This is a genomic window from Caulobacter sp. 10L414, assembly GCF_056395525.1.
The window spans coordinates 1-55345 of record NZ_JBFTJR010000010.1; the positions used below are offsets into that span (position 1 = coordinate 1).

Annotated in this window: 55 protein-coding genes and 1 pseudogene (1 of these 56 cut by a window edge); 24 read left to right on the forward strand and 32 right to left on the reverse strand. The window is 69.7% G+C overall.

Going from position 1 to position 55345, the window contains the following annotated elements:
• A partial coding sequence (locus tag AC1DCG_RS05335) for an acetyl-CoA carboxylase biotin carboxylase subunit (RefSeq protein WP_477041404.1) occupies positions 1–1968 on the forward strand: 1968 nt, incomplete at its 5' end.
• A 101-nt stretch (positions 1969–2069) separates the two neighbouring features.
• On the forward strand, positions 2070–2438 hold the full coding sequence (locus tag AC1DCG_RS05340; protein ID WP_477029787.1) for a MerR family transcriptional regulator: 369 nt from the start codon (positions 2070–2072) through the stop codon (positions 2436–2438).
• Positions 2439–2546: 108 nt separating this feature from the next.
• Here the strand turns inward: AC1DCG_RS05340 and AC1DCG_RS05345 are convergent, their stop codons facing one another.
• A complete protein-coding gene (locus AC1DCG_RS05345; protein ID WP_477036542.1) occupies positions 2547–3725 on the reverse strand; it encodes a vWA domain-containing protein in 1179 nt (392 codons plus the stop codon).
• Positions 3726–4063: 338 nt separating this feature from the next.
• Here AC1DCG_RS05345 and AC1DCG_RS05350 point away from each other — a divergent pair, with 338 nt between their 5' ends.
• Positions 4064–5413: an MFS transporter gene (locus tag AC1DCG_RS05350; protein WP_477041405.1), complete on the forward strand. Its 1350-nt coding sequence runs from the start codon at positions 4064–4066 to the stop codon at positions 5411–5413.
• 164 nt (positions 5414–5577) lie between these two features.
• Here the strand turns inward: AC1DCG_RS05350 and AC1DCG_RS05355 are convergent, their stop codons facing one another.
• The 6 genes from AC1DCG_RS05355 to AC1DCG_RS05380 form a co-directional block, all read right to left on the reverse strand.
• Positions 5578–6639, reverse strand: a complete 1062-nt coding sequence (locus AC1DCG_RS05355) for a Leu/Phe/Val dehydrogenase (RefSeq protein WP_477029790.1) — start codon at positions 6637–6639, stop codon at positions 5578–5580.
• A 143-nt stretch (positions 6640–6782) separates the two neighbouring features.
• Positions 6783–7817: an alpha/beta hydrolase gene (locus AC1DCG_RS05360; protein ID WP_165258976.1), complete on the reverse strand. Its 1035-nt coding sequence runs from the start codon at positions 7815–7817 to the stop codon at positions 6783–6785.
• Entirely contained in the window at positions 7814–8398 is a 585-nt protein-coding gene (locus AC1DCG_RS05365; RefSeq protein WP_477029792.1) for a uracil-DNA glycosylase family protein, read from the reverse strand. Before AC1DCG_RS05365 ends, AC1DCG_RS05360 begins: the two co-directional genes overlap by 4 nt.
• Positions 8399–8445: 47 nt before the next feature.
• Positions 8446–9555: a hypothetical protein gene (locus AC1DCG_RS05370; RefSeq protein ID WP_477029793.1), complete on the reverse strand. Its 1110-nt coding sequence runs from the start codon at positions 9553–9555 to the stop codon at positions 8446–8448.
• A gap of 60 nt (positions 9556–9615) precedes the next feature.
• Positions 9616–10272: a glutathione S-transferase family protein gene (locus AC1DCG_RS05375; protein WP_477029794.1), complete on the reverse strand. Its 657-nt coding sequence runs from the start codon at positions 10270–10272 to the stop codon at positions 9616–9618.
• Between the two features lie 90 nt (positions 10273–10362).
• Positions 10363–10665 (reverse strand): DUF3253 domain-containing protein, encoded by a 303-nt coding sequence (locus AC1DCG_RS05380; protein WP_165258981.1) that lies wholly within the window; start codon positions 10663–10665, stop codon positions 10363–10365.
• Positions 10666–10777: 112 nt separating this feature from the next.
• On the opposite strand from AC1DCG_RS05380, the gene AC1DCG_RS05385 reads away from it, so the two are divergent.
• Positions 10778–11239: a PaaI family thioesterase gene (locus tag AC1DCG_RS05385; protein ID WP_477029795.1), complete on the forward strand. Its 462-nt coding sequence runs from the start codon at positions 10778–10780 to the stop codon at positions 11237–11239.
• Positions 11240–11251: 12 nt separating this feature from the next.
• Here the strand turns inward: AC1DCG_RS05385 and phaH are convergent, their stop codons facing one another.
• From phaH to rlmJ, 3 genes are all read right to left on the reverse strand, one after another.
• Positions 11252–11941: a phasin PhaH gene (phaH, locus tag AC1DCG_RS05390; RefSeq protein ID WP_477029796.1), complete on the reverse strand. Its 690-nt coding sequence runs from the start codon at positions 11939–11941 to the stop codon at positions 11252–11254.
• Positions 11942–12025: 84 nt separating this feature from the next.
• Positions 12026–13306, reverse strand: a complete 1281-nt coding sequence (chrA, locus tag AC1DCG_RS05395) for a chromate efflux transporter (protein ID WP_477041406.1) — start codon at positions 13304–13306, stop codon at positions 12026–12028.
• A gap of 4 nt (positions 13307–13310) precedes the next feature.
• The gene (gene rlmJ / locus AC1DCG_RS05400) at positions 13311–14135 is read right to left on the reverse strand and encodes a 23S rRNA (adenine(2030)-N(6))-methyltransferase RlmJ (protein WP_477029798.1); all 825 of its coding nucleotides are present in this window, start codon (positions 14133–14135) and stop codon (positions 13311–13313) included.
• A 96-nt stretch (positions 14136–14231) separates the two neighbouring features.
• Between rlmJ and AC1DCG_RS05405 the strand changes: the two genes are divergently transcribed.
• Positions 14232–15251 (forward strand): DNA topoisomerase IB, encoded by a 1020-nt coding sequence (locus tag AC1DCG_RS05405; protein WP_477036543.1) that lies wholly within the window; start codon positions 14232–14234, stop codon positions 15249–15251.
• A 3-nt stretch (positions 15252–15254) separates the two neighbouring features.
• Here AC1DCG_RS05405 and AC1DCG_RS05410 read toward each other — a convergent pair whose 3' ends face one another.
• The gene (locus AC1DCG_RS05410; RefSeq protein WP_477029800.1) at positions 15255–16235 is read right to left on the reverse strand and encodes a helix-turn-helix transcriptional regulator; all 981 of its coding nucleotides are present in this window, start codon (positions 16233–16235) and stop codon (positions 15255–15257) included.
• Positions 16236–16309: 74 nt separating this feature from the next.
• Between AC1DCG_RS05410 and AC1DCG_RS05415 the strand changes: the two genes are divergently transcribed.
• Positions 16310–16654 carry a hypothetical protein gene (locus AC1DCG_RS05415; protein ID WP_477041407.1) on the forward strand — a complete coding sequence of 115 codons (345 nt, stop codon included), beginning with the start codon at positions 16310–16312 and terminating at the stop codon, positions 16652–16654.
• A 320-nt stretch (positions 16655–16974) separates the two neighbouring features.
• Positions 16975–17796: a flagellin gene (locus AC1DCG_RS05420; RefSeq protein ID WP_165258990.1), complete on the forward strand. Its 822-nt coding sequence runs from the start codon at positions 16975–16977 to the stop codon at positions 17794–17796.
• Positions 17797–17874: 78 nt separating this feature from the next.
• Here the strand turns inward: AC1DCG_RS05420 and AC1DCG_RS05425 are convergent, their stop codons facing one another.
• On the reverse strand, positions 17875–18426 hold the full coding sequence (locus tag AC1DCG_RS05425) for a GNAT family N-acetyltransferase (RefSeq protein ID WP_477029801.1): 552 nt from the start codon (positions 18424–18426) through the stop codon (positions 17875–17877).
• A 132-nt stretch (positions 18427–18558) separates the two neighbouring features.
• Between AC1DCG_RS05425 and AC1DCG_RS05430 the strand changes: the two genes are divergently transcribed.
• Positions 18559–18924: a c-type cytochrome gene (locus AC1DCG_RS05430; RefSeq protein WP_477029802.1), complete on the forward strand. Its 366-nt coding sequence runs from the start codon at positions 18559–18561 to the stop codon at positions 18922–18924.
• Positions 18925–19096: 172 nt separating this feature from the next.
• Here AC1DCG_RS05430 and AC1DCG_RS05435 read toward each other — a convergent pair whose 3' ends face one another.
• The 13 genes and pseudogenes from AC1DCG_RS05435 to AC1DCG_RS05495 all read right to left on the reverse strand — a co-directional run bounded on the left by AC1DCG_RS05435 (position 19097) and on the right by AC1DCG_RS05495 (position 33435).
• The gene (locus AC1DCG_RS05435) at positions 19097–20086 is read right to left on the reverse strand and encodes a hypothetical protein (protein WP_477029803.1); all 990 of its coding nucleotides are present in this window, start codon (positions 20084–20086) and stop codon (positions 19097–19099) included.
• Between the two features lie 74 nt (positions 20087–20160).
• Complete coding sequence (locus AC1DCG_RS05440; RefSeq protein ID WP_165258995.1) at positions 20161–20535, reverse strand: Rieske (2Fe-2S) protein; 375 nt, start codon at positions 20533–20535, stop codon at positions 20161–20163.
• The gene (locus tag AC1DCG_RS05445; protein ID WP_477029804.1) at positions 20532–21536 is read right to left on the reverse strand and encodes a fumarylacetoacetate hydrolase family protein; all 1005 of its coding nucleotides are present in this window, start codon (positions 21534–21536) and stop codon (positions 20532–20534) included. The genes AC1DCG_RS05440 and AC1DCG_RS05445 overlap by 4 nt, the downstream gene beginning before the upstream one ends.
• Positions 21537–21561: 25 nt before the next feature.
• Positions 21562–22839: a homogentisate 1,2-dioxygenase gene (hmgA, locus tag AC1DCG_RS05450; protein WP_477029805.1), complete on the reverse strand. Its 1278-nt coding sequence runs from the start codon at positions 22837–22839 to the stop codon at positions 21562–21564.
• A gap of 60 nt (positions 22840–22899) precedes the next feature.
• Positions 22900–22966, reverse strand: a pseudogene (locus tag AC1DCG_RS05455) (hypothetical protein); the annotation flags it as partial.
• 26 nt (positions 22967–22992) lie between these two features.
• Positions 22993–24054: a 4-hydroxyphenylpyruvate dioxygenase gene (gene hppD, locus AC1DCG_RS05460; protein ID WP_477029806.1), complete on the reverse strand. Its 1062-nt coding sequence runs from the start codon at positions 24052–24054 to the stop codon at positions 22993–22995.
• Positions 24055–24085: 31 nt separating this feature from the next.
• The gene (gene hisC / locus AC1DCG_RS05465) at positions 24086–25201 is read right to left on the reverse strand and encodes a histidinol-phosphate transaminase (RefSeq protein WP_477029807.1); all 1116 of its coding nucleotides are present in this window, start codon (positions 25199–25201) and stop codon (positions 24086–24088) included.
• A 193-nt stretch (positions 25202–25394) separates the two neighbouring features.
• Complete coding sequence (locus tag AC1DCG_RS05470; protein ID WP_165259002.1) at positions 25395–25865, reverse strand: Lrp/AsnC family transcriptional regulator; 471 nt, start codon at positions 25863–25865, stop codon at positions 25395–25397.
• Between the two features lie 165 nt (positions 25866–26030).
• Positions 26031–27584, reverse strand: coding sequence for a cell division protein FtsZ (gene ftsZ / locus AC1DCG_RS05475; protein ID WP_165259004.1), 1554 nt, complete (start codon positions 27582–27584; stop codon positions 26031–26033).
• Between the two features lie 430 nt (positions 27585–28014).
• Positions 28015–29340 (reverse strand): cell division protein FtsA, encoded by a 1326-nt coding sequence (gene ftsA, locus AC1DCG_RS05480; protein ID WP_165259379.1) that lies wholly within the window; start codon positions 29338–29340, stop codon positions 28015–28017.
• Positions 29341–29373: 33 nt separating this feature from the next.
• Entirely contained in the window at positions 29374–30279 is a 906-nt protein-coding gene (ftsQ, locus tag AC1DCG_RS05485; protein ID WP_477029809.1) for a cell division protein FtsQ, read from the reverse strand.
• A gap of 560 nt (positions 30280–30839) precedes the next feature.
• The gene (locus AC1DCG_RS05490; protein WP_477036545.1) at positions 30840–32240 is read right to left on the reverse strand and encodes a M20/M25/M40 family metallo-hydrolase; all 1401 of its coding nucleotides are present in this window, start codon (positions 32238–32240) and stop codon (positions 30840–30842) included.
• Between the two features lie 112 nt (positions 32241–32352).
• Entirely contained in the window at positions 32353–33435 is a 1083-nt protein-coding gene (locus AC1DCG_RS05495) for a serine hydrolase domain-containing protein (RefSeq protein WP_477029811.1), read from the reverse strand.
• Between the two features lie 148 nt (positions 33436–33583).
• Between AC1DCG_RS05495 and AC1DCG_RS05500 the strand changes: the two genes are divergently transcribed.
• The 10 genes from AC1DCG_RS05500 (at position 33584) to spt (ending at position 44378) form a co-directional block, all read left to right on the forward strand.
• Complete coding sequence (locus AC1DCG_RS05500) at positions 33584–34246, forward strand: TetR/AcrR family transcriptional regulator (protein WP_477029812.1); 663 nt, start codon at positions 33584–33586, stop codon at positions 34244–34246.
• Positions 34247–34465: 219 nt separating this feature from the next.
• Complete coding sequence (locus tag AC1DCG_RS05505; protein WP_477036546.1) at positions 34466–35740, forward strand: D-arabinono-1,4-lactone oxidase; 1275 nt, start codon at positions 34466–34468, stop codon at positions 35738–35740.
• Between the two features lie 3 nt (positions 35741–35743).
• On the forward strand, positions 35744–36892 hold the full coding sequence (locus AC1DCG_RS05510; RefSeq protein ID WP_477029814.1) for a DSD1 family PLP-dependent enzyme: 1149 nt from the start codon (positions 35744–35746) through the stop codon (positions 36890–36892).
• Between the two features lie 87 nt (positions 36893–36979).
• Positions 36980–37594: an LPS export ABC transporter periplasmic protein LptC gene (gene lptC, locus AC1DCG_RS05515; RefSeq protein ID WP_477029815.1), complete on the forward strand. Its 615-nt coding sequence runs from the start codon at positions 36980–36982 to the stop codon at positions 37592–37594.
• A 10-nt stretch (positions 37595–37604) separates the two neighbouring features.
• Complete coding sequence (locus AC1DCG_RS05520) at positions 37605–38765, forward strand: glycerophosphotransferase (protein WP_477029816.1); 1161 nt, start codon at positions 37605–37607, stop codon at positions 38763–38765.
• Positions 38762–40162, forward strand: a complete 1401-nt coding sequence (locus AC1DCG_RS05525) for a lipopolysaccharide biosynthesis protein (protein WP_477029817.1) — start codon at positions 38762–38764, stop codon at positions 40160–40162. Before AC1DCG_RS05520 ends, AC1DCG_RS05525 begins: the two co-directional genes overlap by 4 nt.
• On the forward strand, positions 40159–41871 hold the full coding sequence (locus AC1DCG_RS05530; RefSeq protein WP_477041408.1) for a fatty acyl-AMP ligase: 1713 nt from the start codon (positions 40159–40161) through the stop codon (positions 41869–41871). The genes AC1DCG_RS05525 and AC1DCG_RS05530 overlap by 4 nt, the downstream gene beginning before the upstream one ends.
• 1 nt (position 41872) lies before the next feature.
• Positions 41873–42829, forward strand: coding sequence for an NAD-dependent epimerase/dehydratase family protein (locus tag AC1DCG_RS05535; protein WP_477036548.1), 957 nt, complete (start codon positions 41873–41875; stop codon positions 42827–42829).
• Between the two features lie 79 nt (positions 42830–42908).
• Positions 42909–43160, forward strand: coding sequence for an acyl carrier protein (locus tag AC1DCG_RS05540; protein ID WP_101711242.1), 252 nt, complete (start codon positions 42909–42911; stop codon positions 43158–43160).
• A 3-nt stretch (positions 43161–43163) separates the two neighbouring features.
• Positions 43164–44378, forward strand: coding sequence for a serine palmitoyltransferase (gene spt, locus AC1DCG_RS05545; protein ID WP_165259019.1), 1215 nt, complete (start codon positions 43164–43166; stop codon positions 44376–44378).
• A gap of 517 nt (positions 44379–44895) precedes the next feature.
• Here the strand turns inward: spt and AC1DCG_RS05550 are convergent.
• Genes AC1DCG_RS05550 through AC1DCG_RS05560 form a run of 3 tightly spaced genes read right to left on the reverse strand, consistent with a single transcriptional unit; the run spans position 44896 to position 47773 of the window.
• Positions 44896–45813 carry a hypothetical protein gene (locus tag AC1DCG_RS05550; protein ID WP_477029820.1) on the reverse strand — a complete coding sequence of 306 codons (918 nt, stop codon included), beginning with the start codon at positions 45811–45813 and terminating at the stop codon, positions 44896–44898.
• Positions 45810–46721 carry a diacylglycerol/lipid kinase family protein gene (locus AC1DCG_RS05555; protein WP_477036549.1) on the reverse strand — a complete coding sequence of 304 codons (912 nt, stop codon included), beginning with the start codon at positions 46719–46721 and terminating at the stop codon, positions 45810–45812. Before AC1DCG_RS05555 ends, AC1DCG_RS05550 begins: the two co-directional genes overlap by 4 nt.
• A complete protein-coding gene (locus AC1DCG_RS05560) occupies positions 46721–47773 on the reverse strand; it encodes a CDP-alcohol phosphatidyltransferase family protein (RefSeq protein ID WP_477036555.1) in 1053 nt (350 codons plus the stop codon). The genes AC1DCG_RS05555 and AC1DCG_RS05560 overlap by 1 nt, the downstream gene beginning before the upstream one ends.
• Before the next feature lie 150 nt (positions 47774–47923).
• Between AC1DCG_RS05560 and AC1DCG_RS05565 the strand changes: the two genes are divergently transcribed.
• Positions 47924–48811, forward strand: coding sequence for a metallophosphoesterase family protein (locus AC1DCG_RS05565; RefSeq protein ID WP_477029822.1), 888 nt, complete (start codon positions 47924–47926; stop codon positions 48809–48811).
• Between the two features lie 31 nt (positions 48812–48842).
• Here AC1DCG_RS05565 and AC1DCG_RS05570 read toward each other — a convergent pair whose 3' ends face one another.
• Entirely contained in the window at positions 48843–49214 is a 372-nt protein-coding gene (locus AC1DCG_RS05570) for a DUF2141 domain-containing protein (RefSeq protein WP_346764912.1), read from the reverse strand.
• 188 nt (positions 49215–49402) lie between these two features.
• Here AC1DCG_RS05570 and AC1DCG_RS05575 point away from each other — a divergent pair, with 188 nt between their 5' ends.
• Genes AC1DCG_RS05575 through AC1DCG_RS05595 form a run of 5 tightly spaced genes read left to right on the forward strand, consistent with a single transcriptional unit; the run spans position 49403 to position 54040 of the window.
• Positions 49403–49840, forward strand: coding sequence for an HIT family protein (locus AC1DCG_RS05575; RefSeq protein WP_477029824.1), 438 nt, complete (start codon positions 49403–49405; stop codon positions 49838–49840).
• A 41-nt stretch (positions 49841–49881) separates the two neighbouring features.
• Entirely contained in the window at positions 49882–51066 is a 1185-nt protein-coding gene (locus tag AC1DCG_RS05580) for an LptF/LptG family permease (protein ID WP_477029869.1), read from the forward strand.
• Complete coding sequence (locus tag AC1DCG_RS05585; RefSeq protein WP_477029825.1) at positions 51063–52124, forward strand: LptF/LptG family permease; 1062 nt, start codon at positions 51063–51065, stop codon at positions 52122–52124. The genes AC1DCG_RS05580 and AC1DCG_RS05585 overlap by 4 nt, the downstream gene beginning before the upstream one ends.
• Positions 52124–53278, forward strand: a complete 1155-nt coding sequence (bcerS, locus tag AC1DCG_RS05590; RefSeq protein WP_477036550.1) for a ceramide synthase — start codon at positions 52124–52126, stop codon at positions 53276–53278. The genes AC1DCG_RS05585 and bcerS overlap by 1 nt, the downstream gene beginning before the upstream one ends.
• Entirely contained in the window at positions 53279–54040 is a 762-nt protein-coding gene (locus tag AC1DCG_RS05595; protein WP_477029827.1) for an NTP transferase domain-containing protein, read from the forward strand.
• A 151-nt stretch (positions 54041–54191) separates the two neighbouring features.
• On the opposite strand, the gene AC1DCG_RS05600 is transcribed toward AC1DCG_RS05595, so the two are convergent.
• The 3 genes from AC1DCG_RS05600 to hmpA form a co-directional block, all read right to left on the reverse strand.
• A complete protein-coding gene (locus AC1DCG_RS05600) occupies positions 54192–54416 on the reverse strand; it encodes a hexameric tyrosine-coordinated heme protein (RefSeq protein WP_477029828.1) in 225 nt (74 codons plus the stop codon).
• A 104-nt stretch (positions 54417–54520) separates the two neighbouring features.
• Positions 54521–55003, reverse strand: a complete 483-nt coding sequence (locus tag AC1DCG_RS05605) for a hypothetical protein (protein WP_477029829.1) — start codon at positions 55001–55003, stop codon at positions 54521–54523.
• Between the two features lie 55 nt (positions 55004–55058).
• Positions 55059–55345, reverse strand: partial view of an NO-inducible flavohemoprotein gene (hmpA, locus tag AC1DCG_RS05610; protein ID WP_477029830.1) — the 3' portion only. The gene runs 925 nt beyond the window's last position; 287 of the gene's 1212 nt are visible here — the last part of the coding sequence; its start codon lies beyond the right edge, outside the window; the stop codon is at positions 55059–55061.

Consider the following 55345-nt stretch of genomic DNA (forward strand, 5'->3'; position numbering starts at 1 on the left):
AACAAGATCCTGATCGCCAACCGGGGCGAGATCGCGGTGCGGGTGATCAAGACGTGCCGGCGGCTCGGGATCGCCACGGTGGTGGTCTATTCGGACGCCGACGCCGACAGCCTGGCGGTGGAGATGGCCGACGAGGCCGTGCACATCGGGGCGTCTCCGGCCGCCCAGAGCTATCTGGTGGCCGACAAGATCATCGCCGCCTGCAAGCAGACCGGCGCCCAGGCCGTGCACCCGGGCTTCGGGTTTCTTTCCGAGAAGGCCGAGTTCGCGCAACGCTGTGCGGATGAAGGCATCGTCTTCATCGGTCCCAACCCCGGCGCGATCTCGGCCATGGGCGACAAGATCGAGAGCAAGAAGTTCGCCGCCGCCGCGGGGGTCTCCTGCGTGCCCGGCCATATCGGCGAGATCGCCGATGTCGCCGAGGCCCTGAAGGTGTCGGAGACCATCGGCTAYCCGGTGATGATCAAGGCTTCGGCCGGCGGCGGCGGCAAGGGCATCCGCGTGGCCTGGAGCCGCAAGGACGTCGAGGAGGGCTTCCCGGCCGTGCGGGCCGAGGCCGCCGGCGCCTTCGGCGACGATCGCATCTTCATCGAGAAGTTCATCGAGAGCCCGCGCCACATCGAAATCCAGGTGCTGGGCGACAAGCACGGCAACGTCGTCCACCTGTTCGAGCGCGAATGCTCGATCCAGCGGCGAAACCAGAAGGTCATCGAGGAGGCGCCCAGCCCCTTGCTGGATCCAGAGACCCGCGCGGCCATGGGCGCCCAGGCCGTCGCYCTSGCCAAGGCGGTCGCTTACGACAGCGCCGGCACCGTCGAGTTCGTCGCCGGCCAGGACAAGAGCTTCTACTTCCTGGAGATGAACACCCGCCTGCAGGTCGAGCACCCGGTCACCGAGCTGATCACCGGCCTTGAYCTGGTCGAGCAGATGATCCGCTCGGCCTACGGCGAGAAGCTCGCCTTCGGTCAGGCCGATCTGGCCATCAACGGCTGGGCGATCGAGAGCCGGATCTACGCCGAGGATCCCTACCGCAAGTTCCTGCCCAGCATCGGCCGYCTSGTSCGCTACGCCCCGCCCGMMGAGGGCGASARGSMKGGCTACGCCGTSCGCAACGACGCCGGGGTGCGCGAGGGCGACGAGATCTCGATGTACTACGACCCGATGATCTCCAAGCTCTGCACCTGGGCCCCGACMCGCACCGAGGCGGTGGCGGGCATGGCCCGGGCGCTGGAGGACTTCCACATCGAGGGCCTGGGCCACAACGTGCCGTTCCTGGCCGCGGTGATGGACCAGGACCGCTTCGTCTCCGGMAAGCTGGCCACCAGCTACATCAAGGACGAGTTCCCCGACGGCTTTGCCGGAACCGAGCCCACCGCCTTCCAGGCCGACCTGCTGACCGCCGTCGGCTGCGCCATGCAGCGCCTCCAGGCCCTGCGCCTGGGCCGCGCCCGCTCCGACTGGACGGTGGTGATCGGCCACGGCAAGCAGCGGGTGCATCTGTCGGGCGAGGGCCAGTCCCTGAACGTCGAGCTGCTCGACCAGGGCCGCACGCTGAACCTGGCCGACATCGCCTGGCGGCCTGGCCTGCCCACCTTCCGCGGCGTGCTGGACGGCCAGGCCTTCACCGCCGAGGTCGCCCCCGCGCCCGAGGGCTTCACCATCCGCCACCGCGCCGCCAAGGCTAGGGTGCTGGTGCTGACCGCCCGCAGCGCCGAACTGCACGACAAGCTGCCCGCCAAGGCCCCGGCCGACACCTCCAAGCTCGTCCTCTCGCCGATGCCGGGCCTGGTGGTCTCCATGGACGTCGCGGTCGGCCAGCAGGTGCGCGAGGGCGAGGTCGTCTGCGTGCTCGAGGCCATGAAGATGCAGAACATCCTCCGCGCCGAGCGCGACGCCGTCGTCAAGACCGTCAACGCCAGGCCCGGCGACCCCGTCGCCGCCGACCAGGTCCTCGTGGAGTTCCAGTGAGCGTTCCTGACCTCGCCATCCCCGGTCCGCGGACAAAGGCGGCGCTCGCGCTGGCCGAACGCCGTCGCCGGGCCCAGACGACCGTCCGCAAGGGAGTTACGATGCCTGCCGTCCAGACCGCCGTCGCCCATAACGCCCCGCGCTTCTCGGTGCGCCCGTCCGAACTGCCGATCGGCGACGTCGCCGAACAGCTGGGCCTGACCCTGCGGGCCATCCGCCACTACGAGGAGATGGGCCTGATCGCCTGCGGGCGCGGCCCCAAGAACATCCGCACTCTCGGAACCTCGGCCCGGGCGCGGCTGGCGGCCATCGCCGACCTCAAGGCGCTGGGCCTGCCGATCTCCGAGATCGTCGACCTGCTGGGACCGGACGGCGCGTGCCCCGACCGCCTGAAGGCGCGGCTGCGGGCGCAGTTGGAGGCGCTGGACGCGCGGCGGACGGCGATCGCGGGGTATCTGTCGGGGTTGTAAAGCCCCCTCCGGCCCTTCGGGCCACCTCCCCCAGAGGGGGGGGAGGATCGAAGCCGCAGATGCTCCCCCTCTGGGGGAGCTGTCGGCAAAGCCGACTGAGGGGGCCTTCTACCCCCGCACCAGCTCTCGCATCGCCTTGTCCAGCCCGTCGATGGTCAGCGGGAACATGCGGTCGTTCATCAGCTGCTTCATGACGCCGATCGACTGGGTGTAGTCCCAGTGGCGCTCGGGCGTGGGATTGAGCCAGACGCAGCTCTGGTAGATGTCGGTGACCCGGCTCATCCAGATCGCGCCGGGCTCCTCGTTCCAGTGCTCGACGCTGCCGCCCGGATAGGTGATCTCGTAGGGGCTCATGGTCGCGTCGCCGACGAAGATCACCTTGTAGTCGGCCGGGAACTTGTGGAGCACCTCCCAGGTGGCGACCTTCTCGGTGTGCCGGCGCTTGTTGTCCTTCCACACGCCTTCGTAGAGGCAGTTGTGGAAGTAGTAGAATTCCAGGTTCTTGAACTCGGTCTTGGCGGCGGAAAACAGCTCCTCGCAGAGCTTGATGTGGCCGTCCATCGAGCCGCCGATGTCGAAGAAGATCAGCACCTTGATGGCGTTGCGGCGCTCTGGGCGCAGCTGGATGTCGAGATAGCCCTTCTCGGCCGTGCCGCGGATCGTGCCGGGCAGGTCCAGTTCCTCGGCCACGCCCGTGCGGGCGAACTTGCGCAGGCGCCGCAACGCCACCTTGATATTGCGGGTGCCCAACTCGACGCTGTCGTCGAGGTTCTTGTACTCGCGCTTGTCCCAGACCTTCACGGCCCGGCCGTGGCGACCCTTGTCCTGGCCGATGCGCACGCCTTCGGGATTGTAGCCGTTGTTGCCGAACGGCGAGGTTCCGCCCGAGCCGATCCACTTGTTGCCCCCCTGGTGGCGCTCCTTCTGCTCGGCCAGGCGTTCGCGCAGGGTCTCCATCAGCTTCTCGAAGCCGCCCAGGGCTTCGATCTGGGCCTTTTCCTCGTCGGTGAGGAACTTCTCGGTCAGGGCCTTCAGCCACTCTTCCGGAATATCGGCCGTGATCCCCTCGCCCACCGTCTCCAGACCCTTGAAGACGTGGCCGAACACGCGGTCGAACTTGTCGAGGTTCTTCTCGTCCTTCACCAGGCTGGCGCGCGACAGGAAGTAGAAGTCGTCGATCGAGCGGTCGATGACGCCCTTGTCCAGCGCCTCCATGAGCAGGAGGTATTCGCGCAGGGACACCGGCACCTTGGCCTGGCGCAGCTCGGAGAAGAAGCGAAGGAACATCTGCTGGGGTCTCGAACGTCTGTTTGGCAGGATGAGGCTTCAGGCCGTTCGGCGCAACGCCCTCCTCCTCCGAGCATCCCCGCGAAGGCGGGGATCCAAGCGGCGCTCGAAACCTCGCATGCCTTGCAGAACCTGGACTCGGCTTGGATCCCCGCCTTCGCGGGGAAGATCGGTTTAGGTGAAGACCCAAGTTATCCACTCTTTCCTTGAGCCGGCAGCCCGCCAGGCGTAACCCGTGCGCCGTGTCCGATCTCGCCTCAGATCTGCGCCCGGCGCCCTCCCTTGAAACCGAAGCGCCCGACCCATCCCCCTGGACCACCCGCCTTGTCTCGCTCGCCGTGGCCAGCGCGCTCCTGATGGAGTTCATCGACTCCACGGCCCTGTCGACCGCCCTGCCGCGCCTGGCCCAGGCCTTCTCGGCCGACCCGATCCACCTGAAGCTGGCCCTGACTTCCTACATCCTGGCCCTGGCGGTCTTCACCCCGGCCAGCGGCTGGGCGGCCCAGCGCTTTGGCGCGCGACGGGTGTTCCTGATCGCCATGCTGGTGTTCCTGGCCGGCTCGGCGCTGTGCGGCCTGTCGCAGAGCCTTGGCCAACTGGYCGCGGCCCGCATCGTCCAGGGGATCGGTGGAGCGATGATGACGCCGGTGGCTCGGCTGATCGTCGTGGGCTCGACGCCCAAGGACAAGCTGATCAGCGCCATGGGCTGGTTCACCATGCCGGCCATGGTCGGACCGCTGATCGGCCCGCCGATCGCCGGCTTCGTGCTGTCGGTGGCCGACTGGCCGTGGATCTTCTACCTGAACCTGCCGATCGGCGTGGTCGGGGCGATCGCCGTGCGGCGCTTCGTGCCCAAGGGCGCGCCCGATCCCGAGGCCGGCCGCTTCGACACCCAGGGCTTCGTCATGAGCGCCATCGCCCTGTCGGGCCTGATCGGCCTGGCCGAGACGGCGGGCCTTTCGCTGCTGCCGCCGCTGGTGCAGGCGCTGCTGCTGGCGGTGTCGCTGGGCGCGGGCTGGCTCTACCTCAAGCACTGCCGGGCCCAGGCCAAGCCGATCCTGGATCTCACCCTGCTGCGCTATCCGACCTTCCGCGCCAGCCTGGTCGGCGGAACCTTCGTTCGCTTAGGCATCGGCGCCAGCCCGTTCCTGATGCCGCTCCTGCTGCAGGTGGCGCTGGGCTGGAGCCCTCTGAAGGCCAGCGGCGTGACCATCGCCACGGGCCTGGGCGTGCTGGTCGCCCGCCCCTTCGCCGGCGCCCTGCTCAAGCGCTACGGCTTCCGCACGGCGCTGGCGGTGTTCGTGGCCGCGACGGCGCTGATGACCGCCGTGCCGGGCTTCTTCACGGCCTCGACCCCGATGTGGCTGATGATCGCCCTGCTGCTGGTCGGCGGCTTCGCCCGGTCGAGCCAGTTCATCGCCACCAACACCATCGCCTATGCCGACGTGCCCCAGCCGCGCGTGGCCGCGGCCTCGACCCTGGCGGCGGTCAGCCAGCAGGTGGGCCTGGCCCTGGGCGTCAGCTTCGGCGGCCTGATGCTGCACCTGACCCGCGGCGCGGACGGTCAGGCCCTGACGCCGCAAAGCTTCGTCTGGCCGTTCGTGGCGATCGGGGTGGTGACGCTGCTGGCCCTGCCGGTCTATCTGCGGCTGGACAAGGACGCGGGGGCGAGCATCAGCGGCAGATGATCCCTCTCCCCTTGCGGGAGAGGGTGGCCTGCAAAGCAGGTCGGGTGAGGGGTCGCACAAACGCAAAACGCCGCGACGGCGGTGAGGCTGTCGCGGCGTTCTATTTCTGAGAGACCCCTCATCCGTCGCCTATGGCGACACCTTCTCCCACAAGGGGAGAAGGATCAGGGACGCGCCGCGGCGATGCGGGCGCGGGCGATCTCGTCGGCGACCAGGTTGGCCGGGCGCTTTTCGGCCAGCGACTGGTCGAGCACCTCGCCCAGGGTCAGGGCCAGGCGGTCGAGCTTGGTGGCCACCCATTGCGGATCGAAGGCGACGCCGGCTTCCAGGGCGCGGATCTCGGCGGCCACGTTGATGATGCCGCCGCCGTTGATGACGTAGTCGGGGGCGTAGAGGATGCCGCGGTCGAACACCGTCTGGCCGATCATGGCGTCGGCCAGCTGGTTGTTGGCGCCGCCGGCGATGACCTTGACCTTCAGGCGCGGCAGGGTCGCGGCCGAGATCGCCCCGCCCAGGGCGCAGGGAGCGAAGACGTCGGCTTCGACGTCGAAGATGGCGTCGGTCGGCACGATCTGCGCGCCCGTCTTGGCCGCCACTTCGTTCAGGGCCACCTGGTTGACGTCGGCGATGATCAGCTCGGCGCCGGCCGCGTGCAGCTTTTCGGCCAGGTAGGCGCCGACATGGCCGACGCCCTGGATGGCCACCTTCACGCCCGTCAGGTCACGGCCCAGCGCGCGCTCGACGCACAGGCGCACGCCGCGGAACACGCCCTCGGCGGTGACCGGCGAAGGATCGCCCGAGGCGGCCGCATGGCCTTCCAGGCCGGCGACGTAGCGGGTGGTCTTGCGGGTGCTCTCAAGGTCGGTCGGCGAAACGCCGACGTCCTCGGCCGTCCAGTAGCGGCCGCCCAGGCTGTCGACCGCGCGGCCGAAGGCCTCGAACAGTTCCGGCGTCTTCTGGCTGCGGCTATCGCCGATGATCACGGCCTTGCCGCCGCCGAAGTCGAGATCGGCCATGGCGTTCTTGTACGACATGCCGCGCGACAGGCGCAGGGCGTCGGTCAGGGCCGCCTCGCTGCTGGCGTAGTCCCACATCCGGCAGCCGCCGGCGGCCGGGCCGCGCGCGGTGGAGTGGATGGCGATGATCGACTTGAGGCCGGTCTTTTCGTCGTAGAACGAGTGGACGCCTTCATGCCCTTCGAAATCGGGCAGATCGAACAAGGTCATTGCCGTGGGCCTCGCCTCAGCCTGGAAAACAGTGCGCCGGGGTGTACGCCGCCCCGAGCGCCGCCGCAAGGATCACTTCATCGGCTTTTTGTCACATAGGCCGACGATCGTTCATACCGCACTGCAATATGCCGGACGTTCGACTAGCGTCCGGCCGGAACACCCTGAACTTTGACCACATTCGGCGCGGTCGGCGCGCCCGGGATCGGCGGCGCGCCAGACGGCAGGTCGGCCTGCGGATCCTTCAGGAACGCGGCCGCGTCGCGCCACACCACCTCCGCCTGCTTGTCGACCAGCAGCAGATGGTAACCGTTGGCGTAGAAGGCCGAACGATCGTCGGGCTTCAGGCGGCGGGCGGCCTGCTTGGTCGGCTCCTCGGGGATGATCTCGTCGCGCTCGCCGTAGAAGTAGGCGACCGGAACCCGCACCTTGCCCAGCGACGCCCAGGCCCGCTCCATCAGCCCGACCAGGCCATAGAGGGTGTCGGACCGCGCGCCCCAGATCATCAGCGGGTCACGGCCCATGCGCCGCAGCTCTTCCATGTTGTCGGTCGGCAGCACCTTCTGCACCAGCCATTCCGGCGGCTTGACCACCCAGCTGCGGGCGGTGTGGGCGCTGATCCACAGGCTGGTCTTGTAGGGCAGAGGCTGGGCCGACCAGCCCCAGACGGCCGGTGCGAACAGCAGCAGAGAGTCGGCGGCCGGCGGATTGTCGGTCGCCATGGCGGCGATCGCGAGCCCCCCGCCCATGCTGACCCCGGCCAGCGAGACCTTGGCCTCGGGATGGGCCTCGCGGACCAGCGACACCAGGGTGCGGACGTCCTCGATCATCAGGTCGGTCGAGGCCCAGACGCCCCGGCGGGGCGAACGGCCAAAGCCTCGCAGGTCCAGCGCGTAGGTGGCGATCCCCTGCCCCGCCCACCAGGCGGCGGCCAGGTGGTAGGCGTTGGAATAGTCGTTCATGCCGTGCAGGCCGACGACCACGTGGGTGACGGTTCCGTCCTGCGGCAGCCAGCGCTTGAGGCCCAGCTTCGCGCCGTCGAAGGCGATCATCCAGTCGTCCTGCAGCCGCGCGCCGCGCAGGCCGAGCGGCGCGAGGGCGGGACGCTGGGTGATGGGGACGCAGGCGGCGGCGAGGCCAGCGGCCCCGACGGTGAAGAGAAGGCTCCGGCGGTTCATCGCGCCAGAATGCCCGCGACACGGCGGCGAAGATAGGGCGTGACCTCGTCCTCGAACCATGGGTTGCGCTTGAGCCAGGCGGTGTTGCGCCACGAAGGGTGCGGCAGAGGCAGAACGCCATGGGCGACGTATTCGCTCCAGGCGGCCACGGTCTCGGTCATCGACGGCTTCATGGCGTCGCCCAGCGCCCAGGCCTGGGCGTAGCCGCCGACCAGCAGGGTCAGCTCCACCTTGGGCAAGCGGTCCAGCAGGTCCCTGCGCCACAGGGCGGCGCAACGCGGCGGCGGCGGATAGTCGCCGCCCTTGGGATTGGTCCCCGGAAAGCAGAAGGCCATGGCCGCCACGCCGATTTCCGGCCGGTCGTAGAAGGTGTCGCGGTCGACGCCTATCCACTGGCGCAGGCGGTTGCCCGAGGGGTCGTTGAACGGCAGGCCGGTCTCGTGCACCAGCCGTCCCGGCGCCTGGCCGCAGATCAAGAGGCGCGTCTCCTCGCCCACCCGCACCACCGGGCGCGGCTCGGGAATCTCGCCGACGCAGGCCCGGCAGGCGCGGATCTCGGAAAGCAGGGCGTCGAGCGACATGGCCGGCAGTTAGGACGCCGCCGGCCACGCGCCAAGAGGCGCCGTCGTCAGGACGCGGCGACCTCGACCTGGACCGACACTGGAACGAACTCGGCCGTGTGCTGCACGGCCAGCCCCATGTCGACGCGCAGCACGCCCTGGCCCAGGTACTGGGCGTTGTTGCTCATGTCGCAGACGACGTAGAACGACTCTGCGGCCTTCGCGCCGATCAGGCCGCCCGCCTTCCAGATTTCGGTCAGGAAAGCTGACACCTGCGCGTGCGCCGTAGCGAACAGCGCCGGCGACGGCGGCTCGGTCGCCGCCCAGGCCAGGCCGGCCTCGACGCTGTCCTCGATATGGTCGACCAGCCGGCGGGCCGGCACGTAGCGGAAGGTGTCGCTGACGGACGAGAGGGTCCGCACGCCCCAGATGACGGCCTCGTGCCCCGGGAAGCTCCGCAGCGCATTGAGCCCTCGCGCCGACAGCGCCGCATTGTCGCCGTCGGTCAGGAAGCGCTGGGGAATGCCGCTGGCGAAATCGGCGCGGATGCCGGCGGGCGCGGTCCAGACGCCGTCCTTGCGGTCGGTCCGGGCCCAGATGCCGGCGACGGCGGCCCCCGACGGGCGCGGCCCGCTCTCGTCCTGCAGGCGCGAGGCGTAGCAGGCCATGCGCGAGCGCTGCGGTTCGGCAAAGTCGCCGAGCGCGTCGACGGTCATCTCGTCGATCCTGGCGGTCGCCCAGGCGGCCGGCGCTTCGAGGATCATCATCGCCTCGCGCTCGACCACGAAGGCCCCGGCCGTCTGGCGGGTGAAGACCGGGACGTCGCCCTCGATCTGGTCGGGCGACAGGTAGAGGATGTTGAAGGGCGTCTTGTTCAGCGCAGCCAGGGCGCTGTCCAGGCCGGCCTCTGTGGTCGCGTCTCCGGGCAGGCGGACGACCACCGCCGCCTCGCCGCCATTCGCGAAGAAGTCGGCCACGGCCAGCGTCAGGGGATAGGCCCGATCCGTCGGCCCGTAAGCGGCCTCGAAGGCCGCCTGGTCGGCGACAGGGACGGCGACACCCGCCGGGCCGCGGCCCGCCCGGCCGACGAAAGCCGTCACCGCCGTGGGCAGGCCCACGATCGGCTGAACCGGGGCGATCTCCTGGACGAACACGCCCGGGGTCTTCAGTTGCGACATCAAGGCTACTCCATACTCGACGCCGCAACCTCCGATAGCCGCCCCCGGCTTGGCAAGACGTCAGGCGGCTTCGGGCGGAGCGAAGGCCGCCAGCAGGGCCTCCTCGCCGGTGATCAGAGCCGCATAGGCCGGCCTGGCCAGGATGGCGTCGGTATAGGCCTTGGTGCGCGGCCAGCGCGACAGGTCCAGCTTCAGGTGACGCAGGTTGGCGAACGGGCTGGCCACGGCGAGGTCGGCCAGGGTCAGGCGGCCCTCCAGCAGGAAAGCGCCCGCGTCAGGCACGATGCTCTCCAGGTAGTCGAGCACCGGCGGCAGCTCCTCGGCCTCGGCCCTGGCGGCCACGGCCTCGTCGCCCGGCCGGCGCATGAAGCGCGGCGCGACGATGCGGTTGAAGAAGATCTTGCCGGCGGCCGCCACCAGGATGGTGTCGGCGTATTCCTCGAACCAGACGGCCCGGGCGCGGGCGCGCGGCTCGGCCGGGATCAGGTTCGGCTCTGGATGCAGGGCTTCCAGATAGGTGATGATCGCCGTGGAGTCCGAGATGCGGAAATCACCGTCCTGAAAGCCCGGGATCTTGCGGAACGGGCTGCACTCGGCGAACTCGGGATCGAGGGTTCCGGGCGGCGAGACCCGGTTCTCCAGCTTCAGGCCCTTCTCGGCTCCGAAGGCCAGCGTCTTGCGCACATAGGGCGACAGCGACGAACCGAAGACGATCATGAGCGAACCTCCCCTGATGCATTTGGGAGACTCATAGTTCATCGAACGGGTTTCTTTTCAAGACCCACCTTTCGGCGGGTCTCGCCGCGATCAATCCTCGGCGTCGTCCGCGCCGTCTTCGACCACGTCCGGGAAGCTGGTCGGATCGCCTTCCATCGGCAGGCGCAGGCGATAGACGCCCCGGAATTTCTCGGGGTTGGCCGGCTTGTTGTGGCGCAGGATGACGATCTTGCCTTCCTTGGCCAGTTCGACGGCGTCGGTGCGGATATGGCCCAGCAGGCGCTGCCAGCGCTCGGGCTGGATGGCCTTGGCCACCGACATCGGGTCGATGGACTTGCCGGCGGGCAGCCCGGCCAGCTGCGAAAGGATGGTGTCTTGGATCGGGGTGGTCATGGGAAAGCCATGCCACGGTTCGGGCCTCGACGTAAGCGGGCGGCTTGCCTCGACGCGCCACGGGGGCTTAGCTGAGCCGCAATAACAACGAGAAAGTACGGGAGCGCAGGGCATGGACGGCGGCAACGAGATCATCAGCGGCCCCAGGCTGATCGAGGACGGCGAGTGGGCCGGCTGGCGCACCTGGGCGGGGCTGGATCCGTTCGAGGACCAGACCGGGCCGTTCTATTTCAGAGAGGACGACGGCAAGGTGCGCTGCGCATTCCGGGCCGAGCCCCGCCACATGAACGGCGGCGGCTTCATGCACGGCGGCTGCATGCTGACCTTCGCCGACTTTTCCCTGTTCGCCATCGCCTGGCGCGAGCTCGACAACGCCAAGGCCGTCACCGTCTCGCTGAACGGCGATTTCGTCGGCCCGGCCAAGGCCGGCGACCTGGTGGAGGCGACCGGCGAGGTGGTCCGCGCCGGCGGCTCGATGATCTTCGTGCGCGGCCTGCTCTCGACCGGCGGCCAGCCGATGCTGACCTTCTCGGGCGTGATCAAGAAGATCTGGACGATGGGCGGGCCCGCGTAAGGCGGCGGGGCCTCAGGCCCCTTCCGCCAGCCGCTTGGCCTGGGCCACCCATGCGTCGCGCTCGGCGCGGCCCTTGAGGCTCAGCAGCTTGTCGAAGCTGTCGAGCTCGTCGGCGCTCCAGGCGGCGATCTGGCTGAAGCGGGTGACGCCCAGGTCGGCCAGCGAGGCGGCCAGCTTGGGCCCGATGCCGACCAGCAGGGTCAGGTCGTCGGCCACGGCCTTGGCGGTCTCGACCACCGGCTCGGCGGCCTTCTCGACGACCTCGACGGGTTTCGCGACCACTTCAGCGATGGGTTCGGGAGCGGTCTCGATCACGGCTTCGACCACCTCGGCCGAGGCTTCGGCGAGCGCCAGCGGAACCTCGGCGGCGGCTTCGACGACCTCGGCGGTGGCCGTGGTCGCGGTCTCGACGACCGGCTCGACCTCGGCCACCACGGCCTCGACCACCTTGACCGGCGCCTCGGCCAGAGCCGGCGCGGGCTCGTCGATCACCCCGCGCGACACCGGTTCGGGCGCGATGGCGATCAGGGCTTCCAGATTGACCGCCTCGCGCCAGCGGTTGGACCACCACCACCAGGCCGCCCCGGCGGCAGCGGCGCCGCCGAACACCGCCCACAGGGGCGAGGCCGCGCCCAGGAGCACGTTGGTGGAAGGCGTTTGGGAACTTTCGGAAGACGAGGGCGGGAAGGACGAGGAAACCATGGCCGTTCACTCCGTCGATCGAGATTGTGCGGCGCAGCATAGCATGGAACGCCGTTTCGCAAGCGCAAAAATGCTACCCTTACGTCAGCCCCCGAGAAGCACCGAGCAGGCCACGCCCGCCAGCGACATCACGCCCACCAGCGCCAGGATCGGCAGCCGCAGGGCKAAGGTCAGGCCGCAGGCGAGCGCCACCAGGCCCAGAGCGGCGAGGTCGAGGCTCGCGAGGTCGGGCAGCATGGCCCGAAACGGCCCCCAGGCCGCCTCGTTCCCGCTCCGAAACAGCAAGTGAACGGCGAACCACAAGGCCAGGCTGGCGATCACCCCGACCACCGCCGCGCCCACCCAGGAAAGCGCCGCCGCCGCCCGGGCGTGACCGCGCAGCCGCTCGATGAAAGGCCCGCCGGCGAAGATCCACAGGAACGACGGCGCGAAGGTCGCCCAGGCCGCCATCAGCCCGCCCAGTACGGCGGCCGGCCAGGCGAACGCCGGATCGGCGTCGCGCCAGGCGGCCAGGAAGCCCACGAACACGAACACCAGCACCAGCGGCCCCGGCGTGGTCTCGGCCAGGCCCAGGCCGTCCAGCATCTGGTTCGGCGTCAGCCAGCCAAGGTCGCCGGCGACCTGTCCCACATAGGCCAGGGCCGCGTAGGCGCCGCCAAAACTGACCACAGCCAGTCCGCTGAACACCCCGCCGATCTGGGCCAGGGCCGAGCGCGGCGCGACCATGAAGGCCAGCGCGACCGGCGCAAGCCATGCGGCCAGGCAGACCAGCGCCGCCCTCCCCGCCCCCTTGAACGACGGCGCATCGGCGCCCGACGCGACCTGCCCGTCGCGCGCGCCCCAGAGCCAGCCCGCCAGCCCCGCCGCGACGATGACCAGCGGGAACGGCGCGATCGTGAAGGTCAGGGCCAGGAAGGCGAGGATCGCCGCGACGGCGCCGGTCCGTCCTCGGGCCGCCCTTCCCGCCATCCGCAGCAAGGCCTGCAGCACCAGCGCCACGACGGCGGCCTTCAGCCCCAGCAGCACCGGCGCGGCCCAGCGCGCCTGCCCGTGCACGACATACAGCGCCGACAGGCCCAGCATGGCCGCAAGGCCCGGCAGCACGAACAGCAGGCCCGCCGCCAGCCCCCCGCGCACGCCGTGCAGCCGCCAGCCCAGCCATGTGGCCAGTTGCTGCGCCTCGGGTCCCGGCAGCAGCATGCAGAAGCTCAAGGCGTGGGCGAAGCGGTCCTCGTCGACCCAGCCGCGCCGCTCGACCACCTCGCGATGCAGCAGGGCGATCTGTCCCGCCGGTCCGCCGAAGCCCAGGCAGCCGACCTTCAGCCAGACGGCGCAGGCCTGCCTGAGGCTGGGCGCGCCGTCCACGCGGTCAGGCGCGCCAGACGCGGGCGGCCGCGCCGGGCTCGCCCAGCCGCTCAGCCAGGAAGGTGGTGATCTGCGAGACCTGCGGCTCGATCGCCGCCGGCGCGCCGACCAGCACCATGGCGCTGCCGTTCATCTTCATCGGGTCTCGCAGGGGCCGCAGGCGGAGCTCGGCGATTAGCGCGTCGTCGGTGACGTTTTCTAGCGCGCGCACGAAGGCGTCGAAGGTCTCCAGGTCCTTCAGCGGCGTCCAGATGGCCAGCACCGCGGCGGGATCGACCTTGCGCACGGCCCGCACCGTGGCCACGCACTGGGCGTAGTCGTCGGGACGCTCGAACGGCGGGTCGATCAGCACGAAGGTGCGCCCGCCGCGTCCGGCGCGGGCCTCGGCCGTGGCGTAGCCGTCGGCCTTCAGGGGCTGGGCGAAGGCGTAGGGCCCCAGCACCTTGCGAAGCTGGTCGAAGTCGTCGTCGCGCAGTTCGCAGGCGGTGTAGCGATCGCTGCGCCGCAGGCCGCGGGCGATCAGCAGCGGCGAGCCGGGATAGAGCGGCGCGTCGGCCGCGCCGACGTTCAGCTCCTGCACCGCCTTCAGCAGCGGCGCGAACGGTTCGGGCGCATCGCCTTCGGCCAGCAGGCGGCCGATGCCGGCGGCGCCTTCCTTCGACTTCTGGGCCATGTCGCCGCGCAGGTCGTAGGCGCCGGCGCCGGCATGGGTGTCGATCACCGCCAGCGGCGACTCGTCGGCGGTCAGGGCGCCCAGCAGGGCCAGCAGGATCGCGTGCTTCTGCAGGTCGGCGAAGTTGCCGGCGTGGAAGGCGTGGCGGTAGTTCATCGAAGCTCCCCGGAACGGACGAACCCTCTACCACGTTGGCCGGAATTAGGTTGGGAGCGAACGCATGGCCCGGCATTTTTCCGTCTTCGGCGCACGGTGAGCGCCTTGGCCCGCGACACCAGCGAGACCCCGGCCGCCGAAAAGACCCTGCTGGCCTATGTCAACGACCAGGAGCAGGGCCTGGCCCGGATCGGCAAACCCGGCGCCTTTTCCTATGCCGACGCCGACGGCCGGGCGGTGAAGGACGAGGCGACCCTTGCGCGCATCCACGCCCTCGTCATCCCGCCGGCCTGGACCAGCGTCTGGATCTGCCCCGACCCCAACGGCCACATCCAGGCCGTCGGCCGCGACCAGAAGGGCCGCAAGCAGTATCGCTATCACCCCGACTGGCGGGCCGATCGCGACGCGCGCAAGTACGAGCGCATGGCCGCCTTCGGGCGCGCCCTGCCCCGCCTGCGCAAGCGGGTCGAGGCCGACCTCTGCCGCCGCGGCCTGCCGCGCGAGAAGGTGCTGGCCGCCGTGGTGCGCCTGCTGGAACTGACCCTGATCCGGGTCGGCAACGAAGAGTACGCCAAGACCAACAAGAGCTTTGGCCTCACCACCCTGCAGAAGCGCCACCTGAAGCTGGCCGGCGGCGGGGCGGTGTTCGAGTTCAGGGGCAAGAGCGGCAAGACCCACCGCACGGGCTTTCGCGACCGGCGCCTGGCCCGCATCATTCGCGCCTGCCAGGACCTGCGCGGCCAGCGGCTGTTCCAGTATCTCGACGAGGACGGCCAGCGCCGTTCGATCGAGAGCCACGACGTCAACGACTACATCCGCGCCGTCGCCGGCGACGACTTCTCGGCCAAGGACTTCCGCACCTGGTACGGCTCGCTGGCGGCGCTGGAGGCGCTGAGCATGCAGCCCGCCCCAGCCACGAAGACCGAGGCGAAGAAGGCGCTGAACCTCTGCATCAAGGCGGTGGCCGGTCTGCTGGGCAACACCCCCGCCGTCTGCCGCGCCGCCTACATCCACCCCCGCGTGCTCGAGGCCTTCGAGGCCAGCGCCCTGCCCCGGCGCCGGCCGCCTTCGGCGCGGGCGCGCGAACTGGCTCTACTGAGGCTCGTGGCGAACTGATCGCTAGCGACGATGYGCCGCCAGCGCCTTCTCCAGTTCCTGCACCATGATCGTCTTCAGGCTTTGCGGTGAGACGATCTCGATCGCGTCGCCCCAGGTGAACAGGTGCCAGGCCAGCTCCAGCATGCCGCTGGCCCGGAAAGCCACGGTCACGACGCCGCCCGGCCCCTGCGTCACGATCTGGTTGGAATGGAAACGCCAGCGCAAGGCGTCCTCGGCCCGCTCGGCCTTGATCCGCAGGACCACGTCCTCGATGTCACCGTGATAGATGCCGAAGCTTTCGTCGGCGAAGGCCTGCAGCGAGAAATCGGCCGGCGGCGAAGCCGGCGCGTCCAGCGCCTCGACGTCGCTCATGCGGTCCAGGCGGAAGGTGCGCGGCCGCGGGCTCTGCCCTTCGAGCGAGACCAGATAGTTGCTGCGGCCGAACAGGATGCCCAGCGGCGTCACCGTGCGCGTCCGCCCCGGCTGGCTGCCGCCGTCGTAGCGGAACGACAGGGCCGTCAGCCCCTTCACCGCCGAACGGATCTGCGCCAGCACGCCCTGATCCTCGAACGGGCGCGGGCCGGCGTGGACGGCGATGGTCTCGGCCTGAACCAGCGCCTCGACGTCGGGGGCCACGCGCCGGCGCGCCGACCCTTTCAGGGCCGACAGCAGCTTGCCTTCCAGGGCGTAGAGCGCCGCGGCCCGCGCCTCGGCCCCGGCCGCGGCGTTGGAGTCGGCCGCCGTGCGCAGCGCCGCCAGCTCCTCGGCGGTCGGGGTCTGGAACAGGCTGTCCAGGCCCGACGGGATGCGAAACCGGCGAGTCGGCGGATCCTCGATCGCCTCCATCTGCGGAAAGGCCGTCCAGACCGCATCGCGCATGCGCTCGGCGGTGCGCCGCCCCACCTCCATCACCTGGGCCATCTCGTCCAGGGTCAGCCCCTCGGCGGAACTGGCCAACCGGCGAGCCAGGTCGAGGAGCTTCGTCGCCTTCTCATGTCTCATTCCGGATCATTACGACCGTTTTTGACGCAACGCACGTGGAAAAGAGATCATCAAGATCGTTCGGAGAAACCGACATGAGCCGCCTCGCCTGCCAGCCCTGGCACGTCCGCCCGGTCAGCGCCGCGATGATCTCCGCCGTGCTCGGCTTCGCCKACATCCACCGCGACCTGGGCGGCGGGCGCACCCTGATGCGCCTCAGCCCCGAACGCGCGGCCCAGGCCGACGTGATCCTTCTGCTGGGCGGCGACGCCGAGCGGGCGACCGATGTCGGCCTGGTCTGGAACGACCGGGAAGACCAGTTGGTGCGGGTGATCGACGACGCGGCCCTGCGCGAGAGCCGCCTGGCCGCCTGGGAAGAGGCCTTCGACCTTTTCGACGCCGACGATCACGCGCCGGAACCCGCCCGCCTGTGCGCATGACGCCGCCCGGCGCCGCCATGGCGAGAAAAACTTAAATTTCCGAACATCAAAGCCGGGCCGCCAACCCGGCTTTCGCCGTCTTGGCCAAGGCTTCCCGAGACTAGACCGCGCGGCCAAGAGTCTACGGGAGCAACGCCGCCTTTCGCCTCGATTCAGCCGGGAGGGCTGCACCAATCGAGGTTAACAAACATCTACAGTAAACGCGCCAGTAACCGCGACATTTTCACTCAATGTCAAGGAGATTACGAAACATTGCAGCAGGGCAAAAAGCCCTCCGGCCGTCAAAATGACGTCGGACACCTCAAGAAGGAGTCTTCGTAATGGCGCTGAACAGCATCAACACGAACTCGGGGGCGATGATCGCCCTGCAGAACCTGAACTCGACCAACAGCGAACTGCAGATCTCGCAACAGCGGATCAACACCGGCAAGAAGATCGGCTCCGCCAAGGACAACGGCGCGATCTGGGCCACCGCCAAGAACCAGTCGGCCACCTCGTCCTCGATCAACGCCGTGAAGGACTCGCTGCAACGCGGTCAGTCCACGATCGACGTCGCTCTGGCCGCCGGCGACACCGTCACCGACCTGCTCGGCAAGATGAAGGAAAAGGCCCTGGCCGCTTCCGACACCTCGCTGAACACCGCGTCGTTCAACGCGCTGAAGGCTGACTTCAACTCGCTGCGCGACCAGATCACCAAGGCCGTCTCGAACGCCAAGTTCAACGGCGCCAGCATCATCGACGGCAAGACCACCAAGCTGACCTATCTGGCCAACTCGGACGGCTCGGGCATCACCGTCAACTCCAAGACCCTGTCGCTGGCCGGCATCGGTCTGTCGACCACGACCACCTTCACGACCGCCGCCGCGGCCAAGACGATGATCACCACCATCGACACGGCCCTGCAGACGGCGACCAACAAGCTGGCCTCGCTGGGCACCAGCTCGACGGGCCTGGACACCCACCTGAACTTCGTCGGCAAGCTGCAAGACAGCCTCGACGCCGGCGTGGGCAACCTGGTCGACGCCGACCTGGCCAAGGAAAGCGCCAAGCTCCAAGCCCTGCAGACCAAGCAGCAGCTGGGCATCCAGGCGCTGTCGATCGCCAACCAGTCGTCGAGCTCGATCCTGAGCCTGTTCCGCTAAGCGGAGCCCGGAGCGCGGCTCGTCCGCGCTTCGACGACCTGGACTACGAAGGGCGGGCCGCAAGGTCCGCCCTTTTTGTCAGCGCGCCGGAGCCGGCCCCAGCGCCTTGCCCATCCGCGCCAGCGGCACCTCGTAGCCCTTGGAGGTCGGCGCGGTGAACGGCTCGATCAGGGCGTAGCCGCAGGCCTCGTATAGCGGCACGCCGCCCATGGTGGCCGCCATCTCGGCCCGGGCGAACCCCTCGCCCGCCGCCGCCTGCTCGCAGGCCGCCAGGATCATCCGCCCCACGCCCTTCCGCACGTGATCGGGGTGGGTGTACATCGCCCGCACCCGCGCCGCGTCGCGCGCGGGATCCAGCATGGCCGCGTCCCGCCCCGCCGAATGATCGCCGCCGAACAGGGTGGCCCGCCGGCTCCAGCCGCCGCAGCCGGCGATCTCTCCCGCATCCTCGACGACGAAATAGGTCCCATCGGCGATCAGCTGGCTGTCCAGGCCCATCACCTCGAACGAGGCCGCCACGCCCTCGGGCGGCAGGAATGGCGTCAGCAGCTCGGCGATCGCCGCGTTCATCAGCGCGGTCAGGGCGGGAATGTCTTCCGGCTTGGCCAGGCGCAGGGTCAGATCGGTCATGGGTCCGACATAGCCCCCTGCGGCGCGGGCGCAAGGTCCGGCGCCCTATCTCGACGGCCATCGCCTCGGCTAACCTGCGCCGCGACGGAGCCGACGCCGTCGAGTCGACGACACCCTCCCCGGGGAGACCTGATGTACCGCAACACGATTTTCGCCGCCCTGGTCCTGACCGGGGCCGCCCTGCCGGCCGCCTCGGCGCTTGCCGCGCCGCCGCCCGGCCAGACGCTCTACGCCGACAACTGCGCCGCCTGCCACCAGGCCAACGGCAAGGGCGTGAAGGGCGCCTATCCGGCGCTGGCCGGCGCGCCGCTGGCGCAGGGCGACGCCAAGCCCCTGCTCTCCATCGTGCTGAACGGCAAGAACGAGATGCCCGGCTTCAAGGACGACCTCACCGACGCCGACCTGGCGGGCCTGCTGACCTATGTCCGCGCCTCGTGGGGCAACAAGGGCAAGGCCGTCACGCCGGCCGAGGTCGCCGCCGCGCGCCGGAAAAAGTAGGCCTTCGAGGCCAAGGGCGACATTTTCGCAAAAAAATTGATGACAACGTTGTCACGCGCAGCGAAAGCCGCTATATAGGTTCTGCCCTTCCTGGGCGTTTCCTCCCAATTCACTGGGCCGCCTTCTTCTCCTGGAGGGCGGCTTTTCTTTTGCCCGCAAGGCGGCCCCGCCGTCAGGGCAGGCCCAGCAACGGCTTCAGCGCGGCGGTCACGATCGGCACGGCCACCTTCTCGGCCACGCCCAGCGTCCACTTGCCCGCCCCCTTCAAGGCCTTCAGCGCGCCGCTTTCGTCGCCGGCCTTGGCCGCCGCCTGCGCCGCCGCCACCGCGCCGATGGCCACATCCTCCTCGGCCGCGCCGCTCGCCTGGGCCTTCATCTCCGCGCGCAGCGTCTCGAGTTCCTTGGCCAGGGCCGCCAGATCGATGGGCGCGCCCTGCTGGATCTGGATGTCGCCTGTCGTCGCCCCCGCGCCGACCAGAACCGAGTTGGAGCCGGTCGAATAGGTATGCTGCTGCCTCTGGTCGACCATCAGCGAGATCTCCTTGACCACGAGGGACTGCGGCCGCCCGTCTCTCAGCATCTCCATCAGCCCGGCCTGCCCGCTCAGGCCGAGAATGCGATTGGTGAAGGCGTTGAGATCGGCCAGGTCTCGCTTGACCTGCCCAGCCGCCTCCGAGGCGATCTCGCGCAAGGCGGGCAGATCAGCGGGGCCGCGCGTGTCGTCCAGGGCCTGCGAGAGCCGCCACAGCTCCTCGCGGATCATGCGGATGATGCCGCCCTCCCGATCCTCGATCAGGTCGAACAGCGCTCTCCACTGTCCGCCGGCGTCCTGGCCGACCAGGCCCAGCAGATCATCGAGATGAGCGTCGCGCAGCGTTCTCAGCCGACTGCAGATCTCCTCGGCGTCGCGATAGTGGCTGGTTTCCAGAATGCGCTCGGCGCGCCTCTGGAAATCGCGGACCTCGCCGGTCTGGAGGGCGTCGTCGCGCGCGTACTTGACGTCGATCAGCAGGGCCAGGACATCGCGATAGGCCTGGTCGACGACATGGGCGACCTTGGTCAGGAAGGCCAGCACCCGCGCCGAGACCACCGGCGGCTGGCGCTGCGACACCTCGAGCGCGACGCCTTCGAGATCATCGACGATCCGCGAAAGTCCGGTCATGCCCCTCTCCCGATCCGGCGTTCACGAAACCACCGGGACCGGCGCAAATCAACCTGGACTTGCTTTGTCGGATTTCACGCGGTCAGCAGGCGCCCGTTCTCGACCCGCACCGGCCAGGACGTCAGGCGGGCGCCGGCACAGGGGCCGCCCAGGCAGGCGCCGTCGTCGATGGCGAACACCGCTCCATGCCAGGAACAGGCGATCATGCCGCCGTCCGGCGTCAGATACTGGTCCAGCTGTTGCGCCAGCGGCAGGCCGGCGTGCGGGCAGCGGTCGACATAGCCGAACGCCGCCTGCCCCCGCCGCACCACGAAGCCGTGGAAACGGTTCTCGCCGATCTGCAGCACATAGTTGCGGGCCGCCCCGTCGGCGATCAGGTCCAGCGGACCGAGGTTGATCCCGGCCCGCGTCGACCACACGCGTCCAACCGCTGTGACTTCTTCCGTCAAACCCGCTCGACCGTCTGCTCGATGGCGCCGAAGATCGTGTGGCCCTTGGCGTCCTTCATCTCGATGCGCACGGTGTCGTCGCCCAGCAGGAACGGCGTCTTGGGCGCGCCGTGCAGGATGGTCTCGACCGTGCGCACCTCGGCCAGGCACGAGTAGCCGAGTCCGCCTTCCGAAATCGGCTTGCCCGGGCCGCCGTCGGCGTCGCGGTTGGAGACCGTGCCCGAGCCGACGATGGTGCCGGCGCTCAGGCTGCGGGTCTTGGCCGCGTGCGCCACCAGGGTCCCAAAGTCGAAGGTCATGTCGACGCCGGCGTCGGCGCGGCCGAAGTCCTTGCCGTTCAGCTCGATCAGCAGCGCGCCCGACAGCTTGCCGCCCTTCCAGCCCGGCAGGGCGTCGGGCGACACCGCCACCGGCGAGAAGGCGCTGGCCGGCTTGGACTGCACGAAGCCGAAGCCCTTGGCGAGCTCGGCCGGGATCAGGTTGCGCAAGCTGACGTCGTTGCACAGCATCACCAGGCGGATGGCCGCCAGCGCTTCCTCCCGGCTTGCGCCCAGCGGCACGTCGCCGACGATCACCGCCACCTCGCCCTCCAGGTCGCAGCCCCAGGCCGCGTCGGCCAGCGGGATGGTGTCGCGGGGGGCCAGGAAGCCGTCCGACGCGCCCTGGTACATCAAGGGATCGGTCCAGAAGGTCTCAGGCATTTCCGCCCCGCGGGCCTGGCGCACCAGTTGGACGTGATTGACGTAGGCGCTGCCGTCCACCCACTGGTAGGCGCGCGGCAGGGGGCTGGCGGCGTCGTGCTCGTGGAAACGCTCCTTGGGCACGCCGCCGTGCTCGAGGCTCTCGGCCAGCCCGCGCAGCAAGGGCTCGCAGCGTTCCCAGTCGTCGAGCGCGGCCTGCAGCGTCGGCGCGATCGTCCCGGCGTCGGTGCACCAGGTCACGTCGTTCGACACCACGACCAGCCGGCCGTCGCGGCCGCCCTTCAGAGACGCGAGCTTCATTCGGCGCTTCCTCTTCTTGTTCTGGTTACGGCAGGCGGGCCTTGGGGAACCCGTCCCAGCACGCGTCATAGTCGGCCTGAAGCGCGCGATGCTCCAGCGCGAACTTCGTCGGCGCGATCACCCAGCGGCTCTCGAACATGAAGGCCAGGGTGTGGTCGATCTTGTGGGGGCCAAGCTCGGCCTCGGTGGCCTTGCGATGGCTGGCCACGTCCGGGCCGTGATCGCTCATGCAGTTGTGCAGGGACGCGCCGCCAGGGGCGAAGCCGCCCTCCTTGGCGTCATAGGCGCCGTGCACCAGGCCCATGAACTCGCTCATCACGTTGCGGTGGAACCAGGGCGGGCGGAAGGTGTGCTCGGCCACCATCCAGCGCGGCGGGAAGATCACGAAGTCCACATTGGCAGTGCCCGGCGTGTCGCTGGGCGAGGTCAGCACCGTGAAGATCGACGGGTCGGGGTGGTCGTAGCTGACCGTGTTGATGGTGTTGAACCGCGCCAGGTCATAGCGGTAGGGCGCGAGATTGCCGTGCCAGGCGACGACGTCCAGCGGGCTGTGGTCCCATTGCGCGGCCCAAAGCTTGCCCTGGAACTTCTGGATCACCTGCGTCGGCGTATCGACGTCCTCGAAGGCCGCCACCGGCGTCTCGAAGTCGCGCGGATTGGCCAGACCGTTGGAGCCGATCGGCCCCAGTTCGGGCAGGCGCAGGGCCGCGCCATAGTTCTCGCAGACATAGCCGCGCGAGGGGCCGGCAACCTCGACCCGGAAGCGCACGCCGCGCGGGATCACCGCGATATGGCCAGGACCGACCTTCAGCACGCCCATCTCGGTGACCAGGGTCAGCACGCCCTGCTGCGGCACGATCAGGAGCTCGCCGTCGGCGTCGTAGAAGACGCGGTCCTTCATGGAAGCGTTGGCCAGGTACAGGTGCACGCCCATGCCGGCCTGGGCCGCCGCGTCGCCATTGCCGGCCAGGGTCATCAGGCCGTCGACGAAATCGGTCGGCTCGGCGGGGATCTCGATCGGGTCCCAGCGCAGGCGGTTGGGCGTGACCGGGCCGTCGAACGTGCTGGTCAGGCGCGGCTGGGCGTAGGGCTTGTAGGCCCCGTGCCCGGCGCTGGGCCGCAGGCGGTAGAGCCAGCTCCTGCGGTTCTCGTGCCGGGGCGCGGTGAAGGCCGTGCCGGAGATCTGCTCGGCATAAAGGCCGAACGGCACGTGCTGCGGCGAGTTCTGCCCCACCGGCAGGGCGCCGGCCACGGCCTCGGTCGCGACGTGAGCGCCAAAGCCGGTCTGGTAGCGGAGGTCCATACGTTTTCCCGTGCCTTTGCCAGCACTTTTCCCGTCATCCCGGAAAGCCCGGAGGGCTTATCCGGGACCCAGGGGCGGTGCGCACGGCCCCTGGGTCCCGGCTCTACGCTACGCTTCGGCCGGGATGACGACGAAGGGTATTTTCAGCGTGGTTCAGGCGTCGACCGTGATCACGCCGCGGCGGATCTGGTCCAGCTCGATGCTCTCGAACAGGGCCTGGAAGTTGCCGTTGCCGAAGCCCTCGTTGCCCTTGCGCTGGATGATCTCGAAGAAGATCGGACCGAACAGGTTCTCGGTGAAGATCTGCAGCAGCAGGCCCTCGTCACCGACGTTGCCGTCGATCAGGATGCGGTTCTTGCGCAGCCGCTCCAGATCCTCGCCGTGGCCGGGCACGCGCTTGTCGACCAGCTCGTAATAGGTCTCGATGGTGTCCTGCAGCTTGACGCCGCGGGCGCGCAGGCGCTCGACGGTGTCGTAGATATTCTCCGTCGTCAGGGCCAGGTGCTGGATGCCCTCGCCGTTGTACTGGCGGATGAACTCCTCGATCTGGCTCTTGTCGTCCTGGCTCTCGTTCAGCGGGATGCGGATGGCCTTGTCGGGCGCGATCATCGCCTGGCTGAACAGGCCCGTCGCCTGGCCCTTGATGTCGAAGTACTTCTGCTCCTCGAAGCCGAAGACCTGATTGTAGAAGGTCGACCAGGTGCGCATCTGGCCACGCTTGACGTTGTGGGTCAGGTGGTCGAGCAAATCCAGGCCCACCGAATTGGCCGCTTCGGCCTCGGCGGCGCCGGCCACCGGCGTCCAGGCGTCGTAGATGCCGCCCTCGCCTTCGACGAGATAGAGCAAGCTGCCGCCGATGCCTTCCAGCACCTTGGCGTTCTCACCGAGCACCGAGCGCGACGCGTCGGCGGCCTTGGCGCCACGCTTCAGGGCGTCTTCGAAAGCCTGCTGCGCATTGTCGACCCGGAAGGCCATGCCGTTGGCCGAGGGGCCGTGAGCCTCGCGGAATTCGGCCACCTGGCCGGCGGCTTCCTCGTTGACCAGCAGGTTGATGCGGCCCTGCTTGTAGCGGGTCACGGCCTTGGTCGGGTGGGTGCTGGCGGGCACGAAGCCCAGCTGCTCGATGATCGCCTTCATCGCCGCCGCATCGGGGCTGGTGAATTCGACGAACTCGAAGCCGTTCAGGCCGAGGGGGTTGTCGGTCGTGACGGGCATGCGGGCCTCCCTAAGGCTCGTTCTGATGTTTTTACGGAACCAGCGCGGCCGGCAGGCCGGCGATCAGGCGGTCGTTATCGGCCGGCCGGCCGATGGTGATGCGCACCCAGCCGCCCGTCACGGGCGTCGGGCGGACGATGAGCCCTTCGTGCAACAAACGCATGGCGGTGGCTTCGGGACCGGCGGGGGTGCGCAGGAAGACGAAATTGGCTTCCGAGCGGGTGTATTCGACGCCCATCTCGTCCAGCGCCGCCTCGACGCGGGCGCGTTCCGAAAGGGTCAGAGCGACCGTCGAGGCCAGGTGCTCGCGGTCTTCCCAGGCGGCGAGCGCCGCGGCCTGGCTGACGGCGGTGACGTTGAACGGCGGACGCAGGCGGTCGAGATAGGCGATCAGCTCTTCAGACGAGGCGATCCCATAGCCCACCCGCATGCCGGCCAGGCCATAGGCCTTGGAGAAGGTGCGCGCGGCGATCCACGGGCCGCCCCAGGCCTCCAGCACGGCCAGCATGTCGTAGGCCTCGTAGTACTCGCGATAGGCCTCGTCGACGAACACCAAGGTGGTCTTCGGCGTGGCGGCCAGCACGGTCTCGACCGCTTCCCTGGAAAGCGCGTTGCCGGTCGGGTTGTTGGGCGTGCAGAGGATCAGCAGCTTGGGGCCCTTGGCGGCCGCGGCGGCGACCGCCGGGACGTCGAGGTCGAAATTGGCCAGGCGAGGCACGTCGACGATCGCCGCCTCGGCGCACTTGGCGAAGATGTCGTAGGCCGGGAAGGTCGGCGAGGAGAGCAGGATCTCGTCGCCCGGCGCCAGCACCGCGCGAAACACGTAGTCGATCAGGGCCTCGGAGCCCGGCGAGACCAGCAGGCGGTCCGAAGACACGCCCAGGCGCTGGCCGATGGCGGCGCGCAGGGTCTCGCAATAGGGGTCGGGATAGATCTGCGGCTCGGCCACGGCGGCCATCACCGCGTCGGCGACCTTGGGGCTGGCGCCCAGCAGGTTCTCGTTGCTGGCCAGCTTGGCGAAGTCCGACAGGCCCGTGCGGCGACCGGCCTCGGCCAGGGTCATGCCGGCCTTGTAGGCCACGACGCCGTCGAGCGCGGCGCGCATGGGCGTGGCGGCGGCTTGGGGCTTGCGATCGAGAACCAGCATGACGGCCGCTCCGGGAGTCGGGGATACGGACGTCAGGATAGGTCAGGCCAGGAGACGCGTTGTGGCGATTATGACCGGCCAGACGGGCACGCGGGTCATTTTATGACCCGATAGAGCATCACCTGAGCCTCCAAGGCCGCACTGCAAACACCTCTCCCGTGGGGAGAGGTTTCTGTTGTTGGGGAGAAGGCCGCTACTCCAGATAATCCAGCGGCAGCGCCGTAGAGTCCTTGATCGTCTCCAGGACGAAGCTCGACTGGATGTCCTTCACCGCCGGCATCTTCAGCAGGCGCTTCATCGTGAACTCGGCATAGGCGTCGAGGTTGGGGGCCACCACCCGCAGCAGGTAGTCGTAGCTGCCGGTCATGGCGTGGCAGCCCACCACCAGGGGCTCACGCAGGATCGCCTCCTTGAAGGCCTCGGCGGCGGCCTCGTTGTGGCGATCGACGGCGACCTCGACATAGGCCAGAAGGTCCAGCCTCGCCTTGCGGCGATCCAGCACCGCCACATAGCCGCTGATCAGGCCCGCGGCCTCCAGCTGCTTGACCCGGCGCAGGCACGGGCTGGGCGACAGGCCCACGCGCTCGGCGAGCTCAACGTTCGTGACCCCGCTGTCGCGCTGCAGCACGTCGAGGATCTTCTTGTCGGTGCGGGTGAGCTTCATCGTGACCGGAAAGGGTGGCTTTCCGGCAGCATATGACGATTTGGCTGCGCGATCCTCCCCCAGAAGGGGGAGGATAAAAAGCAAAACGCCCGGGACCAGAGGGACCCGGGCGCTTCGACTTACGCGGTACGCTTACTGTTACGCTTACTGGTACTAACTCGGTGTTCAGTTGGCCAGGCGACGCAGGAACGACGGGATCTCCAGATCCTCGCCGTCGTCGGCCTGGGGCGGATCGATCGGCTGCAGTTGCGGGCGGGCCGAACCGGTCTGGCGGGCCTGCGGCTGCGGGGCCGGCTCGTAGCGCTGCTGGCGACCGCCGCCGAACAGGCTCATCCAGCCGCCGCTCTTTTGCTGACGGCGATCCTCGTAGTGATCGCTGTACAGCGGCTCGTCGTCGGCTTCGGCGACCATCGGGTCGACGATGCGGGTGACGCGCGGCGCGGGGGCCGGCTCATAGACCGGTTCCGGCTCGTAGGCGGCTTCCGGCTGGGCGTAGAGGTCGGCCTGGGCGTGCGGCTGCGGGGCCGGCTCGTAGGCCGGTTCCGGATAGGCCGTGGCGGTCGGGCGCTCGATCGGACGGGCCTCGTAGCGCGAACCCGGGCGGATTTCCGGCTGGGCCGGAGCCTGGGCGACCGGCTGCGGGGCCGGGGCGGGTTGCGGAGCCGGTTGCGGGGCGGGACGCGAGGTCTCGGCCAGCAGCGGCGCGGCGTGGGTGTTGCGGGCGGCCGGCTTGGGCTCGATCTGCTGGATCGAGGCGCCGTCCATGCCGGTGGCGACCACCGACACGCGGATCACGCCGTCCAGCGAAGGGTCGAAGGCCGCGCCGAAGATGATGTTGGCTTCCGCGTCGACCTGGTCGGAGATCGCGTTGGCGGCCTCGTCCACTTCGAGCAGGGTCATGTCCATGCCGCCGGTCACGTTGACCAGCACGGCCTTGGCGCCCTTCAGCGACACTTCGTCGAGCAGCGGGTTGGCGATGGCGTTCTGGGCGGCCATCAGGGCGCGGTCTTCGCCGGTGCCCTCGCCGGTGCCCATCATCGCCTTGCCCATCTCGGTCATGACCGTGCGGACGTCGGCGAAGTCGAGGTTGATCAGGCCCGGCAGCACCATCAGGTCGGTGATCGAGCGGACGCCCGAGTGCAGCACCTGGTCGGCCATGCCGAAGGCTTCGGCGAAGGTCGTGCGTTCGTTGGCGACGCGGAACAGGTTCTGGTTCGGGATGACGATCAGGGTGTCGACGTAGCGCTGCAGCTCCTGGATGCCGGCGTCAGCCAGGCGCATGCGGTGACGGCCTTCGAAGTGGAAGGGCTTGGTCACCACGCCGACGGTCAGGATACCGCGTTCACGGGCGCACTTGGCGATGATCGGGGCCGCGCCGGTGCCGGTGCCGCCGCCCATGCCGGCGGTGATGAACACCATGTGAGCGCCTTCCAGGTGCTCGCCGATCTCGGGGAAGCTCTCTTCGGCGGCGCTCATGCCCACTTCGGGGTGCGCACCGGCGCCCAGGCCCTGCGTGATCTGCACGCCGAGCTGGATGCGACGGTCGGTCTTGGCGAACTGGAGCTGCTGGGCGTCCGTGTTGGCGACGACGAACTCAACACCTTCGAGGCCCGCCTCGATCATGTTGTTCACGGCGTTGCCGCCCGCGCCGCCAACGCCGAAGACCACGATGCGCGGCTTCAGCTCGGTGGTGCGCGGCGCCGAAAGAGAAATAGCCATGGGGACCCTCGCGTCCTTACGCCGAATTCGCCAAATCAACCGACCGCAAGTCGGTAACGCCTCGACGATCGGGTTAACAGAACAACCACCATCGTTAACTGGCGGTTAAAGCCATAATCTGAGTCGGCTGCAGGTCGATCCCGCTTACAGGGAAAAAAGCGAGTTATCCAAAGGAATTGCTTGGAACTCCTTGGTTTCCAAGCTGGGCCGGAACCCCTGTGCGGCGGAACGCCGCTGGCCTGTTTTTCGCGTCGAACCCCTCGGATTCGGGGGCGCGAAACTACACTGTTTGGCCATTCAGGCACTTAGAAAGTTAAACGACAGGGTTAATTCACCCATCGGGCGAGCCGGGTGATTTGCCCCGAGCATACGAAAACGCCCCGCCCTTTCGGGCGAGGCGCTGGTCGATTTCCCGCTTCGGGACGAGCGATTAGAGGTTGTCGCGTAGCCAGGCGGCGGCCTTGGCCACCGGCGAGGCGTTGGGGTCCATCGGACGCTTGCGCACCTGCCCGCCGCTGAGGGCCTTGGGCGAGACCACCTCGCGCGGACCGAAGGCCGTGCGATGCAGGACGCCGGCGGCGGCGCAGAAGGCCGGTCCCGAGGCCGCGTCGGCCAGGTGCGGCACCCGGCGCGGACGGCCCAGGCGCACCGGGCGGTCGAACACCCGCACGGCCACTTCGCGCACCCCGGCCAGCTGGCTGGCGCCGCCGGTCAGCACGATGCCCGCGCCCGGCTCCACAGGCGCGCCCGAGGCCTTCAGGCGCTCGCGCAGCAGCTCCAGGGTCTCTTCGACGCGCGGCTGGATGATGCCCTTCAGCAGGGACCGGGGCGCGATCACCGGACCCGCGCCCGGATCATCGCCCCGCGGCGGGGCCTCGATCATCTCGCGGTCCTCGTTGGCCGAGGCGATGGCGCTGCCGTGCAGGGTCTTGATGCGCTCGGCGCCGGCGACCGAAGTCTGCAGGCCGCGGGCGATGTCCTGCGTGACGTGCCCGCCGCCGACAGCCAGGCTATCGACGTGGCACAGGGCGCCGTTGTTGAACACGGCCACCGAGGTCGAGCCGCCGCCCATGTCGATGCAGACGGCGCCGAGATCCATCTCGTCCTCTTCCAGGGCCGCCAGGGCCGAGGCGAAGGGCGCGGCGACGATGCCTTCGAACGACAGGTGGGCGCGTTCGACGCAGTGGGCCAGGGTGTGGAAGATGTTCTCGTTGACCGAGACGACCAGCAATTCCAGGCCCAGCGAGCGGCCGAACATGGCGCGCGGGTCGCGGATGCCCTTCTGGCCGTCGACCGACCAGGCGATCGGCAGCAGGTGGATCGGCTTGCGGCCCGGCAGGCGCACCTGGGCCAGCGCCGAGGAGATGGCGCGCGACAGGTCGCCGTCCGCGATCGGACGCGCGCCCAGCGAAACCTGGGTGTGGACGCGATGGCTGGCCAGTTGGCCGCCCGCGGTGCAGACGCTGACGCCCTGGACGCTGACGCCGGCGACCGTCTCGGCGCGCTCCACGGCTTGCGCGATGGCCTGGGCGGCCTCGTCCAGATTGACGATCGCCCCGCCGCGCACGCCGCGCGACTGCACGTAGCCGACCCCGGCGGTCGTCAGGGTGCGGTTGTCGCGGTGGACGCCGTCCGCCTTCATGATGAAGCACGTGACTTTCGACGCCCCCAGGTCCACGGCCGCGACCGCGGGCTGACGCACGAGCGTCGCCTTCAGGCCGTCACGGGCCTGTCTCCGGTCCTCAAGTCGCGACATGGTCAGGGTCACCTCAGTCCATCGTTTCCGTTCTTACGCCCCGTTGGCCACGGGCTGCCCGGGCAGCACGGAGTCTCGGGGCCGGACCGCCACCATCTCGGGATCGCGCAGGTCGATGCGCGCGAAGCCGAGATCGAGGATGCGTTGCCGCTGGTCCAGTTGATCCAATTGAATCAACGCGGATTCTTCGTCAATGGCCGGCAGCTGGATCAGCGAGCCGTCCTTCAGTCGGAGGTCCCAGCGGCGGTCGTCGACGCGCACCAGCGCTTCGAGACGATCACGCAGGCGCGGCCGGGCGTTGACCGCCGGCAGGATGTTCCCCGCGGCCTGGTCGGCGCCCTGCCCCACCACCAGCGGCAGGTGCGGGAAGCGCGCGGCGTCGGCCTCGCGGATGATGCGGCCCTCGGCGTCGATCACCTTCAGGCGCCCCGAGTGCTGCCACACGGCCAGGGCCGGGCGCTCCTCGACGGCRATCATCACAGTGTCGGGCAGCAGGCGGACCACCTTGGCCGACTTCACCCAGCCCACGCCTTCGACGCGGCTCTTCAGGTCCACCAGGTCCATACCCAGCGTCGGCTGGTCCTGGTAGAGGCCGCTGGCCTTCAGGATGTCGGCCTGGGCCGTTGCCGAGGCGCCGGTGACGTGCACGGCCTTCAGCTTGAAGCCCAGGTTGGCGAACTCGCCGTCGACGCCATGGACCATGGCCTGGCCCAGGCGCTCGGCGCGGTGGCCGGTGGCCAGGGTGACGACCAGGGCGAGCGCCAGCGCGCCGCCGGCGACGCCTAGGGCCAGGGTCGGCGACACGCCGACACCGCCGCGCGCGGCATGCAGCTTCCCCGCCGGCTGTTGCTGAGCCGGTCGAGCCTTGTTCGGACTTGCGGGCGCTTCGGCCCGGGGGCGCGCTGGCTTGCGCGGTCCCCCCCGCACTGCCGCGGGCATAAGCGTCCTCCACCATCAGACACTAAAAAACGGAACCCTTGAGCGCCTCTCCGATCCCGACCATCGTTCGACGACGGGGCGGGTTCGGGCAAAGCGCCTACGGAGGCGTAGAAAGGCCTGAAGGTCGTTAATGCCGGGATAACGAAGAGGCCGCCGCGTTACGGCTCGGCAACCAAGGCGTGCGCCATTTCGGGACAGCCGTTAACCCATCGCCGCCTTGCGCCGTCAGGGTTTGCAGCGCGTTTTCCCTGTCGCGCCGGGGCTTTGGGGCGGCGATGATGCGGCGCCGCAAATCTGTGGATGAGCACATAAAGTATGAACGGCCGCGCTTCGCGACCTTTTGACTCACCCAAGGGTCGCGGCGACGCGCCGCACGCGCGGGGAGTGTTTCAGCTTCGCTCGTCATCCCGGCCGAAGCGAAGCGTAGAGCCGGGACCCAGGGGCCACCGCTATGCGTCGGCGACCGCTGGGCGCCCAGCCCAACCGCAAAGCCCAGCCCCCTGGGTCCCGGATAGCCGCTGCGCGGCTTCCGGGATGACGATGAGAGGGAAGAGGAAAGGCTAGTGCCCCGCCTGCGCCGGCGCGGCCGCACCGAGGGCGCGGAAGTCGATGTCGCTGTCGGCCACCAGATAGATGAAGCTCGTCCAGGCGGCGACGTTCTGGGCCAGCTGGATCGGATCCACCTTGTCCAGGGTGTCGTCGGCGGTGTGGTGGTAGTCGAAGTAGCGGCTGGCGTCCTGGTTGAGGTTCACCACCGGCACGCCCGCGCCCTCGATCCCGCCGATGTCGGCCCCGCCGTGGGCGGCCGGATTGCGGTCGAAATAGATCTTCAGCGGGCTGAGCGTCTGGATCGCCGCCTTCATGGCCGGGTGGCCTTCCGACCCCTTGGGCAGCTGCAGGCTGTAGATGCGGTCGGCGCCCGTGTCGCTCTCGCCGGCCAGGACCAGCTTTTCGAGGCTGGACTTGTTGGCGGCCAGGAAGGCGTCGGACGAACCGCCGCTCTCCTCCGAGCCCCACATCACCACGCGGATGGTGCGCTTGGGGTGCTTGGGCAGCTCGCCGATCAGCTTGGCCGCGGCCGTGGTGATGGCGATGCCGGCCGCGTCGTCGAAGGCGCCGGTGCCGACATCCCAGCTGTCGAGGTGGCCGCCGATGACGATCACCTCGTCAGGCTTTTCCGAGCCCTTGATGTCGGCCGAGATGTTCCAAGCCACGTCGCCGGCGTCGAGGGTCGAGGCCAGCTTCAGCTTGATGCGCAGCGGGCCCTTCTTGGCCAGGCGCTCCAGCTGCTCGGCCTCCGGCACGCCCAGGGCGGCGGCGGGGATGGTGACGACGTCGGCGCCGTTGGTGGTCACGCCCGTGTGCGGCACGGTCGAGCTGGACGTCGAGACCGAGCGGATCAGCAGGGCCACGGCCCCACGCTTGGCGGCCTCGACCGGACCGGCGCGGCGCGAGATGCCGGCGATCCCGTAGCCGGCGCCGTCCTGGGCGCGGACCATCGGCTGGGTGATGACGACGATCTTGCCCTTGATGGCGGCGGCCGGCGCGGCGACCATCTCGGCGTAGGTGGAGAACAGCGCCACCTCGGCCTCGATCCCCTCGGCCGGCGTCGGGATGGTGCGGCCCAGGCCCACGATCGACAGCTTCATCGGATAGGGAGCGACCAGTTCGGCGCTCTCTTCGCCGCGCGTCCACGACGGCTTGGCGAACTGGTCGACCTTGATGTTGGTGAAGCCCAGCGCCTTGAACTTGGCCACGCCCCAATCCTTGGCGCGCTCCATGCCCGGCGAGCCGACCAGGCGCGGGCCGATGTTGGTGGTCAGGTCCTCGGTGATGTCCCAGGCCAGGCGATCGTTCAGGGCCTTGTCGCGCAGCGCCTCTGCGGTCTTGACGTCTTGAGCGTGAGCGGCGCCCGCCAGCAGGGCGGAAGCGGCGACGGCGGTCAGCAGGCTGCGGATCATGAGCAGGATTCTCCCCTAAGAGGCAGCTGTCATAGCACTGCTCTCCCGGTGGAGAACCCCGCCCGGCGCCCACTTTTGTCAGCAGGCGGCAGGTGAAGCGAAATTCGCCCCGTCAGGCCCTGGGCGCGGCGCCCAGCAGCTTGTCGGCGAACAGATCGAGCGCCTTCTGCGACAGGTCGGTGTTGTTGAGGATCACCACCGTGTCGCCGGTGTCTAGCCGGTGACCCAGCACCGAGCGGTAGCCGGCCGTGCGCCCGGTCTCCCACCCCGCCAGCCTGACCTGGCCGTCGATGGTCAGGCTGCGCACCCGGCCGCCCAGCGCATAGTCCTGCTCGGGCACGAGGATCGTCGTCATGGCCTTGCGCGAGGCGTCCGAAAGGAACGGCGTGTCGAAGACGAGGTGCGCCGCGACCAGCAGGTCGTCGGCCGTGCTGAAATAACCCCCGCCCGCCGCCATCACCGCCAGCCGGGCGTTCTCGCGTCGCGCCAGGGGCGGCCCCGCATAGTAGGACGCCGCCACGCCGGCCTCGGCGTCGATGCGGCCCGCGCGGGTGTGGCTCATCTTCAGCGGCGCGGTGACCAGCTCCTCGACCACCGCCTGGAACGGCTTGCCCGTCGCCGCCTCGACGATGGCGGTGACCATGAACCAGTTGGTCAGGGCATAGTCGAACCTGCTCCCCGGCGGAAACAGCGGATCGCCCTGGCAGAACAGGCTCACCGCCTGCGCCGCCGACACCTCGCGCTTCAGCACCTCCGGATCGGCCTTGAGCGCGGGCATGAAGCCGTTGGGAACGCCGCTGGTGTTGGACAGCAGGTGCGTCAGGGTCACAGTCTTGCCGGTGTCGGCCCGCTGGTCGGGCAGCCAGGTCGCGATCGGCGCGTCGAGCGAGAGCTTGCCCTGTTCGGCCAGGCGCAGCACCGCGATCGTGGTCAGCCACTTCGAGATCGAGGCGATCGCATAGACCGTGTCACGGGTCGCCGGCCTGTTCGCCTCGATGTCCGCCATGCCGAAGGCGCGCGCATAGGAGGCCCTGCCCTTGCGCCCGATCATCACCACGCCCTGGAACTTCTGCTCGGCGACGAAGGCGTCGACCACGGGATTGTCGGCGCCCAGCGTGGCCGGCGCGGCCAGGGACAGGCCGGGCGCGGCGCACAGCGCGCCTGCGGCGGCGAACAGGCCGCGTCGGTCGATCATCGGAAAACTCCCCACAAACCGCCGCCCCAGCGATGGCGGCGACCCTGGCCCAGGCTCGCGGCCAAGTCCCGTTAAGCTTTGGCAATGAGCGAACATTGGCATTCGACGAGAAGCGCTCTAGGTCTGGAGGCGACTTCAGGAGACCCCGATGCCCAAGCCGACGGTCGAACCGGCCGCCGACATCCCGCTCGACGCCAAGCTGCGGCCGACCCAGGCCCGCGCCCAGGACACCTACGAGGTGGTGCTGGCCACCGCCGGCGAGCTGCTGATCGAGTCCGGCTTCGAGCAGCTGACCACCAACGGCATCTGCAAGCGCGCGGGCCTCACCCCGCCGGCCCTCTATCGCTACTTCCCCAACAAGTACGCGATCCTGAAAGAGCTCGGCGACCGGCTGATGCGGCTGCAGGACGACGCGGTGTTCGCCTGGATGGAGGCCGGCGGCCTGGAGGGCGAAACGGCGTCCGAGCGCGTCGCCAAGACCGCCGCCCTGCTGACCGACGTCATCGACATGACCCGCCGCTTTCCCGGCGGCGCGGCCATCGGGCGGGCCCTGCGAGCCGTGCCGATGCTGCAGCAGCTGCGCTTCGCCTCGCGCGACATGGTCGCCGGCCAGTTCGGCGAGGTGCTGGCCGCGCGCTTCCCCACGGTCCCGGCGGCGCGGATCCGCACGGCCACCCGCATGATGGTCGAGCTGACCTACGCCGCCACCGAGATGGCCGTCGAGGAGCCGGGGCAGGACGCGACCGCCCTGGCCGAAGAGATCGGCCGGCTGTTCGACTGCTATTTCGAGACGTTCGACGCGGAGCTTTGAGATCCTCCCCCGCTGGGGGAGGTGGCCKAGAGGGCCGGAGGGGGGCCGTTTTCAGCTTCCGCTGAAGAGGCCGGTTTCGCAGCCACTCCCCTCTCCGTCGGCTTCGCCGACACCTCTCCCTTCAGGGAGAGGGTCTCTCGCCGCGAAGACCCGCATAACACCGGCTTGCAATAACGATAGTTTTTACTATCGTCAGTCCATCGCAGCGGGGGAGCGCCGATGGAGGGCTGGAAGAACTGGTCGGGCAGCGTCGTGGCGACGCCCAGCAGGATAGCCCGGCCTCGCACGGTCGACGAACTGTCGCGCCTGGTCGCCGAGGCCGACAAGGTCCGCGTCGTCGGCGCCGGCCACTCCTTCATGCCGCTGTGCGAGACGAGCGGCCTGCTGCTGGACCTGTCTGACCTGGAAGGCGCGGTCGAGATCGCGCCCGACCGCAAGACCGTCTGGGCGCCCGCCGGCTGGAGCCTCAAGCGCCTGACCGCCACCCTGTGGGCCGAGGGCCTGTCGCTGATCAATCAGGGCGACATCAATCCCCAGTCCCTGGCCGGCGCTACGGCCACCGGCACTCACGGCACCGGCGCGGAGCTCGGCAGCCTGTCGACCCAGGCCTGCGGCTTTCGGCTGATGACCGCCGACGGCCGGCTGGTCGAATGCGGCCCCGACCTCGAGCCCGAACTCTACCAGGCCCAGCGCGTCTCGCTGGGCCTGCTGGGCGTGGCCGTCGCCATCCGCATCAACGTCGTCCCCGCCTACCACCTGGAAGAGCGCGTCAGCCGCATGCCGCTGGCCCAGGTCATCGAGCGCTTCGACGACCTGGCCGCCGCCACGCGCCACATGGAGTTCTGGGTCTTTCCCTACAGCGACGACGTCATCTTCAAGACCCTGCACCCCGTCCCGGCCGACGCCGCCGACGAGACCCTGGGCAAGAGCGGCGAAGGCGACGAGGACACCTTCCGCACGATCTGCGACCTGTGCGCCGCCCTGCCCGTCCTGACCGCGCCGCTGCAGAAGCTGATGATGAAGGTCGCCGGCAAGCCCGCCCGCCGCGCCGGCCCGGCCTTCGAGGTCTTCCCCTCCGAGCGCAACGTCCGCTTCGAGGAGATGGAGTACGAGATGCCGCGCGCCGCCGGCCTGCCCACGCTGCGGGCGGCCATGGCCCACATCCGCAAGCGCCGCCTGCCCATCACCTTCCCGTTCGAGTTCCGCCTCGTGGCCGGCGACGACATCTGGATGAGCCCGTTCAACATCGGCGCGGGCGCCTCGATCTCGTTCCACCAGTACGCCAAGATGCCCTGGCGACCGGCCTTCGCCGAGATGGAGGCCGTGCTGGCCGACAGCGGCGGTCGACCGCACTGGGCCAAGCGCCATACCCTGACCCTCGCGGGCGTCCATCGCCTCTATCCCCGCGCCGGCGACTTTCTGCGAGTGCGCCAGGCCTGGGATCCGACCGCCAAGTTCGCCAACGCCCACCTGAGCCAGCTGTTCGGAATCTGATCCATGACCGACATCGCCCTGCACGCCGGCCTCGTCGGCCAGCCCGGTTCCCGCGAACTGCTGAACACGCCGGTCCTAGTGGTCGACCGGACGGCCCTTGAGGCCAACATCGCGACCATGGCCGCCTTCGCCGCGGGCAAGGGCCTGAAGCTTCGCCCCCACGCCAAGACCCACAAGAGCGCCGACATCGCCCGCCTGCAGCTGGCGGCCGGCGCCGCAGGCCTGTGCTGCGCCAAGATCGGCGAGGCCGAGGCCCTGGCGGCGCAAGGGGTCTCGACCGGCCTGCTGATCACCTCGCCGGTGGTCTCGGCGCCCGCCGTCGCCCGCCTGGCCGCCCTGAACCTCTCGACCACCGGCCTGAAGGTCGTCGTCGACCATCCCGACAACGTCGCCGCCCTGGGCGCGGCGGCCGACGCGAGCGGCAAGCCGCTTGAGGTGCTGATCGACCTCGATCCCGGCATCCACCGCACCGGCGTGGCCTCGCCGCAGGCCGCCGTCGCGCTGTTCGAGGCGATCAAGAGCGAGCCCGCCCTGACCTATGCGGGCCTGCAATGCTATTGCGGCGTGCAGCAGCACATCGAGGCCTTCGACGTCCGCAAGACGGCGCTGGAGGATCGCGGGGCCTACATCCGCGAAGTCATCGACGCCCTGACCGCCGCCGGCGGCGCGCCGCCGATCGTCAGCGGCTCGGGCACCGGCTCGCACCGCATCGACGCCGAGCTTTCGATCTTCACCGAGCTGCAGGTCGGCTCCTACGTGTTCATGGACGACCAGTACCTGGCCTGCGACCTGGCGGGCGAAGGCGCGGACGCCAGCCCCTACCGGCGCTCGCTGTTCATCGACGCCCGCGTGGTCAGCGCCAACAGCCCGGGCATGGTCACGGTCGACGCCGGCTTCAAGGCGATGTCGACCGACGCCGATCCGCCCCAGGTCGTGGTCGGCGCCCCGGAAGGCTCGCGCTACTTCTTCATGGGCGACGAGCACGGCGCGCTGGTCCCGTCGTCCGGCTCGCCTCCGCCTCTCGGCGCGCGGGTGACGCTGGCCGCGCCGCACTGCGACCCGACCGTGAACCTCTACGACGCCTATCACGTGGTCGAGGGCGACACCCTGGTCGCCGTCTGGCCGGTGACGGCGCGCGGACGGTCGCGGTAACAGCCCGCCCTCGTCTTCAGAAAAACCGCTTTGGCGTCGGGCGCGTTGAAGACTATCCATGGCGTCCGTTCTGGATCGTCCGCCCGCATGACCACCGCCGCCCTTTCCGTCGCTCCCGCCAAGAAGCCTCGCCGCAACCGGCGTCGGCGCTCGGCGCGCTGGGCGCGCGCGGGCCTGCTGGTGCTGGCGGTCGGCATTTCGGGCGCGGTGATCGGGCAGACGACGTTCCGCATGCTCGACGCCCGCAACGCCGCCAGGGCCCAGACCGCCGCGCCGCTGGCGATGGACAATCCGCGCTTCACCGGCGCCATGCGCGACGGCCGCGCCTTCCTGATCACCGCTCGCCGCGCCGAGCGCGACGCTGCCGATCCCAACAAGGTCAAGCTGGTCGAGCCGACCCTGGTGCGCGGCTACGGCGCGCCCGACGCCAGCAAGGTCACGTCCAAGGACGGGATCTACCAGGAGGCCCAGAACCTGCTGGTGCTGACCAAGGACGTGAAGATCGACAACGGCCAGGGCTATCAGTTCGCTTCGCAGGAAGCCCGCATCGACACCAAGACCGGCGAGGTCGTCGGCGGCGCGCCGGTTTCCGGCGCCGGTCCGCGCGGCAATGTCAGCGCCGACAGCTACAGCGTCAGCGACAAGGGCGATCGCGTGGTCTTCAAGGGTCGCGTCCGCACCCGCGTCCAGCCCACCAACTAGGCCACGACCGATGAACGGCCTCGGCCTCCTGGACCAGCAACGGGCCCGCGCGACGCGCGTGTGCTTCCTCTACATCGCCCAGCCGCACCAGGTCTGGCACAGCCTGTCGATCGCCGTGGCCATGGCCCGGACCTGGCCGGATGTGCGCGTCGAGATCACCGCGACCTCGGCCGGGCATCTCGACTACATCCAGGGCATGCTCGACGGCCTGGGCGGCGCGCCGATCACCCTGCGCCTGCTGCCGCCGGCCTGGCTGCGGCGGATGTCCAAGGCGGCGCCCCCGCCCAAGGCCCTGATGCTGGCGCTGAACGCCGGCCGGCTGTCGACCTACGACGCCGTGGTCACGCCCGAACGCACCACCGCCCTGCTGCGCAAGCTGGGCGTGCGCCGCACCGCCTTGGTCTACACCCAGCACGGCGCCGGTGATCGCGGCGGGCCGTTCGAACCGCGCCTGCGGGTGTTCGACCTGGTCATGGCCGCCGGCCCCAAGCAGCGCGACCGGATGATCGACGAGGGCTGGGTCCGCCCCGAGGCCTGCGCCATGGTCGGCTATCCCAAGTTCGACCTCGTCGACGCCCTGCCGCCCAGCGCCGTCCCGGCCTTCGCCAAGCCCCTGCCGACTGTGGTCTACAACCCCCACTTCCACGAGACCCTGGGCTCGTGGAGCGCCTTCGGCCTTTCGGTGCTGGAGCAGTTCGCCGCCGACGAGCGGTTCAACCTGATCTTCGCCCCGCATGTGCGCCTGTTCGAGACCGCGTCGGAGGCCGACCGCCGCGCCGTCGCCCGCTTCGAGGGCCACCCCCGCATCCACGTCGACCTGGGCGGCCCGGCCGCCTTCGACATGACCTACACGCGCTCGGCCGACCTCTATCTCGGCGACGTCTCCAGCCAGGTCTACGAGTTCCTGCGCACGCCCAAGCCCTGCCTGTTCCTCAATCCCAGCCACGCCGACTGGAAGGGCGACGAAAGCTTCCATCACTGGCTGTACGGGCCGGTGCGCGAGACCGCCGACGGGATCTGCGACGCGGTCGCCGCCGCCTTCGCCGGCCATGGCCATTTCCTGGAAGCCCAGCAGGCGGGCGTGGCCGAGACCTTCGACATCACCTCGGTCGCCTCGTCGGAGCGCGCCGCCCGCGCCATCATCGACCGCCTGGCCGTCCTCGACCGATGAACGCCGCCCCCAAGGATGCGGGCAAGGTCAACCCGCTGACCCGGATGCTGGCCAATGTCGGGGCCCTGCTCAGCGGGCGCGGGCTGAACGCCGTCGTCGGCCTGGCCTACATCGCCGTCACCACCCGCAGCCTCGGCATCGAGGCCTTCGGCTTCCTGACGCTGATCAACGCCTTCGCCCAGGCGTTGGGCGAGATGGCCAAGTTTCAGTCCTGGCAGACCGTCGTGCAGTACGGCGCCAAGCCCCTGATGGACGGCGACCGCAAGACCTTCCAGCAGGTCATGCGCTTCGCCCTGGTGCTCGACGGTATCGGCGCGGTCGCGGGCGTCGCCATCGGCGTGGGCGGCAGCCTGCTGTTCAGCCACTACATGGGCTGGCCCGACCACCTGGCGCCGGAGGCCGCGCTCTACTGCCTGTCGATCGGGGTCATGACCTCGGCCACGGGCGTTGGCCTGCTGCGGCTGTTCGACCGCTTCCGCATGCTGGCCGCCGAGCAGGTGGTCTCGTCCGTCGTGCGCCTGATCGGCTGTGCGATCGCCGCGTCGATGGATGCGCCGATCGAGATGTTCCTGCTGGCCTGGGCGGCCGGCACCATCGCCTCGTTCCTCTACGTGGCCGCCATCGCGGTCTGGAGCCTGCTGCAGCGCGGCCTGCTGGACGGCTTCAGCCTGGTGGGGCCGCTCGGCGTCGGCTTGCCCGGTGTGTGGCGCTTCGCCTGGGCCACCAATTTCAGCAGCACCATCGAGGTCGGCTTCACCCACGTGCTGACCCTGGCGATCGGCGCGCTGGTCGGCCCCGCCCCGGCCGCCATGTGGCGTGTCGGACGCCAGGTGGCCGACGGCATGGCCAAGCCCGCCCGCCTGATGCTGCCCGCCCTGCATCCCGAATTCGCCCGCCTGCGCGCGCAGAAGGACGATGCGGCCATGCTGCGACTGGCCCGCCAGATCGCCCTGATCGGCGGCGGCGTCGCCGGCGTGCTGCTGGCGGTCTGCCTGCTGGCCGGCCCCTGGCTGCTGACCGTGATCATGGGCCCCGAATACGCCTCGGCCGCCGGCATCATGAGCTGGCAGGTCGCGGCCGCCGCCATCGGCATCATGGCCCTGCCGATCGAGCCAATGCTGGTGTCGATGCACGCCGCCGGCGCGGCCCTGCGCGTGCGTATCGTCGTCATCGCCATCTATTTCGCCGCCCTCGTTCCCCTGCTGCAGATCTTCGACCTGACCGGCGCCGGCGCGGCCCTGGTCCTGGCCTCGACCTGCATGGCGATCGGCATGTTCATCACCCTCCGGTCGCGTCTCGCAGCGGAAGCCGCCGCCGAGCGCGAGGACAAAAGCGCCGCCGCGCGCGAACAGACTTGCGCGGAACCCCTGAACGAGCGCAAAGGCGATCCGCAATGAATACGCCCACCGCTTCCGGCAGGACCGTCCGTCTCGCCGACTTCCCGACCCTGACCGCCGCCCTGGATTTCGCCGCGACCGGCGAGACCGGGATCAACCTGCATTCGCTGCGCGGCGAGCTGGTCGAGGCCCTGACCTACGCCGCCCTGCGCGAGCAGGCGCAAGGCCTGGCCCGCCGCCTGCTGGCGGCCGGCGCCAAGGTCGGCGAGAGCGTCGCCCTGATCGCCGAAACCGACGGCGACTTCGTGCGCGCCTTCTTCGCCTGCCAGTACGCCGGCCTGGTCCCCGCGCCCCTGCCGCTGCCCGCGCCGCTGGGCGGCCGCGAGGCCTATATCGAGCAGATCGGCCGCATGTGCGCCTCGGCCCATGCGAAGATCCTCATCGGCCCGGCCGGCATGGCCGAGTGGCTCAAGCAGATCGGCGACGCGGCGGGCCTGGCCTTCGCCGCCCCGCTGGCCGACCTGCCGAAGGACGCCGGCGCGGCGCTGCCGCAGATCACGCCCGAAGATCCCTGCTACCTGCAGTTCTCGTCGGGCAGCACCCGCTTCCCGACCGGCGTGCTGGTGACCCATAAGGCCCTGATGGCCAACGCCGTGGCGATCACGCGCGACGGCCTGCAGGTGAAGGCGCAAGACCGCGCCGTCTCGTGGCTGCCGCTCTATCACGACATGGGCCTGATCGGCTTCCTGCTCAGCCCGCTGACCAGCCAGATGAGCGTTGATCTGCTGCCCACCGGCGCCTTCGTGCGCCGGCCGCTGCTGTGGCTCGACCTGATCAGCCGCAACGGCGGCACGATCGCCTACAGCCCCACCTTCGGCTACGAACTGTGCGCCCGCCGCGCCGAGGCCGCCTCGATCGACCATCTGGACCTGTCGCGCTGGCGCAGCGCGGGCCTGGGCGGCGACATGATCCGCACCGCGCCGGTCGAAGCCTTCGCCGAACGCTTCGCCGCCGTCGGTTTCTCGGAAAAAGCCTATGTCGCCAGCTACGGCATGGCCGAGGCGACCCTGGCCCTCTCCATGGCCCCGCTGGGCCAGGGCCTGAAGCTGGAAGTCCTCGACATCGAGCGCCTCGAGCGCGACGACCTGGCCGTCTCGGTCGGCGCCGACGCCCCGCGCGCCCGGGCCTTCGCCCGCTGCGGCCCGGCCCTGCCCCACCACCAGTTGGAAGTGCGCGACGCCGACGGCAAGCCGGTGGCCGAGCGCCAGGTCGGCCGCATCTTCGCGCGCGGCCCCAGCCTGATGGGCGGCTATTTCGAACAGCCCGAGGAGACCGCCCGCGTGCTCGACGCCGACGGCTGGCTCGACACCGGCGACCTCGGCTTCCTGGTCGAGGGCGAGATCGTCATCACCGGCCGCGCCAAGGACCTGATCATCCTCAACGGCCGCAACATCTGGCCGCAGGACCTGGAATGGACTGCCGAGCGCGAGGTCCCCGGCCTGCGCAGCGGCGACGTGGCCGCTTTCTCGGTTCCCGGCGACGCGGCCGAAGAAGAGATCGTCACCATCCTGGTCCAGGCCCGCGGCGGCGACGCCGACAGCCGCGCCGCGCTGGTCGAGACCGTGGCCGGCGTGCTGCGCTCGCGCCACGGCGTCGAGACCCAGGTCAAGCTGGTCGGCGCCCACGCCCTGCCGCAGACGTCGTCGGGCAAGCTCAGCCGCTCCAAGGCCAAGGCCGCCTACCTGGCCGGCGCCTACGAGCGCGCCTGAGGTGGAAGACGCCGGGCCGAGGACCATCGCCGTCACCGGCGCCACCGGCTTCCTCGGCCAGCACCTTGTCCGCGCCATCGCCGAACGGGGCCTCCTGCCCCGCATCCTGTCGCGCCGCGACCCGATCTTGCCGTTCTGGCGCGGGATCGAGCCGCAGGTCGTGCTGGGCGACCTGTCCAGCCCCGCTGTGCTGGCGCGCCTGTGCGACGGCGCTGACGTGGTCGTCCACCTGGCCGGCCTGATCAAGGCCGCCGACCGGCCCGCCTTCGACAAGGTCAATGTCGACGGCGCCCGGGCCGTGGCCAAGGCCGCCAGCGACGCCGGCGCCCGCTTCGCGCTGGTCTCCAGCCTCGCCGCCCGCGAACCCCGGCTTTCCGACTACGCCGCCAGCAAGCGCGCCGGCGAGGAAGCAGTGCTGGCGGTCGCGCCCGACGCGCTGATCGTGCGTCCGCCGGCCATCTACGGTCCCGGCGACCGCGAGACCGTCGGCCTGTTCGCCGCCGCGCAGGCCAGCCGCGTCCTGCCGGTGCTGTCGCCCGCCTCGCGGGTGGCGATGATCGAGGTGCGCGACGCCGCCGCCCAGATCCTGGACCTCGTCATCGGCGGTCGGACGGGCCTGGCCTCGATCTGCGACGCCCGGCCCGACGGCTATGCCTGGACCGAGATCATGGGCGCGGCGGCCGCCGCCGTCGGCGCGCCGCCGCCTCGCCTTCTGCGCGTGCCCGAGGGGCTCATTCGCCTGGCCGGAGCCCTCGCCGATGGGGCGAGCAGGATCTCAAAGCAACCTTCGGTGTTCGGCTCGGGCAAGGCGCGCGAACTGTCGCACCCCGATTGGGCGTTTTCGGACGATCCATCCCTTGCGTCGTCGCCGAGTCGTCACGATGTTGCCCGCGGCTTCGGCGAAACCGTCGACTGGTATCGGTCGGCCGGCTGGTTGTCGAAAAAATACAGCGACTAGTTCAATTGTGGCAGATATCTGACAGAGACACTGTTACGGTGCGGTCACAGTGCTTTGACGGGGGCGTCTGGCGTTTGGCATGGATACAGTGACAGATCTGAGTTTGCGTGAGATCGGGCTGGCGACGAGCAAGGTGCTCGGCCGGACGGTCGAGGTGACGAACGACACCCACATCGGCCGCGACCTGGCTGTGGATTCCCTCGCCCTGATGAACATCGTGATGGAGCTCGAAGACGCCTTCGACATCTCCATTCCGCTCGATCGCCTCGCCGCGGTGGAAACCGCTGGCGACCTCTCCAAACTGATCAACGATCTCCGAACCAAGGCTTGACCGATGGGTCTGTTCGACAAGCACCTGGCCTATCGCGACGCGTACAAGGCCATCCAGCAAGCGGGCGCCGACCCGTTCACCGTCCGCTTCGACGCCGTGGTCTCGCCGACCGAGGGCATCGTCGAGGGCCGTCCCACGATCCTGCTGGGCACCAACAACTACCTGGGCCTGACCTTTGACGAGAAGGCGATCGCCGCCTCGGTCAAGGCCGTCCAGGAACGCGGCACCGGCACCACCGGTTCCCGCATCGCCAACGGCAGCTTCGAGGCCCACGTGGCCCTGGAGACAGCGCTGGCCAAGTTCTACGGCCGCAAGCACGCCATGGTGTTCACCACCGGCTACCAGGCCAACCTGGGCGTCCTGTCGACCCTGGTCGGCCGTGGCGACCACCTGATCCTCGACGCCGACAGCCACGCCTCGATCTACGACGGCTCGCGCCTGGGCCACGCCGAGGTCATCCGCTTCCGCCACAACGACCCCGAGGACCTGGCCAAGCGCCTGCGCCGCCTCAAGGACGTCCCCGGCGAGCGCCTGATCGTMGTCGAAGGCATCTATTCGATGATCGGCGACACCGCGCCGCTCAAGGAAATCGCCGCCGTTAAACGCGAGATGGGCGGCTACCTGCTGGTCGACGAAGCCCACTCGATGGGCGTGCTCGGCGCCACCGGCCGCGGCCTCGCCGAAGCCGCCGGCGTGGAAGACGACGTCGACTTCATCGTCGGCACCTTCTCCAAGAGCCTGGGCGCCATCGGCGGCTTCTGCGTGTCGAACCTCGACGACTTCGATGTCATGCGCGTGATCTGCCGTCCGTACATGTTCACCGCCTCGCTGCCGCCGGCCGTGGTCGCCTCGACCCTGGTGGCGCTGGAGCAGATGATCGCCAAGCCGCATCTGCGCGAGCAGCTCAACAGCAACGCCTGCCGCCTGTACGACGGCCTGACCGCCCTGGGCTTCGTCACCGGCCCGGCCGCCAGCCCGATCGTCGCGGCCACCATGCCCGACGTCGAGCGCGCCATCGCCATGTGGAACGGCCTGCTGCAATCGGGCGTCTACCTCAACCTCGCCCTGCCGCCGGCCACGCCCGACAGCCGTCCGCTGCTGCGCGCCAGCATCAGCGCCGCCCACACCCACGAGCAGATCGACCAGGTCCTCAAGGTGTTCGCCGAAGTCGGCACGGCGCTCGGCGTCATCGACGGCCAGCAGCGCGCTTTCGCTTAAGACGCGGATCGTCGCTGAGAAGACGAAGCCCCGGTCGCAAGGCCGGGGCTTTTTCTTTACTCGGAAATAAAAAGCCTTCCCGACAAGGCGAGCGAGCCCAAGCCCTTACCGGTTACGCCCACATCTGCACGCAAACATGAATATAGGCCCGAAATTTTATCCACCATCACTGATATTGCACAAAGTGGGAAGCATAACTACCTTATAGACACAACTCAGGAAAGAACACTCCAAAATGCCTTCACCGTTAAACTGCATAGAAGCCCGCGCCTTCGAGTTTGGTCCTCGCGTCCGACAAATCGCGGAGAGAAAATACGGCGGCAGCTTACCTCGCGCGATCGAAAGTGAATTCAGTTGGGAAATTTGGGGCGATCATATGGATGATGTCGCTCAAATTCGCCCCGAGCATCGGCCAGCTTATTCCAAAGCCATTGAACGCGCATATAGCTAGTATCAGGGCATGCCCCATCAACTGAGATGATGGCTTGCATACAATTCGACGATCAGACTGTTCGCGTCAGTAGAAGCGAGCTTGCCGCCGCCACTTCCACAGCGCCAACAGAATGCCCGGCGCGGCCAGGACCGGATGGCGCTCGCGCCAGGGGGTCAGTTCGACCTTGAAGCCGGTGTGGCGCTCGATCTTCCAGGCGGCGTAGCGGGCCGCGCCCTGGAAGGTGAAGGCGGCCTTGATCAGCCGCGCCACGTTCAGCGACTTGCCGAGGTTGCGCCGCAGCCGCCAGGCGGACGTCAGGCGCTTGCGCTCGATGGCCGACATCTGCGGCGCCGGGCGCCCCTCGCCGTCGAAGCGGCCGTCGTCGGCCCAGCAGGCCGGCAGCAGGCGCTGATAGTGCGCGGGGTCGAAGGCCAGGATCGAGGCCTCGCGGCCGGCCTTCTCGACCCGGAACTCGGCGGCGTAGGTCTCCTGGAACAGCGCCGTCCAATAGGCCTCGGGCGGTCCCTCCTCGGGACCCAGGGCCGTGGCGAAGCGGGCGGCGGTGCGGGCGGCGCGGCGCACGGCCTCGACCACCGCCTCGCGCGCGGCCTCGTCGGCGGCCCACACAAGGCCCGAGGGCTGCACGAAGCGGGTCCACAGCGTGGTGTCGATCCCCCAGCCCTTCACCGCCTGCGAGAAGCGCGACAGAGTCATCGAGGCGACCTTGGCCCGCAGGGTCATCCCCTCGTGCTCCAGCTCGTGATAGCTGACGTCCGGCCACAGGATGCGGGTGGCCACGCCCCTCAGGCCGCGCGGCGGCCGCTCGGTGAGCACGTAGAAGTCCAGCACGCCCGACAGGTCGCCGGTGCGCAGGATCGAGCCGTAGAACAGCACCGCCTGGGCGGTCGGAAACAGGCCCGTCAGGTGCTCGGCGAAGGCGCGGATCGGCGCCGGGATCGGCTGGGCGAGCTCGGCCTCGACCAGCGGCCGGACCGCGCTCATCCGACCACGAACCGCAGCGGCGCGCCCAGGGCCAGCGCCAGCTTGCCGCCCTCGAACACCTCGCCATCGAGCACGAAGTCGAACTGGCCCGAGGCGTAGAGCGCCGCCGGGTCACGCCGGCGATAGCCGCGCGCCTCGAGGATCGGCTTCTCCTTGCCCGACACCACCGTGGGCACCATGCGCAGCAGCCGCTTGGGGGGAGCGTCGACGTCCAGCACCTTCAGCCCCTCGCGCGGCGGGCCGAACGGCTTGAGATTGAACGGCAGGCGCTTCAGCGCCGTGGCCAGCAGGACGAAGCGTTCGCCTTCAGGCTGGACCTCGCCGTCCATGGCCACCTTCACGGCCACGCCCTGGCGCCATTGATCGCGTGCGCCGCCGAACAGCGCGCCCAGCGTGGCGCCGGCCAGGGTCACGGCCACCGACAGGCTCTGGAACACGCCCATGCGGTTGACGCGCTTGGACAGGGCGGTGGCCCGCACCAGGGCCCCCAGGCCGAAGAAGAAGCCCCGCAGCGGCGGGCGGCCGTCGGCGAAGCGCACTTCGAGCGGGGCGCGGATCTTGATGCGCGGTTCGGCCTGGGCCGCGGCGGCCAGGGCCTCCTCAAGCCGCCAGTCGCGCGGCGCGCCCAGGTCGATGGCCAGCACGTTGGTCTTGCCCGACGGCAGGATCGCCAGCATCGGCATGTCGTCGCCGAAGGTGGACGGCGTCAGGCCCAGCACGTCGCGCACCGTGCCGTCGCCGCCGTCGATGACCAAAAGGTCGATCCTCTCGTCGGCGAAGCGGGCCAGTTCCTCGCCCAGCGCCTCGCGCGTCGCCGGCTCGACCACGCGCACGCCTTCAGGCGTGGGCGCATGCATCCGCCCCTGGTTGGCGTGGCTGCGCGGGTTCCGAACGACGCCGACGCGCATCACCGCGACAGCCAGGACTGGATCGAGCCCTTGGGGGCCAGCGCGCCCTGCACGATCTGCAGGGCATGGACGAGGAAGCAGATCGCCGTCCAGGCCGCCACCARCACGAAACCGATGTCGGGTCGGCCGACCAGCACGCTGCCGGTCAGCAGGATGAGGTTCGGGTTGCGACGGGCGGTGATCAGCCGGAAGAAGCTGTCGAACGGCCGCCAAGCGTGCATCTCCAGCTTGAAGAGGGCCAGGAAGATCCCCTCCTCCACCCGCTGGGCCACATAGCCGCCGACGACGATGGCCAGCAGCCACGGCGCATACGGCATCGGCAGGCCGACCGCGAACACGCCGACATACCAGGCCCACCACCAGAACGGCGGGTGCACCAGGTCGATGCCGTGGTCGAAGACGTTGCCCCACTTGGACGAGGTCAGGGTCACCCGGGCCAGCTTGCCGTCGACCGTGTCGAGGAAGGTCATGATCCAGGCGCAGACCAGGCCCCAGCCGAACTGGCCCCGCCAGAACAGCACGAAGGCGGCGATGGTCAGCAGGAAGCCGATGAAGGTCACCTGGTTGGGCGTCATCTTCGCCAGGGCGCACCAGCGGGTGACGATCCGCGCCGGGGTCGGCCAGACGTACTTGGTCACCAGGTCGGTGACGCCCTTGTACGAGCCCTGGAACAGGCGCTTTTCGACTGCGCGCACGCTGTCCCTGGTCAGCCGCTCCAGTACCGGCGGCTCACGCTTGCGCAGGGCGCTGTTGTAGGCCGAGCCGAGCTCCAGCGCCGTCAGGCGCGCAAAACGGGGATCGGCGCTCGAAGGGTCGCCGCCGGCCGCCAGGGCGACCACCGCCGCGTCCACGGCCTCGGCCGGGGCGTTCACCGCCGTCGCCGCGCCGGCCTCGTCGACCAGCACCGCCCAGGGGCGACCGGCCAGGGCCTTGATCAGCGACTCGTCGAACACCCAGCCGGCGTGCACGGCGATCGTGCCGCCGCCCTCGCCCGCCTGCTCGGAAACGCCGATCCGGCGATAGATGCGCGACAGCCGCTCGCCCGAGGTCATGCCCCAGATGCGCGCCTCGCTGTCGCCCACCGTCACGGCGCGCGAAGCGACTGGATTGATTTCACCGGTCACCGGTACTTAAACCCCTTGAAAGCCGAGGCGATTGATAAGCAGCTTCGCCGAAATTCGCCACAATCGCGCCGGTCCCTCTTGTCGATATTCCGCCTCGCCCATCTTTCGGACCCTCACCTGCCGCCGCCGTCGGGCGCGTTCGGCTGGCGCGACCTGGCGTCCAAGCGCCTGCTGAGCCGGATCGCCTGGCGCCGAAAGCACAAGATCCACCGTCCCGAGGTGCTGGAAGCCCTGGTCGCCGACCTGAAGGCCCACGCCCCCGACCATGTGGCGATTACCGGCGATCTCACCAACTTCGCCTCTGACGTCGAGATCGCCGCCGCCCGCCGCTGGCTCGAAAGTCTCGGTCCGGCCGAGACCATCACCGTCAGCCCCGGCAACCACGACGCCCTGGTCGGCCAGACCGCGCAAGCCCGCTTCGCGCCCTGGACGGCCTGGCTGGGCGACGACGAGGAGGCCGCCTTCCCGCAGGTGCGGCTGCGCGGCCCGTTGGCGCTGATCAACCTGTGCTCGGCCGTTCCCACAGCGCCGCACCTGGCCACCGGCCGGCTGGGCGCTGATCAGCTGGAGAAGCTCGACGCCCTTCTGGCCGATCCGGCCCTGGCCGAGCGCTTCAAGGTGGTGCTGCTGCATCATCCGCCCAACGCCGGCGCGGTGTCGGTCCGCAAGTCGCTGGACGACCAGGGCCAGCTGCGCGCYGTGCTCGCCCGCCGCGGCGCCGACCTGGTGCTGCACGGCCACGCCCACGAGTCGCTGACCGCGACCGTCCCCGGCCCCGACGGCCGGGCCATTCCGGTGCTGGGCGTGCCCTCGGCCTCGGCCTGGATCGGCGGCCATTCGCCGGCCCGCTGGCACGCGCTGGAGATCGAGCCGCGCGAGGGCGGCTATTCGCTGCGCGTCATAGCGCGCGGGCTGGATCCGCAGACCGGCGGCATCCGCGAACTGGGGCGGTATTCGCTGCTGTAGGCCCTCCCCTTTCGGGGGGAGGATCTCACCCCTACTTCCCGTAGCGCATGCGCACCCGGATCGTGTTCTCCCCCGATTTCACGCTGAACCGCGCCGAATCGAACGACGGCACGCCGAACCGCGACGGCGCGTCGTTGGAGAAGCCGTAGCCCTCGGTCGGCAGGCCCACGCCGTTACGGTCGAAGTCGTGGTTGCCGTTGGCGTCGTGATAGACGGCCACGGCGTAGATGTCGGCCTTGGGCAGGTTGAAGCAGGCCTCGGTCGTCGGCGCGCTGGCCGGCACCCGCAGACGCAGCAGCTTGCCGCGCGGCGCCAGGAACCGGCTGGGATCCGACGGATAGACCGTGACCGTCACCTCGCCCGTCTCGGACTTCAGGCGACCAACCTCCACGGTCAGCCGCACGCCTGTGTCCCTGCCTACGCAATCCTGCTTCGCCGCCGCCGGCGCCGCCATCCCCAGCAAGCCCAGCAGCGTCCCTAGCGCTGCAAGGCCTGGAAGAACGGTTCGTGCTTCCATGTAAAAGGCCGTGTCCCTATTGTCGCCCCGACGCGATCAGCGCCCGCAGACTCGCCTGAAGTATCGGTTGCCGCATGCCCAATCCCACAGCCCTCGCATTCGGCTACCCACGCTCGAAAGTGGCCGAGACCGACCACTGGTTGGTCCTTGTACGTCCCAAGCAGCCGACTTTCGGGTCTCTCGTCCTGGTATGCAAGGAACCCGTGCAGGCCTTTTCCGATCTCAGCCCCGCGGCCTTCGCCGACATGCGGGTCGCCGTGGCCGGGATCGAACGCGTCCTGAAGGCCAAGGTCGCCTACGAGAAGATCAACTATCTGATGCTGATGATGGTCGACCGCGACGTGCATTTCCACGTCCTGCCCCGCTACGAAGGCGCGCGCGAGTACGAGGGAACGCCCTTCCCTGACACCGGTTGGCCCGCCGCCCCCGCCCTCGGCTCGGCCGTCGCGCTGGACGACGAGGCCGTCGCGCGCCTGGCCGGGGATTTCGCCGCCGAGTGGTCCGCCGCGTGAGCAAGCTGAAGAAGAAGTTCGACGTGCGGCGCATCACGGCCATGGGCCTGATCGACCGCTACCTGCTGCGCCTGCTGGGCTGGCCGCTGGCCGGTTGCCTGGGTCTGACCGTCGTCGCCCTGCTGCTGGAGCGGGTGCTGCGCCTGCTGGACCTGCTGTCGCAGAGCGCCGCCCGCTTCGACTACGTCACCCAGCTGGCCCTGAACCTGCTGCCGCACTATCTGGGCCTGGCCCTGCCGGTGGCGTTCTTCGTGGCGCTGTTCATCGTCATCAGCAAGCTGTCCGACGGCTCGGAGATCGACGCCCTGCTGGCCGGCGGCCAGTCGCTGGAGCGGGTCGCCGCGCCCTTCGTCTGCATCGGCCTGGCGCTTAGCGTCTTCAGCATCGCGGTGTTCGGCTACGTCCAGCCCTACAGCCGCTACGCCTATCGCGCGGTGATGCACGCGGCCGTCAACGCCGGCTGGAACGGCCGCCTGTCGGGCGGGGCGTTCATCGACGACGACGGCTCGCTGATGACCGCCGACAGCGCCGACCTCGCCGGCCAGAGCCTGACCCGGGTGTTCATCCGCCGCCCCGACGCGGCCGGCCACGAAGAGCTGATCACCGCCGCCAGCGCCACCCTGCAGGTCTCGGCCGACGGCAAGACCGTGACCATGCGCCTGAAGTCGGGCCGCCGCATCGGCAGCGACGCGCGCGGCAACTATCGCAGCCTGGCCTTCGACGACCTGACCACCGAGGCCCCGCTGAAGGCCGCCGCCAGCCTGCTGCGCGCCCGCGGCGGCGACGAGCGCGAACTGACGCTGGGCGAACTGCTGCAACAGGCCAGGTCGCCCAGCCCCGTCGTGCCCAAGGCCACGCTGATGGCCGAGTTCTACGGCCGCATCGCCCGGGCCGCCTTCCTGCCGTTCCTACCGCTGCTGGCCTTCCCGCTGGGCCTGGCCTCCAAGCGCGGCAACCGCGCGCCTGGCCTGCTGCTGGCCGGGGTGCTGCTGCTGGCCTTCCAGCACAGCCTGCTGCTGGGCCAGAGCTTGGCCGAGTCCGGGCGCATCGCCCCGCTTCCGGCCGTCGGCGCGCCGTTCCTGGTCTTCACTGGCCTTGCGGTCTGGCTGTTCGTCGGCAGCCGCACGCGCCCCGGCGACACGCCGATCTCGCGCCTGGTGCTGGCCATGAGCGCCTGGTTCCGCCGCGCCCTCAAGCCGTTCCAGCGCAAGGAGCGCGCCGCATGAAGCTGCAGCTCTACGTCCTGCGCACGGTCGCCACGCGCGTGCTCGGCGCCGTCCTGATCCTGATGGCCATCCTGCAGATCCTCGACCTGCTGGAAGTCACCACCGACATTCTCGACCGGGGCCTGGGCGTCGGCGGGGTGTTCTACTACGCCGCCCTGCGCGCGCCGGCCCTGTTCCAGCAGGTGGCGCCGCTGGCGGTGCTGGCCGGCGGCCTGTTCGCCTTCTCGCAGTTGGCCCGCGAGAATGCGGTGGTCGCCATGCGCGCGGCCGGCATCTCGGGCTATCGCATCGTCGCCATGGCCGTGCCCGTCGCGATCGCCGTGCTGGCGCTCGACGCCCTCTGCGCCCAGGTGGTCGCGCCGCGCACCGATCCGACGCTCAGCGCCTGGTGGGCCGCCACCACCCCGGTCGCCGACCGCAAGACCCCCGCCTCGCGCACCTTCCGGGCCGGCGAAGACCTGGTCACCGCCAAGGAGGCCAGCCCCAACGGCGCGCGCCTGACCGACCTGACGATCTATCGCCGCGACAAGACCGGCGCCCTGACCGAACGCGTCGTCGCGCCCGTGGCGCAGTTCCAGGCCGGCGCCTGGCGGCTGCAGAGCCCGGTCACCACCCGCTATCTCGGCGACCGCGTCGAGCCGATGACCGCCGCCTCGGCGACCTGGCCCACCGCCCTGCGGCCGGCCGACGTGCAGGCCCTGTTCGCCGACGCCCCCGCGCCTTCGGCCGCCTCGGCCCGCCGGGCGCTGGAGAACGGCGGCTCGGACCGCCCGCAGAGCTTCTACGCCACCCGCCTGCAGACGGCCTTTTCCGGCCCGATCGCCGCGCTCGTGATGCTGCTGCTCAGCGCGCCCGTCGCCTGGGCCAACTTCCGCAGCGGCCAGGGCGCGGTGCTGCTGACCTCGGGCCTGGCCGCCGGCCTCGTCTACCTGGTCGCCGACGGCCTGCTGTCGGCCCTGGGCGAATCCGGCGCCCTGTCGCCGATCCTGGCCGCCTGGGCCGCCCCCGTCGTCTTCGCCGCCCTCGCCGTGCGCGCCTTCGTATCCCTGGAGGGATGATGCCTTTCGATTCCGCGGCCGAGGCGATCTCGGTCCTGCCCGTCCGCACGCCTGAAGAGCTCAAGCGCTTCATCGCCCTGCCCGCGCGCCTCAATGCAAAGGATCCAAGCTGGATCACGCCGCTCTTTCTGGAGCGCACCGAGGCCCTGTCGCCCAAGACCAATCCGTTCTTCCAGCATGCCGAGGTCCAGCTGTTCCTGGCCGTGCGCGGCGGCCGCGACGTCGGCCGGATCAGCGCCCAGATCGACCAGCTGACCCCGCAGAACACGCCCGGGCGCCTGGACGGCCACTTCGGCCTGATCGCCGCCGAGGACGACGCCGAGGTCTTCGCCGCCCTGCTGCGCGCGGCCGAGGCCTGGCTGCGCGAACGCGGCCGCACCCACGTGATGGGTCCCTTCAACCTGTCGATCAACGAAGAGGTCGGCCTGCTGGTCGACGGCTTCGACACCCCGCCGATGGTGATGATGGGCCATGATCCGGCCTATGCCGGCGGCCGCGTCGAGCAGCAGGGCTACGCCAAGGTCAAGGACGTCTACGCCTACTTCGCCCCCATGCAGGCCGACCTGCCGCCGGCCGTGCGCCGCCGCGCCGAGCGTCCGCCGGCCGAGGGCGTCGTGCTGCGCCAGCTCGACATGAGCCGCTACGACGAGGAGGTGGTCACCCTGACCGAGATCCTCAACGACGCCTGGAAGGACAACTGGGGCTTCACCCCCACCACCGAGGCCGAGACCGCCCAGTTGGCCAAGGCCCTCAAGGCCGTGATCGACAAGCGCCTGACCTGGTTCGCCGAGATCGACGGCGAGGCCGCCGGTTTCCTGGTGTTCCTGCCCAACGTCAACGAGGCCATCCGCGACCTTGGCGGCAAGCTGCTGCCGTTCGGCTGGGCCAAGCTCCTGTGGCGGCTGAAGGTCAAGCGCGTGAAGTCGGCCCGCATCCCGCTGATGGGCGTCAAGCGCAAGTTCTCCGAAAGCATCCGCGGCCGCATGCTGCCGTTCCAGATGATGCACGCGGGCCGCACCTCGGCCATCGCGCTGGGCTACGAGCGCTTCGAGATCTCGTGGGTGCTGGAAGAGAACATGCCCATGCGCCGCATCGCCGAGTCCCTGGGCGCCCAGATCTACAAGACCTATCGCGTCTACGAGAAGGCGCTCTAGGTGAGCCTCCCCTTCAAGGCCCTGGTCCTGGCCGGCTCGCGGCCGGGCGAGATCGACAGCGCCGCGGCCTATGCCGGCGTCTCGCACAAGGGCCTGATCACGCTGGAGGGCCGCACGCTGCTCGACCGCGTGCTCGGGGCCGTGCAGGCCGCGGGCGCGGAGGCGATTGGCGTCTCGACCTCCGACGCGGCCATCGTCTCGGCCCTGCCAGCCGGCGTCGCGGCCATCGCCGCCTCGACCGAGGGCCCCAGCCAGAGCGTGCGCGAAGGCGCGAACGCCCTGGGCTTTCCCCTGCTGATCACCACGGTCGATCATGCGCTGCTGAAACCCGAGTGGATCACCCAGTTCCTGGCCGACGCGCCGGCCGACGCCGACGTGGCCCTGATGCTGGCCCCGGAAGAGCGCGTGCGCGCCGCCGCCCCCGACACCAAGCGCACCTATCTTGCGTTCCGCGACGGCCGCTTCTCGGGCTGCAACCTCTTCCTGTTCCGCTCGGAAGCCGCCCTGCCCGCGATCGCCCTGTGGCGACGGGTCGAGCAGAACCGCAAGCAGCCGTGGAAGATCGCCGCCATGCTCGGCCCGGGGCTGCTGGTGCGCTACCTGCTGGGCCTGCTGACGCTGGACGAGGCCATCGCCCGCCTGGGCGCCCTGGCCGGGGTCCGGGCCGCCGCCGTGCGCGCCCAGGACGGCCTGGCGGCGGTCGACGTCGACAAGCCCGCCGACCTCGACCTGGTCCGCAAGATCGTCGGCGAGACGGCCTAGGTCGATTTTCTACCGAGCTTCCCCGCGAAGGCGGGGATCCAAGCCGCCTTTCAGGATAAGGCGCGGCGGTGCGCGATCCTCAAACTCAGCTTGGATCCCCGCCTTCGCGGGGAAGAACGGATTTTGGCACGGTGGTGGACCGTCGCCCCGCCTAGCGCCAGTAGCCGTTCGCCGCCGCCACGGTGGCGAAGTTCACGGCCACCACATGCGAGACGGCCACCAGGGCCTGGGCGTCGTTCTCGTAGAGCGCCCGCAGCCGGCCGCGAACCTCGTCGGAGGGTTGGGTCTTCTTGACCGCCATCCGCGAGAGCTTGATGGCCAGGTCGTAGCCCTCTTCGGGCGTAGTGGTGATCAGGCTGGGCAGCCAGGCGGACATCGAACCCTCCCCTCGTGTTGCGGACTTGGGAAAGCTAGACCGTCGGACCGGCGCGACGATTGGACGAAAGGCTCCGCCGTTCCGTCCAATCGGGCCCGGACCGGTCAGGCGCTGAGCCTGACGATGACCCCAAGGCCGGCGGCCGCGACGGCCAGGGCCACGGGTATGGTCAGGATCTGGGCCAGGGCCGAACCGGCGCCGACCCGCCCCGTCCAGGTGGAGAGCCCCTGGCGCAGGAAATCGGCCAGGTCGGGCCGGGTTTCGGCCTTCGGCTCCATGCGCAGGATCACCGTCGGCACGCCCAGATAGACGGCCAGGTAGGCCGCGCAGACGCCCAGCACCAGACCCACCTCGGCGTCGCCGAGGAAGGCCAGGCCGAACGCCCCGAGGATGGCCCCATAAGCGCCCACGATCATCCAGCCCACCGCCTTGGGCAGGTCCGGCGTCGACGGCTCGGGCGCCATGGGCGCGCGGGCGGCGGGTTCGACCACCACCGGGGCCGTCGGCGCGCGCGGCGCCGGCGGCTCCCAGGACGGGCCTTCGTAGAAGGCATAGGTCAGCGGCGTCGTGGTGGAGACATAGTCCATGACAGGCTCCTTCGGCCGCTCGGCGGCCGGATCAGGGTTGGAAAGACACGCGCACTCAGACGGCCAGGGCCTCGTCGGCCGGGCCGAAGAACTCGAAATGGATCCGCTCGGAGGCCACCCCGGCCCGCGACAGCCCGCCGACGAAGGCCTTCAGGAACGGGCGCGGCCCGCACAGGAAGAAGTCGGCGGTCTCGAACGGGGTGTTGGCCTTCAGCCAGTCGACGGTGATCAGGCCGTCGTGGTCGTGGGTGCGGCCGGCTTCGTCATTGGCCGCGGGCTTGGCGTAGAAGGTCGCCACCGAGGTCTTGCCGTGCGCCTTGGCCAGGGCCCGCACGTGGCCGT

Coding starts and splice junctions, on each gene's coding strand:
- bcerS (WP_477036550.1), top strand. CDS start 52,124: ATGCCTTTCGATTCCGCGGCCGAGGCGATCTCGGTCCTGCCCGTCCGC.
- AC1DCG_RS05575 (WP_477029824.1), top strand. CDS start 49,403: ATGCCCAATCCCACAGCCCTCGCATTCGGCTACCCACGCTCGAAAGTG.
- AC1DCG_RS05425 (WP_477029801.1), bottom strand. CDS start 18,426: ATGACCGATCTGACCCTGCGCCTGGCCAAGCCGGAAGACATTCCCGCC.
- AC1DCG_RS05385 (WP_477029795.1), top strand. CDS start 10,778: ATGGACGGCGGCAACGAGATCATCAGCGGCCCCAGGCTGATCGAGGAC.
- AC1DCG_RS05340 (WP_477029787.1), top strand. CDS start 2,070: ATGCCTGCCGTCCAGACCGCCGTCGCCCATAACGCCCCGCGCTTCTCG.
- AC1DCG_RS05380 (WP_165258981.1), bottom strand. CDS start 10,665: ATGACCACCCCGATCCAAGACACCATCCTTTCGCAGCTGGCCGGGCTG.
- AC1DCG_RS05355 (WP_477029790.1), bottom strand. CDS start 6,639: ATGACCTTGTTCGATCTGCCCGATTTCGAAGGGCATGAAGGCGTCCAC.
- AC1DCG_RS05430 (WP_477029802.1), top strand. CDS start 18,559: ATGTACCGCAACACGATTTTCGCCGCCCTGGTCCTGACCGGGGCCGCC.
- lptC (WP_477029815.1), top strand. CDS start 36,980: ATGACCACCGCCGCCCTTTCCGTCGCTCCCGCCAAGAAGCCTCGCCGC.
- AC1DCG_RS05555 (WP_477036549.1), bottom strand. CDS start 46,721: ATGCGCGTCGGCGTCGTTCGGAACCCGCGCAGCCACGCCAACCAGGGG.
- phaH (WP_477029796.1), bottom strand. CDS start 11,941: ATGGTTTCCTCGTCCTTCCCGCCCTCGTCTTCCGAAAGTTCCCAAACG.
- AC1DCG_RS05490 (WP_477036545.1), bottom strand. CDS start 32,240: ATGATCCGCAGCCTGCTGACCGCCGTCGCCGCTTCCGCCCTGCTGGCG.
- AC1DCG_RS05370 (WP_477029793.1), bottom strand. CDS start 9,555: ATGTCGCAACTGAAGACCCCGGGCGTGTTCGTCCAGGAGATCGCCCCG.
- AC1DCG_RS05435 (WP_477029803.1), bottom strand. CDS start 20,086: ATGACCGGACTTTCGCGGATCGTCGATGATCTCGAAGGCGTCGCGCTC.
- AC1DCG_RS05585 (WP_477029825.1), top strand. CDS start 51,063: ATGAAGCTGCAGCTCTACGTCCTGCGCACGGTCGCCACGCGCGTGCTC.
- hisC (WP_477029807.1), bottom strand. CDS start 25,201: ATGCTGGTTCTCGATCGCAAGCCCCAAGCCGCCGCCACGCCCATGCGC.
- AC1DCG_RS05580 (WP_477029869.1), top strand. CDS start 49,882: ATGGGCCTGATCGACCGCTACCTGCTGCGCCTGCTGGGCTGGCCGCTG.
- AC1DCG_RS05345 (WP_477036542.1), bottom strand. CDS start 3,725: ATGTTCCTTCGCTTCTTCTCCGAGCTGCGCCAGGCCAAGGTGCCGGTG.
- AC1DCG_RS05530 (WP_477041408.1), top strand. CDS start 40,159: ATGAATACGCCCACCGCTTCCGGCAGGACCGTCCGTCTCGCCGACTTC.
- AC1DCG_RS05470 (WP_165259002.1), bottom strand. CDS start 25,865: ATGAAGCTCACCCGCACCGACAAGAAGATCCTCGACGTGCTGCAGCGC.
- AC1DCG_RS05360 (WP_165258976.1), bottom strand. CDS start 7,817: ATGAACCGCCGGAGCCTTCTCTTCACCGTCGGGGCCGCTGGCCTCGCC.
- hmgA (WP_477029805.1), bottom strand. CDS start 22,839: ATGGACCTCCGCTACCAGACCGGCTTTGGCGCTCACGTCGCGACCGAG.
- AC1DCG_RS05495 (WP_477029811.1), bottom strand. CDS start 33,435: ATGATCGACCGACGCGGCCTGTTCGCCGCCGCAGGCGCGCTGTGCGCC.
- AC1DCG_RS05500 (WP_477029812.1), top strand. CDS start 33,584: ATGCCCAAGCCGACGGTCGAACCGGCCGCCGACATCCCGCTCGACGCC.
- AC1DCG_RS05525 (WP_477029817.1), top strand. CDS start 38,762: ATGAACGCCGCCCCCAAGGATGCGGGCAAGGTCAACCCGCTGACCCGG.
- AC1DCG_RS05365 (WP_477029792.1), bottom strand. CDS start 8,398: ATGTCGCTCGACGCCCTGCTTTCCGAGATCCGCGCCTGCCGGGCCTGC.
- AC1DCG_RS05375 (WP_477029794.1), bottom strand. CDS start 10,272: ATGATCGTCTTCGGTTCGTCGCTGTCGCCCTATGTGCGCAAGACGCTG.
- rlmJ (WP_477029798.1), bottom strand. CDS start 14,135: ATGAACTACCGCCACGCCTTCCACGCCGGCAACTTCGCCGACCTGCAG.
- AC1DCG_RS05420 (WP_165258990.1), top strand. CDS start 16,975: ATGGCGCTGAACAGCATCAACACGAACTCGGGGGCGATGATCGCCCTG.
- AC1DCG_RS05600 (WP_477029828.1), bottom strand. CDS start 54,416: ATGTCCGCCTGGCTGCCCAGCCTGATCACCACTACGCCCGAAGAGGGC.
- ftsZ (WP_165259004.1), bottom strand. CDS start 27,584: ATGGCTATTTCTCTTTCGGCGCCGCGCACCACCGAGCTGAAGCCGCGC.
- hppD (WP_477029806.1), bottom strand. CDS start 24,054: ATGCCCGTCACGACCGACAACCCCCTCGGCCTGAACGGCTTCGAGTTC.
- ftsA (WP_165259379.1), bottom strand. CDS start 29,340: ATGTCGCGACTTGAGGACCGGAGACAGGCCCGTGACGGCCTGAAGGCG.
- AC1DCG_RS05605 (WP_477029829.1), bottom strand. CDS start 55,003: ATGGACTATGTCTCCACCACGACGCCGCTGACCTATGCCTTCTACGAA.
- AC1DCG_RS05520 (WP_477029816.1), top strand. CDS start 37,605: ATGAACGGCCTCGGCCTCCTGGACCAGCAACGGGCCCGCGCGACGCGC.
- AC1DCG_RS05540 (WP_101711242.1), top strand. CDS start 42,909: ATGGATACAGTGACAGATCTGAGTTTGCGTGAGATCGGGCTGGCGACG.
- AC1DCG_RS05510 (WP_477029814.1), top strand. CDS start 35,744: ATGACCGACATCGCCCTGCACGCCGGCCTCGTCGGCCAGCCCGGTTCC.
- AC1DCG_RS05505 (WP_477036546.1), top strand. CDS start 34,466: ATGGAGGGCTGGAAGAACTGGTCGGGCAGCGTCGTGGCGACGCCCAGC.
- AC1DCG_RS05445 (WP_477029804.1), bottom strand. CDS start 21,536: ATGAAGCTCGCGTCTCTGAAGGGCGGCCGCGACGGCCGGCTGGTCGTG.
- AC1DCG_RS05550 (WP_477029820.1), bottom strand. CDS start 45,813: ATGAGCGCGGTCCGGCCGCTGGTCGAGGCCGAGCTCGCCCAGCCGATC.